This window comes from Psychrobacter sp. 1U1, assembly GCF_051847535.1.
GTDB lineage: Bacteria > Pseudomonadota > Gammaproteobacteria > Pseudomonadales > Moraxellaceae > Psychrobacter > Psychrobacter saeujeotis.
In genome coordinates, this window is record NZ_JBPYDD010000001.1 from 1 (window position 1) to 57671 (window position 57671).

Below are 57671 nucleotides of genomic sequence, written 5' to 3' on the forward strand. Positions count from 1 at the left end.
AGCCTAGCGCGTATTGACAACGTTGTAGTGAACCAAGGTTACTGGGATAACCTAGGTCAAACCCAAAATGAAAGTGAGGTTGTTGAAGCGTTAAACATGGCTGATAGTGGTCGTATTAATAGCTCAGTTATCTGGACTGCACCAAAGTATGAAGGTCTACCAGTACAACTGTCTGCTATGTACAGCTCTGACGATGTAAATGGCAATGATAACGAAGGTTTTGGTGTAGCAGCGCTATTTGATCAAGGTACTGGCTTTACCGCTGGTATTGCTTATGACAAAGATCAAAACATCGACGGTGATATTATCCGTGGTACCGCTACTGTAGATCTGGGCAAGTACATGGCTTATCCAGTCAATCTAGGTGCGCTATATCAAGTAGGTGATTACGATAATCGCGATAAAGACGAGAAAGGCTTTATAATCAGTGCTGAAATGGGTTTAACTAACTTTGCTCGTCCAGCGTCTGTTTATGCTCAGTACAATAATACCTCTAACCTAAACGGTTTTGATAATGCTGATTCAGACCAAATCGTTGTTGGTGGTAAGTACATGTATAAAGATAACATCATTGCACATGCCTATGCTGGTATGAACAAAGCTGATAACGTCAACCGTTATTTAGGTGATGATGATAATAACGATCCAATTTATGGCCAACCTGGCGATGCTGAAGTAATCGTAGTTGGTACTGGTCTAGAATACTTATTCTAGTATGAACTAGAATTTGCTTCTAAAAAACTCATCCTTCGGGGTGGGTTTTTTTGTTGTGTTGATTTTGCTTTAGAACAGACAGAAAAAACGTAAAAATGCAAGGCCATTCTAGGCTTTGTGCATTTAATACCCTGCTTAATGAATGACCAAGTATTAGAGTGAATATTTATGATGAAAAAACTCCTTTTAACATCAGCGATTGCTATTGTATCTGTACCAGTTGCGCAAGCAGCCCCAGAAATCTATGGCAAAGCATTCTTGACCACTGATTATATTAATGACGAGGCGGATTACACTAATCGTGTAGATGATGCCCCTGAGGACTCTGATGTGGACTCAGTACAAATTAACTCAAACTTTTCACGACTAGGTCTCAGAGGTTCTGAAGCGATTACTGCAAATACTGATGTAATATATCGATTAGAGTATGGCATTGATATCGATGGCGATGACAGTAATACTTTTACAAGTCGTGATACTTATCTAGGTCTAGTAAATAAAGACTACGGCGAGTTTCGCGTTGGCCGTAATACCTCTGTATTAGGGTATGTGTACGATCCGATGGTTGCAAGAGCTTACTGGGATAATCTAGGGAAAAGAACCCTGAATGACAATGGCGGAGTTGCTGCACTAAATATGCTTGACTACACGCGCTCTGATAGCTCGGTGTTGTGGATTGCCCCTGAATATAAAGACTTGCAGCTGGTAGTGCAGTATGTGGCTGATGAGGGTTCTGATGACAACAAAGACAAAGATGGCTATGGGGCTGCACTCAAGCTAGATAAAGATAGTTACACTGCCGCGATCGCTTATAGTAAGGATATCGAGGCAAGTGGTAGTATCAATACCTTAGACTTTGTCACTGATGATAATGCTGAAGGTCTTATAAATTATGGCGGTGATGCCTTTCGCGGTACAGTAACCGTCGATTTAGATGAATATATAGATATGTCAACTCCCTTAACCTTAGGGGCAGTATATCAGCAAGCTGACTATGACTTTGCAGGCTCTCATAAAGAAAAAGGCCTGATAGTTAGTGGCAAAATGGCATTAGAGAACTTTGCTCATCCAGCTTCTGTCTATCTTCAATATAACAAAACAGACAATCTAAACGGTATCGACAATAATAATTCGGATCAGATTGTATTGGGCGGTGAATACGAGTTGAAAGATAATGTGATCGCTCACGCTTATGTTGGTCAAAACTCAGCCGATTATACCAGTCCTTTAGATCCTACCAACTCTGTCGCAGATATTAAGGTCTTCGCCGTTGGTGGCGGTTTGGAATATCTGTTCTAGTGGCTTTTATCTAAGTAGTCTGTATTGTAAAATCGTCCAAGTGATAGCTAAACATCATAACTATATAATGTTAAAGGACTCATCCTTCGGGGTGGGTTTTTTCGTTGTGCCAACTTTAATAGGGTAACAGCCAGTAAAACCTAAGAGTTTAAGAGACTTTGAGTTTTTACCCTATATTTTATGGCGTATTTTTAGTAAAATCCTCTTTTACCAATTACCGATAGAGTACTATGACCAAGTTTATATTTGTGACCGGTGGGGTAGTGTCCTCACTAGGGAAAGGTATTACCGCAGCTTCCCTTGCCGCGATATTAGAAGCGCGCGGTGTGAGTGTAACCATGACCAAGATGGATCCGTATATAAACGTTGATCCAGGGACGATGAGCCCGTTCCAGCATGGTGAAGTTTTCGTCACTGAAGATGGGGCGGAGACAGATTTAGATTTAGGCTATTATGAGCGTTTTTTACGTCATTCTAAGATGAGTAAGAGCAACAACTTTACCAGTGGTCGCATCTATCAAAACGTGCTGAATAAAGAGCGCCGCGGTGAGTATCTTGGTGGTACGGTACAGGTGATTCCGCATATCACTGATGAGATTAAAAGTAAGATTCTAGCCAGTGGCGAAGGCTATGATATCGCTATTATCGAGATTGGCGGTACGGTCGGTGATATCGAATCACTGCCCTTTATGGAAGCGGTACGTCAGATGCAAGTAGAGCTTGGTCGTAATCGCGCCATGCTAATGCATTTAACGCTCGTGCCCTATATTGCCAGTGCAGGTGAAACCAAAACCAAACCCACTCAGCATTCAGTGAAAGAGCTGCGCTCTATTGGGTTGCAGCCTGATATTTTGATTTGCCGCTCTGACCATCATATCTCTCAAGACAACCGCCGTAAGATTGCACTATTTACCAACGTCGAAGAGCGTGCGGTCATTATGTGTGAAGATGCCCAAAGTATCTATCAGATACCGCGTACCCTTCATGAGCAAGACCTTGATGATTTGATTTGTGAGCGTTTTGGTCTTGATGTACCTGAAGCGGATCTGAGCGATTGGGACAAGGTGGTTGAGGCTCAGCTAAACCCTGAATCGACTGTTACAGTAGCAATGGTGGGTAAATATGTCGAATTGCCTGATGCTTATAAGTCTATCAACGAAGCATTGCTACACGCTGGTATTACTCATAAAGCAGATGTCAAAATCAACTACATTGATGCTGAGCATTTAGAAGATGATGAGAGCTTACTGACACAGTTAAATGATGCTGATGCCATCTTAGTGCCAGGTGGTTTTGGAGAGCGTGGTACGAATGGCAAAATACAAGCCATCACCTATGCTCGTGAAAACAACGTCCCATATCTAGGCATCTGCCTTGGTATGCAGCTGGCAGTGATTGAGTATGCTCGTAATGTAATCAAAATTGATGCTAACTCTTCTGAATTTGATCGCAAGACTGCAGAGCCTATCATTGGTCTGATTACTGAGTGGTTAGATGAGCGCGGCGAGTTACAGATTCGCAGCGATGATTCAGATCTTGGTGGGACGATGCGTCTGGGTGCACAGCAAGCTGAACTGGTTTCTGGTAGCAAATTAAGCCAAATCTATGGTGCTAGTAATATCACAGAGCGTCATCGTCATCGTTATGAGATGAATAACCGTTATATCGAGCCATTAGAGCAATCAGGCATGACTATATCAGGTTATTCAGCCAAGCAGCATCTGGTCGAGTCGGTTGAGATTAGCGATCATCCTTGGTTTATCGCGGTACAGTTCCACCCCGAATTTACCAGCTCGCCACGCGGTGGTCATCCACTGTTCAACAGCTTTGTGAAAGCTGCGAAGAACTATAGCGAAGCTAAATAGGGTTTTAGGCTTTTGTTACAGCTATTATATTAATTAAAAGACTGATCTTCGGATTGGTCTTTTTTTATGAGCTGATAGTTGGCTGAACTTTCACAATATTTGTATCTGTCCATCTACCATTTGTCTGTGGCCTCTAATTACGCTTAGATACTTTTTTTAATTGAGCCATCGGTTACAATAGCGGATAGAGATATCGATAACTATAAAGAGGATCACTGTTTCATGGATAATTTATCTACAGCTCAATCGCATATTCAGCTTACTACTCCTAACAATAATACGATTAATATTGGTAACGATCAGCCGTTTGTGTTGTTTGGCGGTATGAACGTCTTGGAGTCTAAAGAGTTGGCATTTGAGATTGCTGAGCAGTATGTCGAGATATGCCAGCGTTTAGGGATTGGCTATGTATTTAAGGCCAGCTTTGATAAAGCCAACCGTTCAAGCTTACACTCATATCGTGGGCCTGGATTGGAACAAGGTATCGATTGGCTCGGTCAAATTAAAGAAAAGTTTCAAGTACCGATCATCACTGATGTGCACGAGCCGTATCAAGCAGCACCCGTCGCTGAGGTTGCCGATATTATTCAGTTACCGGCGTTTTTATCGCGTCAGACTGACTTAGTGCATGCGATGGCAAAGACTGATGCGATTATTAATATCAAAAAAGCGCAGTTTTTAGCGCCGCATGAGATGCGTCATATCGTTAATAAATGTCTTGAAGGAGGTAACGATAAACTTATTCTATGTGAGCGTGGTAGTGCTTTTGGTTATAATAACCTGGTCGTCGATATGCTCGGGTTCGATACGATGAAGCAGATGAATATACCAGTGTTTTTTGATGTGACCCACAGTCTACAGCAGCCAGGGGCACGTAGTGACAGTGCAGGCGGACGCCGTGAGCAAATCACAACCCTTGCACGTGCTGGTATGGCAACCGGACTAGCAGGGCTATTTTTAGAGGCGCATCCAAACCCAGAAACGGCAAAGTGTGATGGGCCATGCGCCTTGAGAACCAGTCAATTAGAGCCATTTTTGCGTCAGTTAAAGCAAGTGGATGATTTAGTAAAAAGCTTTGAGGTGTTAGATACTCATTAATGGATAAGTAACAAAGAGGGCAGCACAATGGCGATTCAGACAGCACAAGTGAGTATTGAGAATATCGATGACGCTGAAGGATTAGACAGTGTCATGATAGCGTTAAAGAACATCACAGGGGTCACTGCGATAGATCTTGATGCAGCGAGTAGCATCGCAACCGTGCGCTACGATGATACCGATACCAGTATTCACGCCCTAACAGCTGCGATTAGTACGGTCGATTATGTGACCCAGCCATATCCTATTGATGCACCGCAAAATCCAAATTATGATAATTAAATAACCTTATCATGTTAGCAAAAAGCTATTATTCTTTAATAAAGTGATAACCAAAAGGTGTTGTTGTTAACGATGATTCGGCTTATGCTAGTCGAACGTTGTTTTGATAAGTCTTTAATAGTTAATTACTAGATTTTCATACAAGCAATTCATTAATTTATAATAATAAGGAGCTCAACATGGCAAGCCAAACACGTATTATCAAAATCGACGGTATGACTTGCGGCGGTTGTGTGGCAAGTGTGCATACTGCGACTGACAGTATTGATGGTATAGACACTATTTCTGTCGATCTTGCTGACAATCTAGCAACGGTGACTTTCGACGATAGTAAGACCAGCGCAGAGGCTATTGCGTCTGCTATCGATGAGGCAGGATTTGATGCCACAGTCGCCAACTCTTAAGTTTTTTTCTACAGAAAAACCAGCTATCATAGCTGGTTTTTTTAATGGTCGTTTATTATCTTTTTAGTAGTTTTTAACGATTATAATTTGTAGCTGGTCACTATGATTTATCTATCATCTATGTTCATGCTGTTTAATTGAATGCCCTTGAAATGTTAGTGACCACAACCATCTACTATGTATATCAATATGTATTTTAGTATAATAATATGTAGGTTATTCGGGGCTACAGATCAGATATCTATGCTGAGACCCAGTTAAACTACCAGACTGATTAAGCTACCTGATACGCTTAAAGTTTTGCATAACAGTTAGCCTTTTTTATAGCTCATAACAATCTATAAATGCTCTATAAACGCTCTCCATAAACATTGTAACGAGTTTTATTTATGAATGATTCTATCCGTACTGCCGATGACCAATCCTATGATGTCGATACTGACATTCAGTCCAATACGCTGCTTGAGCCTCAGCGTGCGCACTTGCAACTAGCCATTGATGGTATGACATGTCAGGCCTGCGCGTCTAGAATCGAGAAAGTCCTTAACAAGAAGTCCTCAGTTTATGAGGTGAATGTCAACTTCGCAGGTGAGACTGCCAATGTCGATTATGATCCAGCGCAGACGACGCCTGAACAAATCACAGAGTGGGTAAGTAAAACAGGTTTTGTCGCAAACGTGCAGGCAGGAGATAGATTGTTTGCCAAGACGGATACAGACACCGCGACAGAGTATCCATGGCGATTGATTGCGCTATGGGTCTGCTTGGTGCCTTTTTTGGTCGGTATGGCGGGGATGCTCTTTGGACAGAGTATGGCGTGGATGCCGCCTGTTTGGATTCAATTTATCCTTGCAACCATTGTACAATTTGGCTTGGCGTTGCCGTTTTATAAAAGTGCTTGGGCGTCCATCAAGGGCGGTCTTGCCAATATGGATGTGCTGGTGGTCATTGGTACGGTCACTATTTGGGCATATTCAACGTATCTATGGCTCACGCATGGCGATGGTACGTTAAACAGTCTATTGCAAAGCGGTCATGGTAGTGGACACGGACCAGCTGTATATTTTGAAGCAGGGGTGATGGTCATTGCTTTTGTCCGCACGGGTAAGTATTTAGAGGAACGTACCAAAAAGCATAGTCTTAATAGTATCGATCTATTGTTGTCATTGACGCCAGATGAAGTCGAACAACAACAGTCAAATGGCGACTTTCACAATGTCGCACTGCAAGACGTGCAGGTCGGAGATATCCTGCGTGCCAAACAAGGCAGTCGCGTTGCCACCGATGGCGTGGTCATTGATGGTAGTGGCTGGTGCGTTGAGAGTCATTTAACTGGCGAGTCTGTGCCCCTAAAAAAAGAAGAAGGAGGTGAGCTGCTTGCAGGCGCTTTGGTCGAGAATGGTAGCTTATTATACCGCGTCAGTGCAAAAGGTAGCGATACCAAACTTGGTGATATGGTGCAAGCGCTTAGCGATGCGCAAGGCTCCAAAGCCAATTTGGCGCGTCTGGCTGATAGAGTAACAGCAGTATTTGTCCCAGTTGTTGTGGCCATTGCTATCGTCACCTTTGCGCTGACATGGTGGCTGACCGGTGCGATCGATACGGCCTTAATGCATGCAGTTTCAGTATTGGTGATTGCGTGTCCCTGTGCCCTTGGTTTGGCGACGCCGGCGGCTATTATGGCAGGTATGGGTGTCGCTGCGCGTCATGGTGTCTGGTTTAAAGACGCGCAAAGCCTTGAGGCAGCAGGTAATATTGATACTGTCGTTTTGGATAAAACCGGTACCTTAACTGTTGGCAAACCGACGATCGTTGATCAAGTGATGGTCGATAAATCTTTACCAATAGATGATGTGTTGCAAATTGCTGCAAGTGTTGAAGCACATGCCAGTCATCCGCTGGCAACGGCGCTTATCAATGCAGCAAAAGCGCGCAAGCTGTCGTTGTTGACGGTCACTGATATTAGCGTCATTAGAGGTGCTGGTATACAAGCAAATATAGAAGGTCTTGGTTTGGTTAAAGTCGGTACGGCAGAGTTTGCCAGTCTAAATTTACCTAAGCTGATGCCAAAAGTGTGGCAAATCGCCAGTACGGTTGCTGTCAGTATTAATGATGAACCCTTAGGCGCCTTTGCCCTTGCTGATGATCTAAAGACGGATACTCCGCAGGCTATTACTGCACTACAAGATGCTGGTATCAATGTTATTTTGATGAGTGGTGATAAACAGTCTGTCGTCGATCATGTGGCAGGACAGCTGGGTATTGGGCAAGCTTATGGCAAGATGAGTCCTCGTGATAAAGCCAGCCAAATTGCTGTACTGCAAACGGCGGGTCATAAAGTGGCGATGGCAGGAGATGGGGTTAATGATGCACCAGCGATGGCAACCGCTGACGCCAGTTTTGCCATGTTTGAGGGAACAGATGTGGCTCAGCATAGTGCGTCTGCACGTTTGATGGGCGAGTCGCTCATGCATATTGACGCTGCGCAAAAGATCGCTCAAGCAACCTTACGCAATATCAAACAAAACTTGTTTTTTGCCTTTATTTATAATTGCTTAGGTATACCGCTTGCCGCTTTTGGTTTTTTAAACCCTATGATCGCTGCTGCTGCTATGGCGCTGAGCTCTATTTCAGTATTAATGAATGCGCTACGATTAACACAATTTAAGACAAAGGTTGAACTGAATAACACCGTATCTGCGTCTAATATGAACAGCCAGAACCCAACAAAAACGTAAATAATATATTTTTTTAATAATATATGCACTTAAACGAGACAATGATGCCAAGCGTTATATAAATGTTTGGTTTTATGGACGCCAGTTGGTGTAAGATAAGGGAAGTTTGACTAAATATATGCTATGATGCCAAGCATTATAGCCGAGTATTATTGTATCGAATAGACCTTCAATGACTTTCAAAAACAGCTGGTTGTATGATGGTTTATCATTGTTGTAAATGCATGAGCTATCAGATACTTTTCTTTATTTTTTGTATTCTAGTTGCCGTTTTTTATCCCACAAACTTGGCATGACCAAAGGAATTAACAGACATTATGTACGCTGAAGAAATTACCAACGTCACCGCAATTAAAGACATTCGCGCTCGTGAGATTTTAGACTCGCGCGGTAACCCAACGATTGAAGCCGATGTTATCTTGGCTGATGGCACTGTTGGCCGTGCTGCTGCTCCAAGTGGCGCATCAACTGGCTCACGTGAGGCGCTCGAGCTACGTGATGGCGACAAAGATCGCTACATGGGTAAAGGCGTCAAAAAAGCCGTTGCCAATGTCAACAGTCAAATTCGTAGTGCATTAATGGACAAAGATGTCACTGAGCAGCAAAGCATCGATAATGCGATGATTGCGCTAGATGGTACAGAAAACAAAGACAATCTAGGCGCTAATGCCATGTTGGCCGTCTCTCTAGCAACTGCTAAAGCTGCTGCCAAATCAAAAAATTTGCCACTGCATCAATACATCGCTGACTTGCGGAATCAGACTTCTTTAACGATGCCTGTACCGATGATGAACATCTTAAACGGTGGTGAGCACGCGGATAACACAGTTGATATCCAAGAGTTTATGATTGAGCCAGTTGGTTTTACAAGCTTCTCAGAAGCATTGCGCGCTGGCACTGAGATTTTCCATAGCTTAAAATCTGTCCTAAAATCACAAGGTCTAAATACAGCGGTCGGCGACGAAGGCGGCTTTGCACCGAATCTACGTAGCAACGAAGAAGCCATCACTGTCATCATGCAAGCGATCGAGCAAGTTGGTTATAAGGCTGGTGACGACATTCATTTAGCTTTGGATTGCGCCGCTACTGAGTTTTATAAAAATGGTCAATACGTCTTAGCAGGCGAGGGTAATAAAGCCTTTGATAGCCAAGGTTTTTCAGATTATTTAGTAGGGCTGGCGCGCCAGTATCCAATTATCTCTATCGAAGACGGTCTTGATGAGTCTGATTGGGATGGCTGGAAATACTTGACTGAGCAAATCGGTGATAAGGTCCAGTTGGTCGGAGATGACTTGTTTGTGACCAATCCTGCCATCTTGCAAGAAGGTATTGATAAAAACATCGCTAATGCAATTTTGATTAAATTTAATCAAATCGGTACGTTATCAGAAACTTTAGATGCAATTTATCTTGCGAAGAAAAACGGTTACGCAACGATTATCTCGCATCGTTCAGGTGAAACTGAAGACAGCACCATTGCAGATTTGGCAGTAGGTACAGCGGCAGGACAAATCAAAACAGGCTCATTGTGTCGTTCAGATCGCGTAGCGAAATACAACCAGCTATTACGTATCGAGCAGCAAGTACGCGCAAGCTATCGTGGCCGTGAAGAGTTCATCGGTCTACGTGGTTAATGTTTAAGCTATAAAGCTATATTAAGTGTTAGTGCTAGACGGTATATAGGAGTTTATATATTGTCTAGTCAGCTTAGTTAGTCTTTCTTTTATCCTCTTTAGATTATTTGGCGTTATTGTTTTATGAAATACTTCAGCCAATTTATATTACTCGCTTTAGCTGTGGCAGTGCTGTTAGGATTGCAATATCAGTATTGGTTGGGTGAAAATGGTCGATTTGAACATAATAAACTGCTTACTCAAATTGAAGATCAGCAGCGCCTAAACGACAATCAAGTGGCGGCAAATAACTTGTTACGCACTGATGTACATGACCTAAAAAATGGTCTTGAAGCAGTTGAAGAGCATGCTCGTTTAGACCTAGGCTTAATTAAGCCAAACGAGACCTTTGTACAAGTATCAACTGCACCCACCACCCATAGTCATCAGTAGCTTTTTGATATTTCATCAAATCCTTCTTATATAACGGTGATTCTGTTTATTTCTTTGATAACTTTCAAGCTTTGTCTTTTTTAAGCAACGTTGTGATGGGCTTAAATCATGAGTAGCACGTTATGAATACTAAACCTAGTGTACACGCGATGATTGTCGCTGCAGGTCGCGGTAGCCGTTTCGGTGCATCTGTCGCTAAACAATACACAAAATTGCAAGGGCAGACGCTACTACAAAACAGTGTCGCAAGGCTTGCTAGTAGTACCTATATTGATAAATGCTTATTGGTTATAGCAGCAGATGACAGCACGGCACAGATCTTAGATTTTGCGCTTCCTATAGATTACGCTATAGGTGGCAACGAGCGTTGGCAGTCAGTACAAGCAGGCGTAGAGGCTATTGCTAACGCGGGTGCTAAGGACTCAGATCTGGTTCTTATTCACGACGCTGCGCGTCCTGCTGTACCACGTTCTGATATTGATAAAGTGATTGAAGCGGCAATACTGGAGCCTTATGGCGCGATTCTAGCCACTCCTGTGGCTGATACCCTTAAAGTGTCTACTGACTCTAACGATCAATATGAACCCACAGATAGACCTGTAAGTACAAACAATCAGCACTCTTACATCAAACGTACGTTTGATCGTAGTCATATGTGGCAAGCGCAAACGCCGCAAGTATTTCGCTTAGGTCAATTGCAGCAAGTATTGGCTTATGTGTCTGAACATCAGCTGGTGATTACAGATGAAGCCAGTGCTTTTGAGCATCTAAACCTTCCTATTCGATTGGTTGATGGCAGTCGTCAAAACATCAAACTTACTTATCCTGACGATATTATATTGCTAGCCGCTATCCTAACTGCTCAAAACTAATACCCTCCTTCTTTTTACATCACTATGACTATCAGTAGCAATCTTAGTACGCTACTGACTTTTCTAATAATACTCATTTTCGTCGTTATAAATATTTATCGGCATAGAGCAGTAACAAAGAGAATGAAGTAGAACGTTTTTATTCTACCTCTTTTTTGATCTTAAATGACTTTAGCCCTCTATATATCTGCATTCGCGAATATAAAGCAAAATACAGAACATTGTCTGGTTACAATTCTTTGTTGCCATGTTACATATTAAGTTGCTTAGTTGACCAAACTGCCTTATTATGTAACCAAGTTCATACAATAAATAATAAAACTTATAATATCAATACTATGACAATGTATGAAGTCTTGTTTTTTATCATATTTTTTTATTTTAAAAATAATAGGCGTTCATTCGCTTGACTTTAAGGGGCAATTGATTGTCAGACGTTACTACTATGAATACATCAGAAGAATTAGAACTCTATCAGTTTGTATATGTTAGCCGAATTACTTCTACTGGATTATCAGGCGCGAGTACCCTAAATGATATCGCTGAATTTTCTATAAAGAATAATAAGAGCGATAACATTACTGGCGTACTCTGCTATGGCAACGGTTATTTTTTTCAGTGTGTGGAAGGGACGGAGCAAGTATTAACCAACTTGAAAAACCGTCTTTTGTTAGATGATAGACATAAAGATATACAGACTCTAGACTTTTCGGCGATTAGTGAGCGCGGATTTACTGGCTGGTCGTTACGCTCCATCATCCTTGAACGTTGGATGGTTAACGATCCTAAAGCGAAGGCACTTATGCCTTTTAAGCCCTACAATTGGGCCCCTAATGAATGGAAGCAATTCTTGAAAATTTTAAAAGGTTATTATAAAGAGCAAGAGGGAACAGGCGACATCGATGCTCAACCGATTAAGTACAATGCACTAGGTCTGACATTAGGGAAAGTAGTGGGGCAGCATCAAGCCTTTTTCCTAATCCAAACTGTATTGGGTGCACTTATTATATTGGCATTGTTATGGTTTATGCTCTCTGATAAATTCTAATAATAGATAAATCTTCAATGCTTTACAAAGAGCCAGCGTCCTGCTGGCTTTTTATGTTTTATGTTTTATGTTTTATGTTTTATGTCTAAAATAATAAAGCTATTAGGGTAAAAATAGACATAAAAAAAGCCCATAAAATCTATTAGATTTTATGGGCTTAAAAAACGCTAAATTAACTGCTATAGCGTTTTAATATGTGGCGTCCCCAGGGGGATTCGAACCCCCGTTACCGCCGTGAAAGGGCGGTGTCCTAGGCCTCTAGACGATGGGGACTAGGTACTACGCTTCAGCTGCTTTCACCGTTTATGCTGAAGTGGTGCACATTTTAATGGCGTCGACGCTTTGTGTCAAGCCTTTTTCTTCGTCTTTTTAAAATTAAATATCTTTTTTTGATAGCGCGGCGGGGATGCAAGTCTTTACTTTTTAAATGATGGCGAATCCACAGTGATGTGCAAGCACTAATAGTCACAGCCAATAACATATAACCAAGAATGGTAGCCCATAATTTGAATTGTGGATCCATTATAAAGTCCCTCCGTTGTTCCTATATAAGGTATCACATACGCGGTATAGAATATGAGCAACTTAGATCATCTATAGAAAATTTCTATATTGATATGGATAAGAATAAAAAAGAGAAGTGAACCTATCAATTGTGTTTATGCCGTGAAATATATGAACCTTAATAGACAGTTACCTTTGTTATGGATTATAAAATCAAGATGGTAAAGTCATCTAAATATTGAAATCAACTCACTGGCTCATAAAGGTAACAATATTCGTCCGTTACTGTTTATTCGTCATCGTTGTCATTCAACTCTACCTCTGTTTGCTCAGTATGTAAAGCATTTGGCAACATAGGGTAGTGGTTTAGAATATGGCAAAATAACTCAGCAGTCTTTTGGGTATCATAGAGCGCTGAGTGAGCATGATTGCCATCAAACTCAAGTCCTGCGGCTTTACAAGCCCGTGCAAGTACCGTCTGACCAAAAGCCAGCGCTGATAAAGTGACTGTGTCAAATACTGAAAACTGGTGAAATGGATTATGGTTTTTGTTATTAGTACGCATGACTGCGGCATTTAAGAATGCTAAGTCAAAATGAGCATTGTGACCAACTAGCACACATTGACGACAGTCTTCAGCACGGCGCACTTCTTTTAAACCTTTAAATATACGACGCAGGGCAGTTTTTTCATCTTCTGCAATCGCTTTACGCATAGGATTGTTAGGATCAATACCGGTAAAGGCCAATGAGCGTGGCTCCAAATTGGCTCCTTCAAAAGGTTCAATATGAGCATTAAGCGCTTCTCCTGGATAGAATACTTCCTGCTCGTTTAACAGAATTGGAATACAGGCAATCTCAAGCAGCGCATCGGTTTGTGCATTAAATCCAGCCGTCTCGACATCTACAATGACGGGTATAAACTTACGAAAGCGCTCTTTCATAGTCATGGGAGCCAAGTCTTGCTCGGTCTCCTCATGGGTTTGGTTGGCATTAGAGTCAGTAGGTAAGTCTATACCTTTATGATTACATGAAGGCTTATTAGTTTGAATGTGTAATGAATCATCATTAGACAAGGTAGCGTCGTTTTGAATGGTCATATTAAGTTAAGTCACTTTTATCGATGATATAAATACATTGACATGCTCAAAGTGTCCAATACTACTAACGTAATAGTAATGGAACACTCACAGCATCTCAGTCGCATTAAGAGTTTTAAGTACGGTTTAAGCTTTGATAGACCATGGTAGCGTCTCACCAGCCATGAGTGGGGTAAGCGTTTGTCCATCAAAATAAGGGTAACCTGCCGGCACTTGCATAGGGTTGTTGGTTAGAGTAACAGTGTTTTCGTTGACTGGCAGGCCATAAAATTGAGCACCAAAACGACTGGCAAAGCCTTCTAGTTTGTCAATTTTGCCAATACTATCAAATGCGGTTGCGTATAAAGGTAGGGCTATTGATGAGCTATAACAACCAGCACAGCCGCAAGCAGCCTCTTTTTTATCCTTAGCATGTGGCGCTGAGTCCGTTCCTAAAAAGAACTTTGGACTGCCACTAGTAGCCACATTGAGCAGTACTTCTTGATGCTGTTTACGTTTTAGAATAGGCAAACAATAAAAGTGCGGTTTAATACCGCCAAGTAGGAGATGGTTACGGTTGAACATCAAATGCTGCGGGGTAATCGTAGCTGCTACTTGATTGCCTTGAGCCAAGACAAAGTCAGCGGCGTCACTAGTGGTAATATGCTCCATCACAATCCTAAGGGTAGGAAATTTGGCAATAATTTGTCCAAGCACTTCCTCTAAAAATCTTTTTTCACGGTCAAAAATATCGACATGATCGTGCGTCACTTCGCCATGTAATAGCAGTGGTAAATTGTGCTTTTCCATGGCTTCAAACACATTAACGCAAGCATTGATGTCAGTTACCCCATCAGCAGAGTTGGTTGTGGCCCCTGCAGGATAAAGCTTGACTGCTTGTACGATACCAGACTGAGCAGCTAATTCGATATCTTTTGGAGTGGTTTGATTGGTTAGATATAAAGTCATTCGCGGATCAAAGGCAGCTTTGCGTCCCGCCTCTAAGTCACTGGCTTGCAGGTGTTGTAATATGCGCTCACGATAAGCGCGGGCATCATCTACGTTTTTGACTGGGGGTACCAAGTTTGGCATACAAATAACGCGATTAAAACTTGCAGCTGCGTGTTTTACAGTAGTCGCTAGCGCGTCATCATCACGCAAATGAATATGCCAATCGTCTGGCTGCAGAATGGTTAGCTCTTTAATGGAATCAGTAATTTGAGTCATAGTGTTCTATGTCTTGAGGTAGTGAAAAAAGGGGAGTGTAAAATATACTAAGGTATAAACATACTAAGGTATAAACGTTGTGACCTGGCCACTTTGATTTGAGCAAAAGCTTGTGTGCAATTATTTTAGCTATAAAAACGTGTGATCAAATGGCCTGCTTTACACAACGCTGTGTGTTCATCACCCTGTTTATTTATAATGCTGTATGAACCTTAACCATCATAGCAGATTTGACCGCTGGACTAAATATATGCCCGAATATAACCGCGTAATCTGCTATTAATAGTGATGCTTTTTAAACATGATAGCGTTACTAGCAGATATGACAGATATATCTGATAAATCATCGCTTACAAAGTCGTTGTCCTTTTGCCAATTGTGAATATGATGTACACTGATTAAGCAATTTAAACTTCGATTCATTGTCAGTGTTTTTTCTGATAACTACATTCTTATATTAGGAGTTGTTCATGGCTCAGCTTGACCCAAAAAATATTAATAAAATCGTATTAGCCTATTCAGGTGGCCTTGATACCTCAATTATCGCTAAATGGCTGCAAGAAACTTATGATGCTGAAGTGATTACTTTCACAGCTGACATCGGTCAAGGTGAGGAAGTTGAGCCAGCACGCGCTAAAGCTGAAGCGATGGGTATCAAAAACATCTATATCGAAGACTTACGTGAAGAGTTTGCTCGCGATTATGTGTTCCCAATGTTCCGTGCCAATGCTATTTATGAAGGCGAGTACCTACTCGGCACCTCTATTGCACGACCATTGATTGCCAAACGTTTGGTTGAAATTGCCAAAGAACACAATGCTGATGCAATTAGCCATGGCGCGACTGGTAAAGGTAATGACCAAGTACGTTTTGAGCTGGGTGCGGTTGCCTTGTCTCCAGATGTTGTGACGATTGCACCATGGCGTGAATGGGATTTATCTAGCCGTGAGAGCTTGATGCAGTACGCCGAAGAGCACGACATTGCCATTGATTATGCCAATCAAAAGACAAAGTCACCATACTCGATGGATGCCAACCTTTTGCACATCTCTTATGAAGGCGGTGTGTTAGAGGAGCCGTATACAGAAGCCGAAGATGATATGTGGCGCTGGTCAGTGAGCCCAGAAGAAGCGCCTGACGCGCCGCAGTATTTAGAACTTGAGTATGAAAAAGGGGATATCGTTGCTATCGATGGTGAAGCCCTTAAGCCTTACGAAGTCATGATTAAGCTCAATGAGATTGGCGGTAAACATGGTATCGGCCGTTTGGATATTGTAGAAAACCGTTACGTTGGTATGAAGTCACGCGGTTGTTACGAGACGCCAGCTGGCACGATCATGTTAAAAGCGCATCGCGGTATTGAATCACTAACGCTAGATCGTGAAGCTGCCCATCTAAAAGACGAGCTGATGCCGCGCTACGCAAAAATCATCTATAACGGTTATTGGTTCAGCCCTGAGCGTATGATGCTACAAGCGCTAATCGACAAATCACAAGAGTACGTCAATGGTACGGTACGTGTGAAGCTGTATAAAGGCAGTGTCAGCGTCGTTGGTCGTAAGTCTGATGATTCGTTATTTGACGAAAAAATTGCAACTTTTGAAGATGATGCTGGTGCTTACGATCAAAAAGATGCAGAAGGCTTTATCCGTCTAAATGGGTTGCGCTTGGCTATCGAAGCCAGTCGTGGCCGCGACTTATCAAAATAATCAAAAGAAACTATCTTTAATAGTTAAATAACCCTCTAAAGCGTAAAAAACAGAGACCTATATTCGTAGTGTCTCTGTTTTTTATTATAAATGTGTTCTAGCACAGCATTTAAAACTATGTAATCCTAGTTGCTATTTACTCAGCTGTAGCGGTTTCTTTAGCCTCATTTTCGTCATCGTTTACCATGACAATAGCGACATCCTGCTGCTGACGCTCTTTGACAGAATCTTGAGCCAATACCTCTTCTGTTGCAGAGACGACACCAGCAGACTTTTGCATCTGATATTTCAAAGTAGCAAGAGCACTAAGACTTCCGATGACAAGAATAACAATTAAAATGACAGGATTTTTCCAAATAGGAGCCGGGGCGTCATACTCAATCGGTTTTTCGCTAATGGTCGCTGGAGTATTATCGCTATTGCCGTTCATAACCCCTAAGCTAACCAACGGAGGTTTTGGTGGATTTTCGGGTTCAGAAGTAATACGCAGACGATTACGCTGCAAGTAAATCTCTGAAATTTTAGCCAACTGTAGTAACCAGCGCTGGTGTGGTAACGTAACAGCGGACATCTCTGCGAACATAAGTAAATCATTATGGCCGCCTTGCTGTATGTTTTCAGATGAACGACCAATTGCCTTTAAATAATTACCGGTTGCAAGCTGCATGTCTTGTGCAGATTCATTATTGTTCGGGGTAAATGCCATCAGCTCATACCAAAAGGGATCAAAGGCTGGTGGCATAGTTGATAACTGCTCGTTATTTAAACGTTTTAACTCTGTGTTTTCTAGCTCGGTCTCTGTATTTTCTATATTAGGTGCTTTACTAGTAGTGGGTTCTACATTCGTAGGGATAATGTCTGACACAGTAGTGGTAAATCGCTCCGCTGATAAAAACTGAGGCTGTAAGGCGAACCACTTGTCTATCTCATCATAATCAAGTTGACTATAGTCTGCTAGTATCGCAAGTTCGCGTAGAGCAATAATGCACAAGCACTTAAGTAATGTTTGTACCTGCACAGTAGTAGCATCAATTTGACTGGCAATGTGATCGCTAGCTTTAATAATATCAGTGCTGTCTTTAAATACAGTATCAGCAGTATCATGACGATAGTATAATGTCGCATCGATAGTCGCAAAATTCATAGAGTTATATCGACGCAGCTCTTTTATAGCACTGCGATTGAATAGTTTTTTGCTAACCGACTGTCCTTGATAACGCTGCTGATACGTAAGTAAAGCACATACTATTGCTTGTAAGCCAGAACCAACGGCAAGACGCGTCTGCGGTAATGATAGCTGAGACACATCAGCTAATAATGATATCATCGGCTGGATATCTTGATATAAAAAGTCATACATCGACACACGTGTCGGTGAAATAGTCGTCATAATCTGCTAGCATCAAAGAATGTGCCTCTATATTACGGTGCCAAATGTCTTGATACAATCCCCTAATAATAGAAATTTTGACCAATTTTAATCATAACGCTATTGGTCATGTCATGAATAACAATCGGATGCTTTTATGAACAATCACGCAAGTCTTGATAAACAGCTAATTATTAACATTGCTCAGCAGACTTTGACTCTATACAAGCAGCACGAAGTTGCAGTTCAATATACGGTATCAACGGCAAAAAACGGCATTGGCAGTCAGCAAGATAGTGGCTGTACACCACTTGGCGAGCACATCGTTGCAGAAAAGATAGGAGGTAGTGAGCCTATGAATGCTGTGTTTGTTGGACGTGTGCCAACAGGCGAGGTATACAACGCAGCTCTTGGTATATCAAATCCTAATCGCGACTGGATATTGAGCCGTATATTATGGTTAAGTGGTCTAGAAGAAGGGGTAAATAAAGGCCATAATAACCAGGGTGGCTGTGATACTTATCAGCGTTACATCTATATTCATGGTACACCAGATACTGAACCTATGAGTATCCCCCTCTCACACGGCTGCGTACGTATGCGTAACAAGGATATCGTTGAGCTATTTGATCAAGTTGAAGAGGGAGATGCCGTTACTATAGTTGCAAGCTAATGAATGATTTTGTAGACAATAGATAACGTTATATTTATTCATTTAAAGCTTAAAAAGACAGCACCTACCAATAGGGCTGTCTTTTTTACTCTATATCTTTGTTATACCGTTATTAGCACGTTTACCAAAAGGTGGGGCTATCTTGAACGTTAGCCAAGCGTTTTTTAGCGCGTTTAACGTCTTTTTTTAGCGTGGCAGCAAACCATCCTGCACCATATAGCGCATTAATATCTGTTGCAGATTTTAACTGATAACGCTGTTGATATAGTGCATGTTTACGATATTTCTCCATTGCTTTTTGTGCTTTTAATACATGTTTTAGCCAGCGTTTGGTTTTCTTTTTAGCTTTTTTCTTATTCAATAAGCGTGAGGCAAATTCACTGGCATAACGCAAGTTTACTAACTGACAATATAAGTCGTCTTGGACCTGATTATGATTTCTGCTTTTTAGATTGACGCTTTTTGAGTCTTCGCTATAAGGCCCATTGTCGTTGGCTGCATTTTTATCCTGTAATCTTCGCTCAGTTTCAATAAACTTTGTATACTGCTTCGATAGAGTCTTCACCAATTTGTCGACAGCAGGCTTATCTGCTTTTGGTTCGAGACTTGGATCACTCATGGTAAAAGCAATCAGCTCTAATAACGTAAGTTGAAAGTCATTGGCGCTTACGACATCAAGTGGCTGAATTTTGAGTGCATCGATATCTGCTGTCCAATCAACGCTAGGTGCGCCGCAACTTTGTAGCTTGGGCTCGATGTGAGCGGCTAGGTAAGTAAGCTCTTGGTAGTCACTAAGTAAGGCTGCGGTTTGTGTTAATATTGGTAGCCAATCAGGGTTGATCTCATCAGAATAATCGGCAAACACTGTCAAGGCAGCTTGCAAGCGAGTGAGTCCGATAGTCAATTGCAAGACATGTGTATTATCAATGCTACCCGCTACGATAGCACTGCTATTTGGTAATATATGCAATAGACAGTTATGCACGGCTGCGCGCACAAATGCAGGCATGCTACTGTCTTTATTGACGGTTAGCTGGCTTAGGTCAGCACTAACCGCTGCACTGTGGTTTTGTCCTCTTATCAGTAATCCACCGCGCTCAGCTTTGGTGACAGTAGACAAGCAAAGCTTATAACGTTTGCACCATGTCTTGGCTGTCGCAAACAAAAAATCTACATCTCCTGTTACCAGTTCAAACTCGATTTCTTGAATAGAGTCTCGCTGAGTATCATCAAGACCATGGATGACCTCGCCATGATCGTATGCCATCTCAATGCTACTACCATCTTCATCTTCATCGTTATTGTCTTTTATTAATAAGCGTGTGATGCGCTCTACATCGGTCACATATAGTCGTGTAAGTTTTTTAGCCAACTTTTTGAGTTTAAAAGCAGCAAGAGCAGGGGCTACCGAGGTATCTTTGTAAATTGTTAAATCAGGCGCTAGTGTGTCGCTATCTAGCATTGCCTGTACTTGCTCATTATCTAATACAGCATTATGCTCTAGGCGCGCAGCAATACCATCACCACCAGCTTTGATGGTCTGCACCCACGTATCGCCTTCTTTACGGATACGTAAACCAATGCCAGCCTGCGCAAGCTTTTGATCAGACGTATCGTAATAATGCGCCGCCAGTTGCATATGCTTTGAGGATTTAACTTGCGCTTGACGCATTAGACCTTTTAGTCGCGACTCTGGTACCAAAAACTTTAGCTCAATCTCTTGCATAATGGCTCCCGATTATTTTAATACTATATAAGTTATTATCTAGGTGACTACCATCGTATGAAAGCTATCGCTGAATAACAAGTAAAACTTTATTTTTGCTTGGCTTAACAGAGCGCACAAAAAAAGCCGCCCTACATAATGCAGAGCGGCTTTTTTTATAACTGGTATTTATAAAATACCATTATAGGTAGTGGGTTACTAGAACTGGTTCATGGTGTTTTTACCGCCACCAGCTTTAAGCGCGTTGTCACCAGAGAAGATCTCTTTGTGGTCATCACCAAGGTCAGAACCTGCCATTGCCTGGTGCTTAACACAAGAGATGCCTTCACGGATTTCTTTACGCTGGACGCCAGCAGCATAGGCAAGCATACCTTCTTCACCAAAGTAGCCTTTAGCAAGCTCATGTACACTTAATGCTGTAGTGTGATAAGTTGGTAGGGTGATTAAGTGATGGAATACACCTGCTTCACGTGAGGCATCTTTTTGGAAGTTTTTAGCCGCTTCATCAGCTGCTGTATCAAGCTCAGTACCGTCGTAATCAGCGCTCATCAAGTCATCTTTATTGTACTTAGAGATGTCTTTACCTTCATCTTCCCACTGAGCGATGATTTGCTTACGGAAGTTTAGCGTCCAGTTGAACGATGGGCTATTGTTATAAACAAGCTTCGCTTTTGGTTGCTGCTCTTTAATGCGATCAACCATCATTTTGATGTGTTCAACGTTTGGCGTTGGGGTTTCAATCCATAATAAATCAGCACCATTCTCTAGCGCCGTCACACAGTCAAGTACCACGCGATCGATATTGGTGTCTTCACGGAAGCTATATAGGCCGTTTGGCATACGTACTGGACGTACTAATTTGCCGTCATGCTTAAGTAAGCTGTCGTTTTCGTTGGCTTCTTCAATGCTCACTTCTTCCATTTCTAGGAAGTCGATATATTTAGAAGCAAGATCGCCTGGCTCGTTTGATACTGGGATTTTTTGCGTGAGAGACGCACCTTCAGAGTCAGTACGGGCAACGATAACACCATCTTCTACACCAAGCTCTAAGAATGCATAGCGAATAGCATTTAACTTTGCGATATAGTCTTCATGAGGGACAGTTACTTTACCAGCTTGGTGACCACACTGTTTTGCATCAGATACTTGGTTTTCGATTTGTAGCGCACAAGCACCCGCTTCGATTAGCTGTTTGGCCAATAAGTAAGTCGCTTCTTCGTTACCAAAACCTGCATCGATATCAGCAATAATTGGCACAACATGTGAATCAAAGTTTTCGATTTTTTCTAAGATAGCTTTAGTGTCTTGACCCGCTTCTTCAGCTGCATTTAACTCACGGAAGTAGTCGTTCAATACTTTAGCATCAGCTTGACGTAAGAAGGTATAGATTTCTTCGATTAGCTTACCAACTGAGGTTTTTTCATGCATAGATTGGTCAGGTAGAGGACCAAACTCAGAACGAAGAGCAGCAACCATCCAACCAGATAGGTAAATATAGGTTTTAGAAGTCGTGCCAAAGTATTTTTTCTTAGCGTACATGGTTTGTTGAGCAATAAAACCATGCCAAGCACCTAAAGACTGGGTGTACTGAGAGGTATCATTATCATATTCTTCCATGTCTTGACGCATGATTTTTGCAGTATATTTAGCGATATCTAAACCTGTTTTAAAACGGTTTTGTAACATCATACGCGCCGCATCGGTTTCACTGATATTTTGCCAGTTACCGTGTTTTTGTTTTAGTTCACGTACTACATCGATCGCTGATTTATAAGCAGTTGACATCTATAATCTCCTTGGTGGGGTGTAAAACAGTAAGTTAGAAGTATTGGAATAATTTTGGTATGTATAGAAAAATGCTGGCAGAAGTAAAAATTAAAATATAAACCTTTTGCGTTAGCAAGCTCTACTAAACTATAAGAAAATTATCATAAAAGCAAATAAAACCTGTCGATTTGGTCAGCTTTTATTGTTTATTTTTTATTTCAGGCTAAATGGGTTCTTTTATAAGGCTTATTCGATGGACAAAGTGCTTGTTATCTTGAAAGATACAGATACCTAATCCAAGCTTAAGAACAAACAATAGCAAAAAATAAGTAGGGGTAATAAATGTTATGTCCGTATTTCCGCATGAAAATGCGATAAAATACACGTTGTAACTAATCTATTAAGTTCACAGTGATAGCCTGATAAATAACAAAAACTAATTAAGCACTTGCTAAACACTATAGCTAGGTTATCTTGATTTATCTAGTTTATGATTATTATCTTGGGTATTTTTTATGATGATAGTATTTATAAAACAACGATTTATGATAGATGAATTAAGTTATAATGCGTATATAATAAGAAAGCCACTCCAAAATTATCCTTATTTCATTTTAATATAGATAGCTTGTACTCAATAACAGGACAAAAAGTGCCGCGTTTATAGTGGTATTTATTCTAAGGTAAAGAGACACATATATGAATTTGCAGCGGGTAGACTTGAATTTACTGGTACATTTAGACGTGTTGCTACGAGAAAAAAACGTTACTCGTGCAGCTGAGCAGCTTGGCATTACTCAACCTGCGATGAGTAATATACTGCGTCGTTTACGCAAACTGTTTAATGATCCATTGTTAGTACGTTCATCTGAAGGCATGACGCCGACTGAGAGAGCTTTAGAGTTACAACCGCGTATTCGCGAAATACTTGCTGATTTGACTCAAGTGCTAGAACCCCGTACAGAATTTCGTCCGTATAGCACATCACGTGTCTTTCGTATTATGACCTCAGATTATGCCGAAGCGACATTAGTACCAAAATTGGTCAAAGCCTTACGCTCTGAAGCACCCAATGTCATTTTGGACTTCTTAACGCCATCAGATGTGTCTTATCGTGATATGGAGCAGGGCCGAGTCGATTTGGCGATTAACCGCTTTAATGAGATACCACAAAGCTTTCATCAAGTATTGGTTTGGCGTGATACTTTTAGCTGTTTGCTAGCATCAGAAAGCCCTTATGCCAATCGTTTTAATCTCAAAAACTATCTAAAAGCGCAACATGTATGGGTGTCTAAAACTGGTATGGGCGTGGGGTTCGGTGTCAATCCAGAAAAATCTGGGGGACTTGGCTCTATTGACCAAGCATTGCAACGTTTGGGACAAAAAAGACAGATCAGCGTCTTTACTCGTCATTATCAGATGCCAGCGATGCTTGCAGCAAATAAAGATTTGATTGCCACATTGCCGACACGAGTTGCACGCATGCAGGCTAACAACGACAGCATCATGATGAAAGAGCCACCATTTTTTATTCCTGAGTTTGAGCTAACAATGGCGTGGTCACCGTTACTACAGCATCATCCAGCTCATCGCTGGTTACGGCAACTAATTATGCATGTCGCACGGCAAGTGGTTGCTGATGAAGAGAATCAGGAGCAAGAAATACCTACTATTAATCATCTGTTCTAAAAAAATGACGAATAAGCATCTCTTATTCATATATTTATTAGAAAAGAGACAGTATAGAACCAGCTACCGTGCTGGTTTTTTATTTGCTTAAACCTGGCATTGGTTAAGTATTTCTTAATAAGACAGTCACACTCTTAACATATTGAGCACATTTCTTTATATCTTGTAAAACTGTAAGCCAAATAGTTTTGTTATGATACTTCCAACTTAAAAAAGTTAAACGTTAAGCAAGAAGATATTTAAAATGAACGTCTAACGAATATTTTCAAAATAATAACTAATTAAGCCTAGATGATCAGGCTAAGAAATATATTTTTCATAATTAGTGTCATCTAAGCAATTTATCAATTAACTAAACAAATAGATAAGGTTAATAATCATGGCAGATATTACTACTGTAAACCCAGCAACAGGCGAAGACATTAAAGAATATAACTATATGAGTAATGAGGAGGTCAATAAGATTGTTGAAGCCTCACATCAGGCGTTTTTAGAATGGCGCAAAACTAGCCATGAAGAGCGTGCGAAGGTTATTAACTCTATTGGCGAGACCTTGATGAAGTACAAAGAGGAGCTGTCTCGACTTATGACTGAGGAGCGCGGTAAACTTTATAGTCAGAGTTTACAAGAAATTGATCTATGTAAAGCGATTTGTGATTACACCGCAGAGAAGGGTGTGGCCGCGCTTGCTGATGATGAACGTGACATTGAAGGTCTCAAAAAAGGTGTTGTCACTTATCAGCCCATTGGTGTTATCTATGGTATGCAGCCTTGGAATTTCCCAGCTTATCAAGTGTTCCGTTATACCATCGCCAATTTGATGGCAGGTAACAGCATTCTGCTTAAGCACGCAGCAAACGTGACTGGTTCTGGCTTATTAATTGAAAAAATATTCCATGAATCTGACTTACCGAACGACTTATTCCGTACTATTCTAATTGATCATGATCAGTCAGAAATTCTAATTGGCCATGATAAAGTACGCGGTGTGACGCTTACTGGTAGTGATGGTGCAGGTAGCATCGTCGGTCAGCAAGCAGCAAAAGCAATCAAGAAAGCAGTCCTAGAGTTGGGCTCAAACGATGCATTTATCGTTTTGGAAGATGCTGACTTAGAGCTTGCAGTACAAACTTGCACTCTCGCGCGTCTTATTAATAATGGTGAAACTTGTGTTGCTGCAAAACGCTTTATCGTTGTTGATAGTTTGTATGACGAGTTCCGTAAGCGCATCGTTGAAGAGTTTGAAAGCAAAAAAGCAGGCGATCCGATGGATGATAGCTCTGATCTTGGTCCGCTAGCGCGCAAAGATCTGCAAGAAAAACTGCATGAGCAAGTAGAAGAGAGTGTAAGCAAAGGTGCTACTGTATCTGTTGGTGGTAAATTACCAGAAGGTAAGGGCAGCTTCTATCCAGCGACTATTTTGGAAAATGTTGAAAAAGGCCAACCAGCTTATGACGACGAGCTATTTGGTCCAGTAGCATCGCTAATACGTGCTAAAGATCAAGATGATGCCTTACGTATTGCTAATGACAGCCGTTATGGTTTGGGCGGTGCAATTTTCTCTAAAGATGAAGACAAAGCTATTCGCTTAGCCAATGAAGAGTTTGATACAGGTATGGTATATATCAATGGCTATGGTCTTGCCAATCCAGCACTACCATTTGGCGGCGTAAAAAACTCAGGTCATGGCCGTGAACATGGTGGCTTTGGTATTAAAGAGTTTGTTAACATCAAAGGTGTACACGTCCATAAAGGTTAATAATGCATAAAAGTATTGAGAGCTAAAACCCTCTAAATACTCTTTAAAAGTGAACAGTAAAAAGCCCAGTTATTCAAAGTATGAATGACTGGGCTTTTTTATGATCGATAGTTTTAAATGGTTAATATCTTTTTTTGCTTCTTGCCATTGCTTTAACTGTTTAAATATAGCTTCAAAGGTAATGTCGGCATATAGGTAGGTTTCTGATTTGATAATTGCTCGTTGTTCAACGACAAGACACCTTTGGATATTAGCAAAATTGTCCAAGGTAACAATTGATGCTCAAGCGTTTGCACACGTGTTTGCAAACTATCAGCAGTATCTTTATGATTTATGTCTAGCACTGCTTGGGTCAAAACAGCACCAGCATCCAGCTCAGCTGTAACCACATGAATACTACAACCATGCTGACGCTCGCCTGCCTGTATGACGCGTTGATGCGTATCAAGCCCTTTATAGGCCGGCAATAAAGAAGGATGTAGATTAATCATTGGCGCTGACATATTGTCGATAAATTCGGCGCCTAGCACCCGCATAAAGCCCGCCAATACAATCAGATCAGGTTGCCATGTCGCTAACTGGGCGCTGGCATGAGTCTCAAAAGTCTTAATCCCCATGCGTTTACCGCTCGCAGCATGTGACAACACTGCTACTGGAATAGAAGCATCTTTTGCGCGTGTGATGGCATAAGCGTCATCGCGGTTGCTGATGACCCCGACTATCTCAACTGGTAGTGTACCTGCTTGTACCGCGTCTATTAACACTTGCAAATTGCTACCGCTACCGGATACTAAGACAGCCACTCGCAATGGCTTGTGATTCCCTTTTTTATGACTATCTTTTTTATGACTGTCTGGCATTAACGGTATACCACTGCGTCTGCTTCACGGCTAACCATTTCACCGATTTGCCAAGCGTTTTCACCTGCCTCGTTCAACGTTTTAATAGCGATATCTGCTTTGTCTTTTGGTACTACGATAACAAAACCAACCCCACAGTTAAAGGTGCGATACATCTCGCTTTGCTCGATATTACCTTGGGTTTGTAGCCACGTAAATAGCTCTGAGAACTGCCAGCTACTCGTATCAATACTAGCAGCCAAATTATCTGGTAATACGCGTGGTAGATTGTCTGTTAAGCCGCCACCAGTAATGTGCGACATTGCATGTAAAGCCGAGCTACCAAGCGTATCTTGCAAAGCTTTAATGGCTTTTACGTAGATACGAGTCGGTGCCATTAGGGCATCTTGAATAGGCTGGCCGTCTAGCTGCTCATCGCTGCTAGTGACATCAACGCCGCTTACCTCAATAACTTTGCGTACAAGAGAGTAGCCGTTTGAGTGCGCGCCACTTGAAGCAAGTGCGATCAATACATCGCCCTCGCTGACATTTTCACCAGTGATGACCTCGCTTTCTTCGACCACGCCAACACAAAAACCTGCTAAGTCATAATCATCATCTTGATACATGCCTGGCATCTCAGCTGTTTCACCACCGATAAGTGCGCAGTTGGCAAGCTTGCAACCATCACCGATGCCTGTAACCACAGTTGCCGCCACATCAACATCCAGCTTACCAGTCGCATAATAATCTAAAAAGAATAATGGCTCTGCACCGCATACTAATAAATCATTAACACACATGGCGACCAAATCAATGCCAATAGTGTCATGACGGTTTAGTTGTAACGCCAATTTAAGCTTGGTACCGACACCATCAGTACCAGAGACCAGTAACGGAGAAGTATAACCTGTCGGAATACGACATAACGCGCCGAAACCGCCCAGACCACCCACAACTTCAGGGCGAGTAGTGGCTTTTGCTACGGATTTGATTCGTTGAACCAACGCATCGCCTGCATCAATATCAACACCGGCATCTTTGTAGCTTAAAGAAGGCTTGTCACTCATAGTCATCTCACAATTGGGGATAGATAATTGGAATCAATAGTTGAAGTCGTTCATCAAAATGAATAATTGTAGTCAGTATTAGGGAATCTGAATGTAGTGCGCGCATTATACCCAAAAATGGGCCACACTCGCAAAGCAACTTACCAATATTTAGCCAAGATTCGCTATAAGTCACAAATAAAAAGCTAAGACACAAAAAATGACTGCTTTTTTACTGTACTTTGCGATAATAAGACGCCTAAGTCATTATAAAATTAACGTACTAATGATGGCTGCTATAGTAAATTATTCTATAAATGACATAACCAAACTTGGTAACGTTATTATTTTTAAATCAGATTAATTGTAGGATTGTCCTTAATGATAAACCAACCAATAGATCCATTTTTTCGGCGCTTATTTATTGTCGTTGCTATTGTTATAACCTTATTTCTGTTGTATTTAATGTTGCCAGTTATTATACCGTTTTTAATTGCTTTTATATTGGCATACTTACTAAATCCGTTGGTTAGACGTTTATCCAAATATGTCAGACGTTGGATAGCGATAATCGTTGTATATGCCATATTGACGTTGAGTATGATACTGCTACTTTGGTGGATTGTGCCAACGTTGTGGCACCAATTGCAGGCAGCTTGGGAGTATCTACCTAAGATTTTGAATTGGTATGATGAGGTTGTGCGCGAATGGTTTAGTGCTAATACTCGTTTTCGTCTACCAGAGTTAGAGGCGAAAGGGCTGTCTGAGACATTAATGGACTATATGCAAACACATTATAGATTTTCAGACGCCAGTACTTGGATGACTCAAATAATCGCCTCAAGTATGAGTTTTATTAATAGCGCTGGACTTATTGTGCTAGTGCCCATTTTGACTTTTTACTTTTTGTTTAATTGGGACAAACGTTTACTTAGCTGGAAAGTTGCCATCCCCACTGCTTATTGCAAAACAGTGATTGAGGTTGCTCAAGAGTGTGATCGTGCATTGATGGCTTTTATCAAAGGTCAGCTGTTGGTCATGGTATTATTGGGAATCATTTATGCTGTACAATTACAACTTATTGGGCTTGAGCTTGGTATAATCATCGGTATGGGAGCAGGTATCGCAAGCTTTGTTCCTTATCTAGGCTTTGGTCTTGGTTTTATTGCTGCCGTTATCGCTTGTCTCTTCCAATTTGGTTTAAATTGGACTTATCTGTCTTTAATAGTGGGTGCGTTTTTGGTAGGTCAGGCAGCAGAAGGTTATATTCTACAGCCGTTGTTGCTGGGTGATAAGATTGGCTTGTCACCACTTTGGGTGATATTTGCAGTATTGGCAGGCGCAAGTATATTAGGGTTCGTTGGTATGTTGATTGCCTTACCTGTATCCGCTGTACTAAACGTATTGTTTCATCATTTATATGATTATTACCGTTCTACGGATCTTTATAAAGGACGTAAACAGTTAAATTTATTCGAAAAAAAGTAAGTCATATAGTACCGGAGCTCATAGCCTACATTGATGGCAGTAGTCGGACAGCAGTCTGCATACAAATGGTTAATGTAGGTTAGGGAGTAAAAGAGTTGTCAGTCATTTTATAAATATGTTATATATAGGCGCAGTATTGACTAGAGTAATTGCTTATTCATTGTTCTTAAAAAAAGACATTCATTAACAAAATGTCGGTTAGAAAAGTCACAGTCAATAGCAGGAAATTCATGTTACACAGTATTCAAGTCAGTTAAAAGAAAGTCATTAATCAGGTGGTTTTTTCTTTTTTTTGTACGATGCAAAACGAGTTGATGATTCATGGCAGAAGCACAGCTAAGTCTTAATCTGGACATTAAACACGATGCAAGCCTCAGTGACTTTTCAGGTCCAGGTTGGATGTCGATTATTGATGCAGTGCGGCAACTACATGTCGGCCTGATAGGTCAGCTGTACTTATTTGGTAGCCCCGCTACTGGCAAATCTCATTTATTATCGGCTATTTGTGAGTCATTTATTGAGATGGACAAGACTGCAATTTGTCTATCGCTCAATGAATTGATCCATACAGATGTCCATGTACTGTCATCTCTAGAAAATTTTGATCTTATTGCTATTGATGATTTGGAAGTATTAGAACATAGTAGTCAATGGCAAGAAGCCTTATTTCATTTAATAAACCGTAGCCGAGAAGGGCAGCGGCAGTTGCTATTTGCTGCCAATCGACCAGCCAGTGAGCTGCCGTTTCAGCTGACTGACTTACTGACACGTTTAGCACAAGCGCCTACTTTTAAAGTACCTAATGGTCATGAGCTAGCTGATCGTCAAGCATTATTACAATCTATATTACGCAGGCGAGGTTGGCAGTTCGATGGGCGTATTATTGATCATCTGCTTACCGATGGTCCTCATCGTATCGGTGCAATGATGGAAGTACTCAATTATATTCAGCCGATGTTCTCTAATCTTGGACGTAGCAATATATCAAAAGCAGTCATAAGCGATGCTTTGCGTACTATTGATGAGCAAACGCTTGCCGCTGAGCTTGCAGACATTGCTCAAGAAGTCCATGACGATAGTGAAGCGGCAAATAATGATAATCATACAATACCCTTAGATTTTTAGATATCAAAGCTCACTAAGGTAAGCTCATTAAAGATAGATAGCTTGATGCTGTAACTGTTAATTTTCTCACTAAATTTTTTATCGTGGATAGGATGTCTTATGAAAATCTCTGCTTCTTTGCTCAAAAAAATGACCACCAGTATGCTATTCGTAAGCGTAGGTGCGGTATCTATGCTCTCACATGCAGAGGTTACTTTAAACGTTGATGATCATATCAAAGTAACGGCTATCAACGGACAGGAAGTCAAACAAAGTGCATTTCAGCCTTTAACGAAGACGTTTACTTTGCAGCCGGGTCAACATGCTATTACTGCTAAATACGACCGTTTATATAAATTATCTCATGATGAGCATGATTATTTGCGTTCAGGCAACATCAGCGTAACAGCAGGGTTGGCTGACAACCAAACATACCGTTTGGCTATGCCCAATCAACCAGAAGACTATAAAGCCGCCAAAGAATATGCTGAGCGTCCAACACTGGCGATACTAAGCAATGACACAGTGATTGCTAGTCAACAAAGTCTTGGTGGGAATAACGGTGGTTTACTCTCAGGCATCGGTAAGGCTCTAGGCGGCGTATTCGGTGGTGGCAATGATGCTGAACTACAAAATCAGCGTGCCATTGCTGCAATAGAACAGCCAAGCACATCACAAATTGTGACCACACAGCCTAGAGTAAACACTGGCGCGATAAGCTCTACAACTACAGCACAGACTACAAATACGCTTGATAGCTTTATGCAGATCTGGCTTAATGCAACCCCTGCTGAGCGCGAAAAAATGCGTCAATGGATCCAAAAATAAAGTCTTAGTATTAAAAAGCTTCACTATTATAAAAATAAGTAATAAAAAAGCACCTAATGATAGGTGCTTTTTTGTGTCTTGATTTCTATATGTTTTAATCAGACTATTAACCTAAGAATGCATTGTACATCCATATCAGTTTTTCTTGCTCTTGTACGTATGCATCTATCAAATCAGCAGTACCTTGATCCTCACCTTCTGCCGCTAGTGAAGACACTTTGCGTTGTTCTGCGATTAATGCTTGCAACCCTGAAACCACGCCTTTAACGCAGCTTGTGCCATCTTTAACGTTTTTATCTTCACTGATGCTAGTATGCTGCGTAAAATCGCTATAAGCATGGAGTGGCGTACCACCCAAGGTCAAGATACGCTCAGCAATCTCGTCAATCTGTAATTGTAGCGACGTATATAATTCTTCAAATTGAGGATGCAATGTAAAAAAGTGCTCGCCTTTTACGTTCCAATGATAACCGCGTACGTTTAAATAAAATACATGATACGTTGATAGTAGATTGTTTAACTGTGCAATGACTGCGCTCATGTCTGCTTTTTCTAGACCGATCTGATTAGTAGCGTTATTAGAATTACTCATAGTATCGTCCTTATAGTGTGAGTGTGGTTATACGATAATAAATAAAGAAGAGCAGGTGTTCTACTAAATTTGGTTATAGATAAAATACTTCGTCGTTCATCTATATCCATCAATATATACTCTATCTCTTCCTTTGATGCTTATAATAATAGCAAACTATGATGCATTAGTTAATTTTAATAAATATAACTATATGATTTATTCTATAAAACCTTACTGTGAAGGTGGTTGTAAGCTTTCAGGGTTTAAGCCGCGTATCGGCACGACTTCTTGTAAGTGCTGGCGGACAGTATCGATAGGGAATTTCTGTGCTTGTAAACGTTTGGGTACAATTTGACTGCCTTGTTGCCCTTTCATTTCAAACATCATAAAGATATAGTCATCAGTCTCATCCCAGCTTTTTATTGCAGTCCATGGGATGACAGCTTGTTGGGTAGCGCCAGCTCGCATCTGCATACCGCGCATCTTATTGCTATTCATCAAGTCTGGCTGATTGCTCGGCATTGCCATGACTAAGCCGTGTTTTTGCACACCAAGCTTCATTTGACGCATCTCATCTGGCATCTCTTGTTCAGCGACTTGTTTATCAAACTGTTTTTTGACATACCATTTAAAGCCTAAAGTACGAACCAATAGGTAAATGACGACCGAGACCAGCATGACCCAAAATATAATAGTGGAATAGCCTGTCACGAATATTAGCCCTGCAACCGCTAGTATTACGACCACTGCCATAATAATCCATTCTTTCATTTTGATGCTTTTTAGACCGAAAGAGGGGCTGGCACTGGCAAATAGCTCATACTGTGCTTGATGAAATTCAGCTTCAGTCAGGTTTAGGGGGACAGGTTGTAGCGTGTAGGGGTACAGGGCCATAAAGGTTTCTCAAATACTTATATTAAAAGTGTTGGGTTTAAATTGCCAAAACGAAGCAGCTACGCATATTTGGCTGAAAGTGGAATAAAGGTATGCGCTTATCTTACCGAAAAGTACTCTTAAATGGAACATATAAGGATATCTGTTCACTGATAGATGCCATATTAATGATATTAATGCACGTATTTATAGCTCAGTTAATTAAATAGTAAGCTCTACGTGTCAAAAGGGTAGTATAAAACCACTGCATTCCAGCGTGCTGCAATTGGAATAATGCAAATAATGTGTTGCAGGTAATGTACTGTAAATTATAATTAATCATCTCGCTAAAAAAATGGTCGAAACTCAGTTTAAACAGGGTCGAAACATGGTCAAAACTGCTAGGTCTTGGTATTATAGCGACTACTATTTATTCTCATAACTAAATCAGCTGTCATCAAATTTGATTCTCACTCTCAGCTGTTCGATTATTATATTAATAATATTATTTAAACCTTTTATTCACACTCAGCGTTATAGGCAACTATTATGATTGATCCGAAACTCTTACGCGGCGATTTGAGCGATTTACAACAGCAGCTGGCCACTCGTGGCTACGAGCTTGATATGGAGTTCTGGCAAACCATCGAAAATGAGCGTAAATCGCTACAAGTCAAAACCGAAGAGTTGCAATCGCGCCGTAACGCGGGTGCTAAGCAAGTAGGCGCGCTAAAGAAATCAGGCGAAGATGCCAGCGAGCTATTGGCTGAGATGCAAAGTGTCAGTGGTGAGATTAAGGCAGCAGAAGACGAGCTGCGCACTCTACAAGAACGTATCAATCAAGCTGCCCTGCAAATCCCAAATACCCCAGCAGCAGATGTGCCAGTGGGGACGTCAGAAGATGATAACGTCGAAGTACGCAAGTGGGGCACGCCACGCGAGTTTGATTTTGAGATTCAAGACCATACTCACATTGGTGAGACGCTCAGTATGCTTGATTTTGAAGCCGCAGCGAAGCTTACTGGTAGCCGCTTTAATGTATTAAAAGGTCAGTTGGCACAGCTTCACCGTGCCTTGATTCAATTTATGCTCAATACGCATACCATTAAGTACGGCTATACAGAAACGTATGTGCCTTATATTGTCAACTCTGAGAGCCTGACTGGCACCGGTCAGTTGCCAAAGTTTGAAGATGATTTGTTTAAATTGACCAATCATACCAATAATGATGAGATGGATTTTTATCTCATTCCAACGGCGGAAGTACCGATGACCAACTTGGTACGCGGCGAGCGTTTAGATATCAAAGAGCTACCGCTTAAGTTCACCGCGCATACGCCTTGTTTTCGTAGTGAAGCCGGCTCACACGGCCGCGATACTCGTGGTCTTATCCGTCAACATCAGTTTGAGAAAGTTGAGATGGTCAATATTGCCTCAGCTGAGCAATCTGATGAGCTATTAGAGGCGATGACGGGACAAGCTGAGTATGTTTTGCAGCAGCTTAACTTACCATATCGCACGGTCAAATTGTGTACTGGCGATATGGGCTTTGCCGCGCAAAAGACTTATGACATCGAAGTATGGTTACCAAGTCAAGAGACCTATCGTGAAATCTCAAGTTGCTCTAACTGCGGTGATTTCCAAGCACGCCGTATGGGCACGCGGGTCAAAGACGGCAAGCAGACCAGTCTTGCGCATACGTTAAATGGCTCAGGTTTGGCAGTCGGCCGTACCTTACTTGCGGTGATGGAAAATCATCAAAATGCGGATGGTAGTATCACTATTCCAGAAGTATTGCGTCCGTTTATGGGCGGTGCTGAGACTATATCAGCTTAATAAATGTTTTACTGTAGTAATGGCAAGTTAGCATGATAACTTGTCATTTATTACTTTTAGCCGATTGTTAAAGGTTGTTTGACAAAACCAATATAAGCCATAAGTTAAATACGAACGTTTTTATGATGCCGTCTTTGGCTTGGCTCATGGCAAATATGTTAATATTGCACCTTAATTAAATACCTTATTAGCAAGAGCGTTTATCGCGCTTTTATTTCATTGTTCAATCGATTTTCCTCTTATCCTCCATACTTCTCATTCGAATATTAGGACACTCTATGCCCACCCCAATTAACGAACGTAAATTAGCCAATGCCATCCGTGTACTCTCATTTGATGCGGTTCAAAAAGCCAACTCTGGACACCCAGGCGCGCCGATGGGTATGGCTGATATTGCTGAAGTTCTGTGGCGCAAATTTTTAAAGCACAATCCTGCTGACCCGCAATGGCACAACCGCGATCGCTTTGTGTTATCGAACGGCCATGGCTCGATGCTTATTTACTCGTTACTACATTTATCAGGTTATGATGTTAGCGTTGACGACTTAAAAGGCTTTCGTCAGCTACATTCAAAAACCCCCGGCCATCCTGAGCTTGGCTATACACCAGGTGTAGAAACCACGACTGGTCCACTCGGTCAAGGTATTGCCAATGCGGTTGGTTTTGCTATCGCTGAAAAGACCTTAGCGGCACAGTTTAATCGTGACGGTCATAACATCGTCGACCACCATACCTATGCGTTCTTAGGTGATGGCTGCTTGATGGAAGGTATCAGTCATGAAGTTTGCTCATTAGCGGGTACGTTAGGGCTTGGCAAATTGGTATTTTTCTATGATGACAACGGTATCTCTATCGATGGTGATGTCGAAGGCTGGTTCACTGATGATACTGAGGCCCGTTTTGAGTCGTACGGCTGGCAAGTCATCAAAGTTGATGGCCATGATACTGATGCGATCACGCAAGCAACTGAACGAGCGATTGCAGAGAAAACTCGTCCAAGTTTAATCATTTGTAAAACGACTATCGGTGCTGGTAGCCCGAACAAACAAGGTCTAGCCGCTAGCCATGGTGCGCCACTTGGTGATGATGAAATTGCCTTGACTCGTGATGCGTTATCTTGGAAGCATGCACCGTTTGAATTAGATGATGAAATCTATGAAGCATGGGATGCCAAAGCCAAAGGCGATGTCCAACAAAAGAACTGGGATGCGGACTTTGAAGCGTATAAAAAGGCCTATCCAGAACTGGCAAGTGAGCTATTGCGCCGTTTAAATGGTGAATTGCCAGCGGATTTTGATAAGCAAGCGCAGGATTATATCCAACAAACTCAAGAGCAGGGCGGTGATGTTGCCAGCCGTAAAGCCAGTCAAAACGCGATTAATACCTTGCAGCCATTATTACCAGAATTGTTGGGCGGTTCAGCGGATCTAGCAGGCTCAAACCTCACACTATTTAAAGGCGCGAAAGGCATCGAAACCGATGCTGATGGCAACTATATCTACTATGGCGTGCGCGAGTTCGGTATGACCGCGATTGCCAATGGTATCGCGCTACATGGCGGCTTTATCCCTTACGTTGCAACCTTCCTCATGTTCATGGAATACGCACGTAATGCCGTCCGTATGGGCGCATTGATGAAGCAACGTATCATCCACGTCTACACGCATGACTCTATCGGTCTGGGTGAAGATGGCCCAACGCATCAGCCAGTTGAGCAATTGACTAGCCTACGTACTACGCCAAACCTACGTACATGGCGTCCGTGTGATGCGACTGAATCTGCTACGGCTTGGGTAGAAGCGATTAAGTCAGAAAATAATCCGTCAGCGCTCATCTTTAGCCGTCAGAGCCTGCCGCATCAAGCACGTGATGCTGAGCAAGTTGCCGATATCACTAAAGGTGGTTACGTACTAGCGAAAGAACAGGGCGAGTTAAAAGCAATCATTATCGCGACCGGTTCAGAAGTTGGCTTAGCTATGGAAGCGTATGCAACGTTGAGCGCAAATGGCGTTGGCGTCCGTGTGGTCTCTATGCCGTGTGCAGAAATCTTTATGGAGCAAGATGCTAGCTACCGTGACGCTGTATTACCTGCCAATATCCGTGCTCGCGTCGCTGTCGAAGCGGCCCATGTCGACTACTGGTATAAGTTCGTCGGCCTAGATGGCAAAGTCATTGGCATGACCACTTATGGTGAGTCAGCACCAGCTAGCGATCTATATAAAGAGTTTGGTATTACAACTGACGCTGTGGTTGATGCGGTAAATAGTTTGGTTTAGATTAAACTTAGTTCGTAGGCTGTGGCTTTAGCCCAGCTACTACATAGAGAAGAGCCGCTGGATAATTCTGGTGGCTCTTTTTTTGGTTGGTTTTTGGCTTTTAATTGATATTTGTTTGTTATTCTGCTTAACTAAACGGAAATCTGCTTAGTAAGCAGTATGCTTCTTTGCAAACTAAGTTTTTAGAATAATACTTTAGGATAATATTATGGCAGCCTATATCACCGTTGGCGCTACAACTACTCACGGCGGTACAGTTATTACGGGTTCACCGCATACCACGCACAATGGCGTGCAAGTCTCACGTAAAGGCGATAAAGTCATCTGCAAAAAATGTAAAAAGCTTACTACTATTCTTACTGGCGATCCTACTTTTATCGTCGATGGTGCGCCTATTGCACGCGGTGGTGATGTGACGAGCTGCGGTGCGAAATTGATTGCTATTCAGCAGTCGTTCTGTGAGTCGGACTTTAAGGTGCAGGGGGTTGAGCAGCCTGAGCCTTTACAGTTTCCAAAGTCTGATCCGAGCAGTATGTTTAACGATATAGATGAAGATATGTATGATGATAGATTTCAATTGCTGGATCAACATAGCCAACTTCCGTTAGCCTATATCAATTACCGTTTAGATTATAACGGTAAATCCGTTGAGGGCAAAACTGATGCTGAGGGATTTACTGAAATAATTGAGGCAAATTACTCAGCGGAAGTAAATATTTATTTATTGCTAGATGAGGATGAATAATATGACAAGACGAGAGATTAGCTGCGGCAGTTATCATTTAACTAGGGCTGATAATAACGGTAACAAATGTATTGAAGTTAATGTTGGGAGAAAGTTAACCTCTGGCGAGATAACGCTTCTTAGAAGTATGTTTGGTAACGCGATAAATTATAATACTGTTCGTATTTATGACAAAAAGTTTATCACTGATCAAGGTGACACTATGGCTATTGCCCCTAATGGCAATATATATTTTGCGCCAAAAGTACACAAAAAAGACTTTTCTCTAGCTTCAGACGCCAGCAAGCATTTCTTTATACATGAAATGACCCATGTATGGCAGTATCAGAATGGTCAAACTGTTGCCTTACGTGCTATTGGCGAGCAACTGTTTTTTGAATTCCCAAGTCGAGCAATACATCATATCGGGAACAAATTTTCTATAGAAATAGATGGGTTTAAAGGTGCTTATGGCTATGAGCTTGATGTAAGAAAAGATTTACTTGATTATGGGATAGAACAACAAGCTTCCATTGTTGCGGATTATTGGGCACTTAAAAATGGGCTTATTGATAAAGTTAATCAAAGAGCTATTAATCGTAGTGAAGCATATTTAACTCACTATTCAATAGTAGTAGATACAGTAATTAAAAAATAGGTGGTGTTACAAAAAGTATGCTAGCAATGAAAGTCAATAAAGAATCCATGCTTCATTCTCTGATTTTACAAGACTTTCAAAGCATTGAAAATTGTTTAAATTTTAATCAGCATACTTTTTGATACACCACCAAAAAATAATTATAATTTATTTCAGCTAGAAAATTTTTGCAATATATTTTTCAAGAAGGTAATAAAAAACATGACTAAAGTTGCAAACAATCTTTTATCTTACTTTTTAAGCTTAAGCATTTTGTTGATATCGCTTAGTATTTCTGGCTGCATTTTAAATAACCCTGCGCATAGTCCTTCCATTACTGGGGATATTGAAATATCAAAAGACAGCAAAGGTGACTTATGTTTTATACCCATATTTAGCTCTGCCACTTTTATGGAAGAGTTTGTAGACATAGAAAATATAAATATGGAGTATCTTACTATCTCCGATCCTAATTCAAAAGGAGGAGACCGAATCAAAATAAACATTGAGCCTACAAGTAACAAGTATTTTATTTTGAAAAATGGACAAAAAATATGTCTAAATTCTAATAATCCTCAGTTAGAAAAGACTGTTTATACACCGCTAGACAAGCAAGCATTGTCAGTCTCAATTGCTGGTCTAGATGACAAAAAGGAACACTCAATAATTTTCTATAAAGAGTTTGATTATCCCTATACACCTGAGTGATAAAAGTTTTAAATGCGACTACTTAAATCAAAAAGCGAAAACGTGTATCTAATTCAAACTACTATACCTTTCGTATTCCAGTTTTTAAGTTTCAGTTTCTTACTATTGACAATTATTATGTCTGGTTGTAATCATCCTACACATAGACCTCCTATTGAAGGAAGTATTGATATAGCCAAACCCATTTAAAAGTGTTATAAACTAATTATTAAACCCAATTGTTATCATAAAGACCATGACTTACTCACTAGATTTTCGCAAACAAGTACTAAAAAGCTTAGACGAGGGTATGACCATTGCCGGGGCGGCTGAGTTCTATAATCTCAGCCCAACCACCATACAAAACTGGAAGAGACGTGTTCATAGCAAAACAATCAGGCAAACCAAACCCTATAAAATACCAGATGACGTGCTACTTAATGATGTCAAAGAACGTCCTGATGATTACCAGTATGAGCGAGCACATCGTTTAAATTGTAGTAAAACAGGCATTTATCATGCCCTAAAGCGCCTAGGCATCAGTCAAAAAAAAGACCTTAGAGCATCCAAAAGCTTGCCCAATAAAAAGAGCGGCGTATCAGGGAAAGCTTGATAGCTTTACGCAGCAAGGCTATCCCATTGTCTATATGGATGAAAGCGGCTTTGAGCACGAGACCATCCGCTCTCATGGCTATGCGCCGATCGGTAAGCCTTGTATCGATAGCTACAACTGGCAAGGTAAAAAGCGAACCAACGTTATTGGTGCTCTGTATGAAAAGATGCTGTTTGCGCTTGATTACTTTGAGACAAACATCAACAGCATCGTCTTCTATCACTGGTGCAAACACAAGCTAATCCCAAGTCTTAAAACTAAATGCGTGATTGTGATGGATAACGCCAGATTTCATAAGAGCAAACGCATTCAAAAGCTACTAAACAGGCACGGGCATCGTATTCTTTGGTTGCCGCCGTACAGCCCATACCTAAACCCTATCGAAAAGAAATGGGCTCAAGTGAAGTTTCTACGCCAAGGTTGGATGCAAAATGACTTATCCAAATTGTTTTATGATATTTGTCCAAGGCATAACATTTTTATTTTGAACTGACTATATATCGAAAAATAGCCAAGGTGACTTATGTTTTATGCCAGTGTTTAGCTCTGCCACTGTTATGGAAAATCCTATAAGTTTTAATTATATTAAAATGGAAGAGCTTGTTATATTAGATCCTAATACAGAAGTAAGCAGTCATGTCAAAATACAAATTAAACCTGTAAATAAAGATTATTTTTCTTTGAAAAATGGTCAAAAGGTATGTTTGAACTCTAATGACATTGATTTAGAACAAACCATTTACTCTAAGTTAAATAGGCAGTTATTAGTAGTTTCAATCGGAGGTCTGGATGATAAGGAAGAACACTTTATAAGTTTTCAAAAAGAGTTTGATTACCCTTATGCACCTGAGTGACAAGAGCTTTTTAATGTGACTACTTAAACCAAAAGGCGAAAACGAGTATCTAAGTCAAACTACTAAACCTTTTATTCTGGTTTTTAATTTTTAGTCTCTTATTATTAACAGTTAATATGTTAAGCGGTAGGATGGACAATCCAGTAAACAGGCCTTTTCTCGAAGGAAATATTAAAAGTAGCAATGGTGACCTATGTTTTAGGGCTGTAAACAATGAATAAAAGTATTGGAATAAAAACAGCTATTATAATCTTATTATCAAGCATGACTATAGGTTGTGCAGCTTCTGATACTATTATCATTACAGAGACTATAGACGCTACTGAGCCTACATCTATCGTTCATTTTGATACCGCAAATCCAGAGAAAGAAGCTATTAATTTTATAAGGTTTTTAGAAGAAGCTGATGACCCCAAACACTTTCAGCTCGAATGTGATAAGAAAAATATAGCCAAATCCTGTTATTACTACGCCTCGTACCATGAAATATTAACAGAGGATATCAAACAAGCTTATAACTATTATAAAAAGGCATTCGATTTAGGTCTTAAACAAACAGGTTTTTTTATTGCAAAGTTTCAGATATTTAATCCAGAATTATTCGATAATGACAATCGCCTAACTATAGACGAAAATATCAACTTTTTAAAACAAGCCTCTGACGCAGGCTCACCTGATGCCGCTAGATTACTCATGCTCATCTATCGTAAGCCAGAATATAACCGTATTGACTATGACCAAGCTGAATACTATAACAAAATCGCTATTCAACGCGACGTTAAGTACTCTAGATATACTTTAGCGTTCTTATGTACTCATCATCTAAGAGACAAGTCTAAGATAGACGAAAGTATTGAGCTTTATAAAGAGGACTTGCTGGTAGAGAAAAACTGGGAGTCATCAACTGCTCTTTCTGGTATTTATCTCAATCCAGAAGAATTTGGTTCAGAGTTAAATTACATCAAAGCGTTGGCTTATGCCTATATCACTAGAGATATACGCAAAGACCTTGTCAATGATCCAGCAAATGAGATGTTCGAAAATGTAGAAGATGATCTCATTGAACTACTCCCTAGATCACTAACTCCCGAGCAATTAAAACAAGCTAAAGATCTATATTTAGAATTTATGGCAAAGATAAGTAGTGAACATAAAATTAATTAGGCAGGAAACTAATTAATGAAAGTAGGAGGTAAAAAGTTTTCGTAGGGTGCACTCCGCGCACCAACATATAAATTGGAAACAATAAAATGTAGGTACTTATTTAAGCAAATGAATCTACCCTAAGCTACTTATAAATATACTTTCGATTTAGAAGTTTAATTTTTCAATAGTGCGCTGGGCGCACCCTACGACTAATATCCGCGCTCGCGTTGCGGTAGAAGCTGCCCATGTCGATTACTGGTATAAGTTCGTCGGCCTAGATGGCAAAGTCATCGGCATGACCACTTATGGCGAGTCGGCACCTGCTAGCGACTTGTATAAAGAGTTTGGAATTACGGCTGACGCTGTGGTTGATGCGGTGAATAGTTTGGTTTAGAAGGATCGTAGGCTGCGGCTTTAGCCCAGCACTTAGCTATGATTTATAGTTGAGTTGATGACATTATTGAGCAGAGCTACTGGATTATTCTGGTGGCTCTTTTTTTATGGTTGGTTTTTGGTTTTAAATCATTAAAAATGAATTGATGGGTAGGTTAGTGTCGAGATACGAGACCCAAAGACTTATTAATCGAAACGTTGGGTGTCGCAAGCTTCATCCAACCTACGCGCTAACCGTTACTTCATAATAAAAGCCACATCAAAATCATGTGTTGGAATAAAGTTGGTCTCTTTAATCTCAAACGTCGTCGCGCTTACCTTTTTGACTTTACCTTTTCCTTTCCAGCAAAACGGCACTAATTCATCAGGGTCGCGTTCTACGGTAAGTTTAAAGTTGCTAATCGGTTTTGCCCAGTTAGCCCCTGTCTTCAGGATATAGCTTAGAGCGTGATAGGGCCGTCCGTTATTATTAAATCCTCGCTGAGTTGATTTATCTACACAAAAATCTGTAAATTGCTCCTCGTCCAAAGATACTGATCCACCGACCAATGGTGTATATGAATGCTTGATTTTGGTCGTAGCATTGGCTTTGAATTTTTGCTTCCAACTATAGATTACCTGCGAATCCCAAGGTATATAAAGACTTTCTCTATCATAGATGAACTTATCTAGTCCTTTATTATTACAATCTAAAAGCTGTTGATTGACATATTCAGTGTCAACTTGATACGTCCAAGGTCCCATCATATCGGCCTCATTAAGACCACAGGATTTGAATATTTCAGTCGTATCAATAGAGGTGTCCGCATAGGTTCTATCGCCATCTTTGACGACAATTGGACGCATAAAAGTACGGACATGCAGTGCAGTATCGATGGGTTGGTCATTGACCCACAGTTTAAACTTATTATAAGTTTCACTGGTATCAGCAAAATCTGAGTCTGTAAAACTAGGCACAGCTGGCATAGGAAATAAAACGGTTTCGGTAATGTCCTTATTGCTTAAGTTTTTAAACTCATAATTGACGCGGATTTTATCTTTGGAGATATATAGGTCTTCACTATGCATGCTGATATTTTTGTTTTTAAGGTATTCAACGCCGCCTGTACTTATGTAGCCAGTGGAATCATTCGCTTGAACAACTGTGGTGGCTAACAACATAGCGCAAGCTAGCTTACCGCCATTTATAAAAGTGGCCTTACCTATATTATAGTTATAATTTCTCACGTCAGATTTACTCGCTTTTATAAGTTGTGAAGGTTACGGCTCTATATTCTTTTAATCATCGTTAATCGTACTGCTACTAAAGCCAGTCCGCTTTATCGGATGTAGAGTGGGTTAGCGATAGTTTGACCCACCAAAATCAGAAAAGTCATCACTCAAATCGGTTGGTTACGCCTCGTCATCATTCTCTACGAGAATCTGACAAGTCTAACGCCACCCTACGGCAAATATCATATGCTATTCGAATTCGATTAGAACGATATGGTGAAAGAGTATGCGCGAGGGTGAGCGAGGATTAAGCAGAGTACTGCTCTGCCCGAGTGCAAGACGAAAGCTATGCTTGAGTGAAGCGCCGAGCAAAACCATTAAAGAAAACCGACCCATGCCTCGCATATTTCTCCACTTTTAAAGCATTCAGATATTGAGGCCAATTTTTTCTTTTTCTGACCTGTAATACAACCAAACCAAAAACCCAAAAAAGAGCCACCAGCATAACTGGTCGCTTTTTTTCGCATCTCTAAAAGTTAGGTTTAAAACCTTCAGCCGTCGTAGTTTTAAAAGCTCCTAGCCTTCAAACGTACTATATTCTTCATTTTGTCCGACGATCTCAATATAGTCAGGATTCAAATCAGACAATTTCGCTGCTCCTGATAATAGCATCGTGGTTTTTAAATCCACGTTTAGGAAGTTAATAACTGACTCTACACCTTGCGCGCCGCCTAGACCTAAGCCATACAGCATCGGACGACCGACTGCTACCGCATCTGCACCCATTGCTATGGCACGGACGATATCAATACCACGGCGGATACCACCATCTAAGATAACCGGCACGCGGTTATTAACAACTTTTACGATAGGTGGCAACGCGGTCATGCTGGCAGGGACACCATCGATTTGACGACCGCCGTGATTGGAGACCTGAATAGCATCAGCGCCCGCACGGATAAATCTGTCAGCGTCGTCTGGACGTAATACTCCTTTCACAATGACCGGCAGTCCTGTGAGTCGTTTGATGAACTGAATGTCTTTAGTCGTGAGTGCTGTTTTTTGATCAAAGAAGTTACCAGAGCCGCCTTTTTTAGGATCATGGTTGCCAAAGTTACGGTCGGGGCGGAACGGGCTACCCATTGCTTTGAAGTCATCAGGCTGTCCTGGTCCTAGGGCATCAGCCGTTAGAATAATCGCCGAATAGCCTGCTTTTTTGGCACGTGTTAATAGTGAGCGTGTGACTTGTATATCGTTGTTCCAATAGAGCTGAAACCATTTTGGACCGCTAGTGGCTTGAGCGATTTCTTCTAACGTCGCGTTTGAAGCACCTGATGAGCAATATAAAGCTTTAGCAAGACTGGCGCCGCGAGCCGTATCCTTCTCTCCTTGGTCATGCACCATGGCATGCGCGCCCATGGGGGCAACCATGATAGGAGATGGCATCTCTAAACCTAACAAGCGCGTTTTGATATCGATATCATCACTAGATAAGCCAACTAGGCGTTTGGCTGCAATACGATAATCATTAAAGGCACGGCGGTTTTCGCGTAGTGTCCACTCATCACCTGCGCCGCCTGAGACAAATTCATAACCTGCTTTTGGAATCGCACCGCGCGCTTCGACTTCTAAGCGATCAAGACTAATGATGTTGATTTTCTTTTCTGCGGTACTGGCAAGATAGGGCGTTGGTGGTCTAGTAGCGTCATTCGCTGCTGCAAAAACTTGCGTGCTCATCAAAGGTAACGCGCTAAGACCGATACCAGCTGCGCCTAATAGCTTACGTCTTGAGATAGATTTTTTGGTTAATTCGCTAGTGTCATTCACTGATGGTTTCATTACTTATCCTTTAGTAATTAATTATTTAGTAGTTAATTATTGGTATGAGTATTTATGTACGCATTATAATAAATAATGACTATCTATTGTTAAATAATTGTTAATTATCAACGTATAAGGTTAATTTAAACTTCAAATTACACTATATTTATTATATATTATTACAGGCTAGTAACGTCTTGTGACTTACCTTTTCTATTCTCTAACTTTTTTTAAGGTTAAGTCAATACCAATATTATTTCAATAACATTAGAGGCTTACAATGAATTTACTCAAGAAATCCATCCTGACTCTTGCCAGTCTTGCCTTATCTGTGGCGGCAACTGCTGCTTCTGATACGGGTATCAGTGTCGATAAATCAAAAGTTGCCAAACGTGCTGTATTACCAGACTTTACAGTAGGTATGTGCGATGATGCAGCGCCAACGTTAACGAAGCTTAAAGACAACTTATATCGCCATACTAATGGCTCGGGCTTGGCTGTACATAGTGGTATCGTGATGATCACCGATGAAGGCGCACTAGTTGTTGATGGCGGCGCAACTTGTGCTACAGAATGGCTCAGTAAAGAGATCAAAAGTCGTTTTGGTGTCTCTGTCAAATACAATGTCTTAACCCATGCTCATGCGGATCACATGGCAGGTAGCCAAGTATTTCAAAAGCAAGGCGCGACCATCGTTGCACACAGAAATGTGATTGAGCCTGTGATTGGGGAAAGAATGCCTTATGCCATCCCTGATAGAGTGTTCGACGAAGACATGACCATTACTCTCGGCGGTGAGACGGTTGAGCTACACCGCGTCGATCCTAGTCATTCAAACAGTATGACCATGGTGCTATTCCCGCGTCAAAAAGCGCTACAGTGCACCGACGTCTGCCAAAACAAAACCATGCCTTACAATGATTTCTTAGACTTCTATTATGATGGCTGGATCAACACTTTAGATTGGGTGATTGAGCAAGACGTTGATATTATCGATATCGGTCATTACACCCCAGCGACTAAAGCTGAGCAAGTCGCACTGCGCGATTACATGGTTGATTTGCATAAGCAAGTATTGACTCTTGAACGTGCTGGACAAAGCTGGGATCAGTTATATCGCAATGTTGAGTTTAGCCCAGAAGTACAAAGCTGGACCAACTTTAGTAACATGAAAACACTGAACACGCTTGGTATGCACCGCTGGGTGAAAAACCATCGCCGCGGCATGTGGTAATTAGCGATTGAATCAAACTGTCATTTTAGAAAGCTTTTTGATTAGTCGTCTTCATAAAAGAGTTGTTAGAGTATTCTGGCAACTCTTTTTTATGAGATAAAATGTGGAATATCGTTTTTTTAGTAATTCAAACCAAACGAGGACTCATGATGAAAACCATCCATCATCCAGCAAATACACGCGGCGGCTCGTATCATGGTTGGCTCAGGAGTAAGCACACTTTTAGCTTTGCCGACTACTATGACCGTGAGCGGGTAGGGTTCGGCGTTCTCAAGGTGATTAATGATGATCATATCGAGGGTGGTCATGGCTTAAGCTCACACTCACACCGTAATATGGAGATTGTCAGTATCTCGTTGTCAGGTACGCTCTTGCACAAAGACGATATAGGTAATGAAAGTGTCATCAATAGTGGTGAGATTCAGATAATGTCCGCAGGTACAGGGGTAGTGCACTCTGAGAGCAATGCCAGCTCAGAGATACCTGTTAAGTTTCTACAAATTTGGCTTGAGCCAAACAAAAAAGATGTGACACCGCGCTATCAGCAAGTCAGCTTGGTTGAGCTATTAAACCGTAATCAGTTTAATCAAGTGCTCTCACCAAGTATGCATGATGCTGGCGTATGGCTTTATCAAAACGCATGGTTTAGTGTCGGTGAGTTTGATGCAGGCGTGACTAAAACCTATACGTTAAATGATGCTAGCAACGGCGTTTACGTATTTGTCATTTCAGGCAGTGTGGTCATTGATGGCAATGTCTTACAGCAGCGCGATGGATTAGGTATTAGTGAGACTGATAAGTTTACGATGGACGTGATTAGCAAGGCGCAGGTATTGGTGATGGAAGTGCCGGTTGGATAGCTGTTTTCGGCTATAAAAGCCAGTAGGTTAAACTCAATGTACCGATAATGAGTGCTCTATATTTTCAAAATTATTAAATGGTGCTTTTATCTCAAGTTTTAAAAACAGGTATGTTTTTTGCTAACTTTCTATTAACTATGATAATTCAATAAATAATAGGTAGTTAAAAGTGTCCCTTATCTCTAGCTTTAAAGGTATCCTAGGTGAAACCATTATCAACGTCGCTATGTGGCTAAAGCTTGATAAAGAGATCTATCACCGTTTAAACAATATTACCTTGCCAAGAGACAATGGCGGCAGCACCCAGATTGACCATGTCATCGTCTCGATCTATGGCATCTTCGTCATCGAAACCAAAAATTATAAAGGCTGGATATATGGTAGCGAGAAGCAAAGACAGTGGACGCAAGCCTTCCCAAATGGAAGGAAATTCAAATTCCAAAACCCATTGCGCCAAAATTATCTGCACATCAAGACGCTTGCAGATTTATTAGGATTGGAATTGAACTACTTTCATTCGATGATTGCTTTCATCGGTGAGTGTGAGCTAAAAACCCGTGATGAGTTACCTGAGCACGTATTGACGAGCGGCATGGTGTCTTATGTGAAGAAAAAGCAAGATAAGATATTAAACGATGAAGAAGTCAAAGCTATCGTCGAGGAGATTGAAAATAATAGATTTAGCAAATCTTGGAAAACTAACAGTCAGCATAAAGCCTATTTAAAAGATAAACATAGCAACCCAAGTAAGTCGCCTAACAATAAATTTGTAGAGTCTAAGCCAAAAACGCCTGAAACGGCAGCCGTTGAGATAATAGAAATCTTAGATCAAACACCAGTTTGCCCAAAATGAAACAGTAAGATGACTCAGTGCACCGCTAAAAAAGGCGTGCGCGAAGGTAAAGTTTTTTATGGTTGTAGCCAGTTTCCTAAATGTCGCGGTGTGATAAACACCGATTAATCATTTGATGCTAATAGGGCTTAATACGGTTATTCTATAGTTAATCTGCTATAAAACGATACAACGAGACTGGTATAAATTTTTTGTAGCCTCTGCCAGCGTAGACAAAGTAAGTAAGAAAAATTTATACCAGTTGCGCATCACGTTACAACGTATTGGTTTTATTTAGTAACGACTATATTTAGTAACGACTACATGATGAATAACGATCAATATTATGTTTGGTCTACCAATTCAAGGGCGCTTTGCGATGTGTATTTGTTTTGTACTAACACGTTGATTAGACAATGATATTAACTTAACATCAAGTATTTAAACGATTTATACAATACAATTGAGGAGTTGCCTTATGTCAGACAAATCTGCTAAGAATAATACAAAAGATGATATCACACTCAGTAAAAAGGTTAAGAAGCAGCTGAGTAAGCTTGATAAGCTGCGTCAAAAAGAACAAGATAAAATAGACAAGGCGCGTCAAAAGGAGCTTGGTAAAGTAGATAAGAAACGTCAAAAAGAGCAAGGCAAAGTAGATAAGATGATTCAAGGCTTAATTGACGATATCAATCAAAAAGCTAGTAAAAAACAGGAAAAAATAGATACCAAAATTAAGAAAAAAAGAAATAAATTAGACACGGCTGGTATAGAACAAGACCAACCATGGCAGTACTAAGTAATATATAAAAGTACCAAAATAAATATAAATTTGGTAGCACTCATTCAGACTTAGATGTGTATGACTTTATAGTTGCAATATTACCTTAGTCGGTAAATAAAAACTTTAATGTCAGCGCGTCTAAGTCTTTTTTTATCTCGTATTTAACATTGTATTGCAAACTAAAGACTAGGCGATTATTTATATCAACCATAAATTTCTTCCAACCGTAAACAAGAGACCAATCGACCTTCCCACTCTCGCAGCTCCGGCTCTATTTCACTACATTTAGGTTTGGCATAAGGACAGCGTTTATGCAGCGCGCAGCCACTTGGTGGATTAAGTGGACTTGGAAGTTCGCCATGTAAGGTTAAGTCATTTTTATGGCCAGTTACAGTCGGTGCCGCTGCTAATAAAGCAATGGTGTAAGGATGTTTTGGGGCATTATAAATGGCTTCTTTAGGTCCATGTTCGACCGCCTGACCTAAGTACATCACCATTACATCATCAGCGACATGGCGTACCACTGATAGATTGTGTGAGATAAAGACGTAAGCGGTATGGTATTCGTCTTGCAAGTCCATGAATAAATTCAATACTTGCGCTTGAATCGAGACATCGAGCGCGGAGGTAGGCTCATCAGCGACCACAATCTTTGGATTAAGCATCATAGCGCGAGCGAGGGCAATTCGTTGACGCTGTCCACCTGAAAACATATGCGGATAACGGCCAGCATGTTCGGGACGCAGGCCAACATGTCTCATCATCTCATTAATTTTGTTGCGCTTCTCTTCCTTTGATAGCTTGGTATGAATATCTAACGGTTCAGTTAATTGATAACCGATAGTATGACGCGGGTTTAAACTGCCATAAGGGTTTTGGAATACCATCTGAATTTCGGTACGCAAATCTTTTAATGCTTTTCGGCTATAGCCAGTCGTCGCTTCATCGTTGATAAATAACTCACCGTCAGTAGGCTGTTCGATGAGCGTCAGCTGGCGGGCAAGCGTTGATTTACCACATCCTGACTCACCAACGACCGCAAGCGTCTTGCCAGCTTCAAGCTCAAATGAGATACCGTTTAAGGCTTTAACATAAGCTTTAGGTTTGCCCAAACCTTGCGACACTGGGTAATGCTTGTGTAGATTCACTGCTTTTAAGACCACTTTATTACTCATAACTGAGACTCCACAGTAGCAGTGTTAGCGATAGAAGTGCGAGAAGGTAAGTTTGGCAGGTCTGAGTGAATACAGCGCACGTTGCCATTAGGCGTCTCCAGAATGGGCGGTGGTACTTCACAAGCTGGCTCTTTATACGGACAACGCGGAGACAATAAGCAGCCGCTTGGTCGATCATATTGACTGGGTACGACACCCGGCAAGCTGTTCAATCTATCTTGACCGATAGCCAGCTCGGGGATGGCTTGTAGCAATGCCTCGGTATAAGGGTGAGCAGGGTTTTGGAAAATCTCTGGTACAGTGCTGGTTTCAACCACTTGTCCGGCATACATGACGACGACATCGCGTGAGTTTTGCGCGACTAAACCTAAATCATGGGTGATAAGCACCATTGCCATTTGTTTTTCGCGTTGTAGTCGGCTGAGCAAGTCCATGATTTGCGCTTGCACCGTGACATCAAGAGCGGTGGTTGGTTCATCGGCGATAAGCAGTTTTGGCTCACAAGCAATCGCCATCGCAATCATAACCCGCTGACTCATACCGCCTGATAGCTGATGCGGATAGACCTTAAGTCGGTTTTTGGCATCAGGCATCTCAACCAATTCTAGCAGCTCTAAGATACGCGTTTGGACTGCTGAACCGCGCAGACCAAGATGCTTGCGCAGTACTTCACCTAATTGCATCTCAACCGTGAAGCTTGGATTTAGACAAGACATCGCATTTTGAAAAATCATCGAGATATCTTTGCCAATAATGCCGCGTTTTTCTTTGGCTGACATACTAAGCATGTCTTTATTATCAAACATCACCCGCTTAGCACGAACCGTCGCAGAGGGCGGCAACAGTCCCATTAAGGCCATCATAGTGACGGACTTTCCTGAGCCAGATTCACCGACTACCGCCACCACTTCACTTTGTCTAATCGTTAACGATACATCGTCTACCGCGCGAAAAGCACGCGCCCCTTCACCAAAGGTTACCGAGAGATTTTTGATATCTAATAATAACGGTGTGTTATCTGTCGAAGAACCTGCTGAACTTACTACAGAAGCATTATTTAATATGTCAGTCATTAGGTTACCTGCTTCAATTTAGGATCTAGAGCATCGCGTAGGCCATCACCAGTTAAGTTAATTGATAAGGCAGCTAAGAAGATAGCGACACCCGGCCAAATAGCTAGCCAAACATTACTTTGAATATATTGACGCGCTGTACCTAGCATCGCACCCCATTCAGCATCTGGTGGTTGTACACCGAAGCCTAGGAAACCAATCGCACCTGCTTCTAAAATGGCAGAGGAGAAAATCATCGTCGCTTGTACGATGAGCGGGGCCATACAGTTGGGTAGAATGGTCACGAACAATAAGCGGAATACGCCAGCACCCATCACTTGTGAGGCAACAAAATACTCACGTTGTAGCTCTACCATCGCGGTAGCACGTGTCAGGCGAATAAAAGGTGGTGTGCAGACCAAGGCAATGGTAATAATAGTGTTGGTCATAGAAGGGCCTAAGATAGCCGCAATAATGATAGCCAACAGCAAGCTGGGATAGGACATCAAAATATCATTGACTAGCATCACCGCTTTACCCCAAACCTTTGGCCAAAACGCGGCGCTAAGTCCTAATGAAACACCGACCAACATAGCGAGGGTAGTGGCACTTAGACCAATAAACAATGAATAACGCGCGCCATACATCACCCGAGATAAAGTATCTCGACCTGCATCGTCAGTGCCGAGCCAAAACATAGTATCACCACCACTCAGAAACGCTGGTGGCAATTGCTCTTGGCCGGTGAATAATTCATAAGGGTCATGAGGCGCAATAGCGGGCGCAAGTATGGCAATAATGACCATTAACGTCAGTACAATAAAGCCAAGTACGGCGCCTTTATTCCGGCAGAAAGTCGATAAAAATAGCTGCCAAGACGAGGGCGGTGTGGCTGCCAGATTGATATCAGAGGGGAGAACAGAAGGCTTCATGAGCAATTCCTGTAGTGGTCAGCACTTTAAAAGCGTTTAGAGTCTTATTCCTAAAAAATACTTAAAATTTTAAAATTGCTCTAAAGCATGTAAGCGCCAATCATCACTATTTGTAATATAATTATTTATCAATGTTAAATTAAGAAGTATGTCGAATACGTGGATTGATAAGACCATACAAAATATCAATAAATAAACTAACCAAGATCAAGGCGGTGGCGACCAGTAAAATACCGTTTTGCACAATTGGATAATCACGAGTAAAGAACCCATCAAGTAGCCAATTACCAACACCTGGCCAACTAAAGATAGTCTCAGTGATAATGGCTCCAGCAAGTAATGTGGCCATCTGTAAGCCAACGACAGTAATTACCGTAATTAAAGCATTGCGCATAACGTGCACTAATATCACTCGGCGCGGCGATAAGCCTTTGGCTCGTGCTGTACGTACATAGTCCTCATCTAACACCTCTAGCATTGCAGAGCGCGTCATCCGCGCAATCATCGCTAGAGGAATGGTTGATAAGGCAATAGACGGCAGAATAAAGTGTTTTACCACATCCCAAAATGCACCAGGCTCTCCTGACGTCAAAGAACCCAATAGCCATGAGCCATACAAGGGCTGAACATCCAAAAACTGAGCGACAGATATCACTCCAGCGACTGGTAAAAGACCTAAATAATGGGCGAATATACCTGTTAGGATAGGTCCCAATAGATAGATAGGCATAGAGTATCCTGCTAGCGCCCCTGACATCAAAGTGTAATCAATCCACGTACCACGCCGGAGTGCGGCGAAGATACCTAAGCTAACACCAATGACACTGGCAATGATAATGGCGCACAAAGCCAGCTCTAAGGTTGGGACAAAATGGGCAAAGAAGTCTTGTAATACTGGAGTACGTGTACGAAAGGACTGACCAAAATCACCGGTCAAGATGCCGGTTAAGTAATCCCAATATTGGACGATGAGTGGTTTATCTAAACCAAGTCTTTCTAAGGCACGGGCATGTAATTCTGGATCGACCATACGCTCACCCATCATAATCTCAACGGCATCGCCAGGGACGAGACGAATCAGGGTAAAGGTTGATAGCGTTAAGCCAAGGTAGACAGGAATTAAAATGGCAATACGGCGCAAAATATAAAGTAGCATGGGCTGCTCAATAGTTGTGGTTCAATGATTAGAGTGTTGACAGTGAAAAGAGTGCCCGTGACAAAACAGTTAGTTTATATAAAATCGGCTAGAGCAGAGGGTCTGACCTAGCCGAATACGAATTAAACAATCATGTATGTCGTACCGGACTTTATCAGTTCAGGTTATTCAACCTTGACACCATCGAAGCGTATTGAACCCAGTGGACTAATCTTATAATCGACAACGTTTGGTGCTGTGAATACGGTCACCACCGAATGTGCCATCGTCGTCCAAGGCAGCTGCTCTTTGAATATCTGCTGAGCTTGTACATAATCACTAACGCGATCATCTTGATTGGTAATCTGGCGGGCATTGGTCACTAAAGTGTCAAAGTCCTTATTACACCAGCGTGAGTAGTTGTTACCACCGACAGCATCACAAGATAATAACGTACCAAGCCAGTTATCTGGGTCCCCATTATCACCGGTCCAACCAGCTAGAATAACATCGTGCTCACCTTTAGCAGCGCGATTCAGGTACTCGCCCCATTCATAAGTGACAAGCTTGGTATCGACGCCAATCTTCGCCCAATCTGCTTGTAGCATCTCAGCCATTAGCTTGGCGTTAGGGTTGTATGGGCGTTGAACTGGCATATACCATAGGTCAATTTCAAGATTATTAGCGCCGGCTTCTTTGATGAGCGCTTTGGCTTTTTCAACATCATAAGAAGCGTCCTTAAGCGACTCATCATAACCCCACTGTGTTGGCGGCATAGGATTGGTCGCTTTGAGTCCTTCACTTTGATAAACCGCATTGATAATAGCGTCTTTGTTGATGGCCATATCCAATGCTTGACGAACTTTTAGGTCACTAAGCTTCGGTTTCTCAACATTGTAGCCCACATAGCCGACGTTGAAGCCAGGCTGATCAAGCACCGTGGCCTTACCAGATTTTTTGACAGAGTCGATTTCAGCAGGCTTAGGATAGGCGGACACATGGCATTCACCAGCTTGAACTTTTTGGGCGCGAACCGCTGAATCTTTAGTAATGACAAACACTAGATTATCGATGTGAATATCGTCTTTGTTCCAATAGTCTGGGTTTTTGGTGTAGCGAATTTGCGCGTCTTTTTGATAGGAAGTAAAGACGAAAGGTCCGGTACCAACAGGTTTAGTATTGATATCAGCGGCATTATCTGCAGCCATTAGCTGATCTGCGTATTCAGCAGAGTTGATGTAAGCAAAGGCCATTGCTAGGTTCTGTAAAAACGGTGCGTTGGTCTCACTAAGGGTAACTTTTACCGTATAGTCATCAACCTTTTCGATATCAGAGATGATATCAGGCAGCCCCATACCAACCGAATATGGGAATTCAGCAGGATAGGCTTTGTTGAATTCAAAGTCTGGATTGGTGATACGTTCTAGCGTAAAGACAACGTCATCAGCGTTAAAGTCGCGGGTTGGGGTAAAGTAGTCTGTTTTGCCAAATTTGACCCCTTTACGTAGATTAAAGGTATAGGTTTTGCCATCTTCGCTAATATCCCAGCTTTCAGCCAGCCCTGGTTGAATCTCGGTGTCAGCTCTTTTGAATTCTACCAAGCCGTTATAGATAGGGTAGGCGCTGGCATCAAAGTCAGTACCAGAAGTATACTGTGCTGGATCGAAGCCAGCAGGGCTGCCTTCTGAGCAATAAAGCAATGTTTTAGCTGCTTTGGCATCTGAGCTGGCAGCGGATTCATCAGTGGTTTTGTTGTCGCCGCTACAAGCGCTAATACCTAAAATAACCGTAGCCAACAAAGTAAGTTTGAAGAGTGATTTTTGCATTATTACATCCTATGTAAATGATAAGAAGTTTACCAATATATGCACAGGTTCATACCTAAACCATAAACACAATTGGCAAACTCTTAATTCCCTTTAAAGTTTTTATCAATATAATATTTTTAATATGCAATGCAGAACAAGAGTAATGTTTTGACCACTTTAGGTCAAGCATGCAAGAAAACAAATATAAATAAATTGTTTGAATATACTCTTTCAAACAGCAGTAATGCAAGTTATCTGTGAACTAAATTCAACAAACACTGCCTTATATTAAGAACGTTTGTTTTTTAATTGAGTATAAACAACTAAACAGTAACCAATATTTAATCAAAATAAATAAATAAAAATGACTAAGGCGTATTAATTAATTAGTACATCTTTGACAGCACAGGCATAATGAGCCAAGTTATTGAATCACTTATATTTCACATATCTCCGAGCGCACGATAAAGCGTTTGCCCTCTGGTATCTCAAGTGAAAAACTCGCACCGCGACCGTCTACCACATCGATAGTTAGATCGGTATGCTGCCATAGTTTATATTGTGCTTTACCCATATAAAATGGACAGCCTGCAAGCTCACCGACTAACACATCTTGCCCGCCAACTTTAAACTCGCCCAACGGATAACACATCGGTGAGCTACCATCGCAGCAACCACCAGATTGATGGAACATCAGGTCACCGTGCTTAGATTTTAGTAGTTCAATTAATTCTTTACAGGATTTTGTAGCTTCAAGTTTCATGTCGGACTCCTTGTCATGACAATAATTTATGCAATTTATTTTATAGCAGTTTTATCGCTGGTTGACTTTGATCTAGGGTTGGCAGCTCTTGCTCATCTTTTAAATCAACACCGGATAGTTTAAGTTCACAAGATTTTTTCATTAGTGCTAATAGTCGATTCGCTGCCATTTTAATGGGCAGTCCAGCTGCTCGCACATTAGAGATACAGTTGCGCATGGCGTCATGGCTATCAGTATGCGCGTCCCAAGTATAATAAATACCTAAGCTGTCAGGGGAGCTAAGACCGGGTCGCTCACCAATAAGCATTACCAGCATTTTGGCCTTGAGACGTTCTGCAATTTTATCGCCTAAAGCCACACGGCTGCCCGTTGCAATGACTAAGGGCGCGATGCTCCAGCCTTCTTCTTTAAATAATGGCAATAGCTCCGCGACCAGCTTTGGTCCATTTTCTTCTAGCGCCCGTGCTGACAGACCATCTCCCATCACTATGATGACATCATAAGATTTATCCGTGCCTGATTGCTCTAAAAAGTACTCTAATTTTTCAGAAGATTCAGTGTTTAATAGCCTTCCCCAATCTGGACGTTTAAGATAGTCAGATTTGTTTTCTGCCTGACTCATTACTTTGAATAGTTCCCAAACCTCATCTGATTGATCTAGAGATTGTTCGTCACTTTTCTTTGAATCTTCTGCCTCAACTTCTGTGTCCATATCTTTAAAAGTTAGATGACATTGTGTAGATAAATCATTAACTAAGCGTTCGATATCCAAATCTTGTAGTACTGCATCTTTGGCTTCGGCATGATCAAGCTGAAACTTTAATAAAGGCTTGGTAGGAATACTACAGCCAACTCGTCCTAGCGCGATTCTAGAGTCTGTATATTCTTTTAGTTTCTGCCAAGGATCCAGATGAACCAATTCATTTTGCTTATCAGTAGCAGATTTGCTGGCTTCAAATTCGCCAGTTTTAGAACCATCAGTTTCAAAGTCATCAGTTTTAGAACTTTTATTTTCAAAGTCTCTAGTTTCAGAGCGACTGCCATTAACTGGCAGCTTGTCAGTGTTAACGTTTGACTGCTGAATTTGCGAATCATTCATTTGTGAATCATTAGTAGGCATGTGCTCCTCCTTTATAGTTTAGAACCATAGTTCACAACTGCTATATCTCATAAATCTAGTTTTATCAGTCTCACATAATTCCAGAAAGTAGAGAGGATGGTTTATCTGACCATTTGATACTGTTTTGCGTTTGAGTATAAATGCCGTTTTCACTGAGCCAATGCGCAAACTCAGGGGCAGGGGTCAGTCCAAGCAGCTGCCTAGCGTAAAGTGCATCATGGAATGAGGTTGTTTGATAATTGAGCATGACATCATCGGAGCCTGGAATACCCATAATAAAGTTGATTCCAGCGGTCGCAAGCAAGGTCAATAAGGTATCCATATCATCTTGATCGGCATCGGCATGATTGGTATAGCAAATATCACAGCCCATGGGGACACCAAGCAGCTTGCCACAGAAGTGATCCTCAAGGCCTGCGCGAATGATTTGTTTGCCGTCAAACAGATATTCAGGACCAATAAATCCAACGACCGTATTTACTAACAGTGGATTAAATTCTCTAGCCACTGCATAAGCTCTTGCTTCAAGCGTTTGCTGATCGACATCGAAGTGTGCATTGCTTGACAGCGCACTGCCTTGTCCTGTTTCAAAGTACATAACATTTTGACCAACTGTGCCACGATTTAGGCTGAGCCCCGCTTCATAGCCTTCTCTCAATAGCGCTAAATCTATACCAAAGCTAGTATTGGCTTTTTCGCTGCCGGTAATTGACTGAAAGACTATGTCAACGGGCACTTTTTTCTCAATCAATTGGATAGCGGAGGTGATGTGAGTCAATACGCAAGATTGAGTAGGAATTTGGTATTCAGATATCACATGGTCTAGCAGCTTTAGTAATTCTGATAAATTTTGTAGATTGTCAGTGGCGGGATTGATGCCAATCACAGCATCACCATTGCCATACATTAAGCCGTCGATAATACTGGCAGAAATGCCCAACATGTCATCAGTAGGGTGGTTGGGCTGTAAGCGCGTAGATAAGCAACCATCAAGACCGATAGTGTTGCGAAACTTAGTAACGACTTGGCATTTCTTTGCTATTAAAATCAGGTCTTGCACGCGCATTATTTTACTAACGGCAGCTACCATCTCTGGGGTAAAGGCATATTTTAATTGGGCTATTTCATTCCTTGT

Annotated in this window: 50 protein-coding genes, 1 tRNA gene and 1 pseudogene (1 of these 52 running past the window's edge); 32 read left to right on the plus strand and 20 right to left on the minus strand. The window is 41.4% G+C overall.

Annotated elements, in window-relative coordinates:
* The 11 genes from ACS8FB_RS00005 to ACS8FB_RS00055 form a co-directional block, all read left to right on the plus strand.
* Nucleotides 1–714 (plus strand): porin (locus ACS8FB_RS00005; protein ID WP_439260412.1); only part of this gene is annotated, 714 nt, incomplete at its 5' end.
* Between the two features lie 168 nt (nucleotides 715–882).
* Nucleotides 883–2013, plus strand: coding sequence for a porin (locus tag ACS8FB_RS00010; protein ID WP_439260414.1), 1131 nt, complete (start codon nucleotides 883–885; stop codon nucleotides 2011–2013).
* A 230-nt stretch (nucleotides 2014–2243) separates the two neighbouring features.
* Nucleotides 2244–3878 carry a CTP synthase gene (locus ACS8FB_RS00015; protein ID WP_058369208.1) on the plus strand — a complete coding sequence of 545 codons (1635 nt, stop codon included), beginning with the start codon at nucleotides 2244–2246 and terminating at the stop codon, nucleotides 3876–3878.
* Between the two features lie 222 nt (nucleotides 3879–4100).
* Entirely contained in the window at nucleotides 4101–4976 is an 876-nt protein-coding gene (gene kdsA / locus ACS8FB_RS00020) for a 3-deoxy-8-phosphooctulonate synthase (RefSeq protein ID WP_439260416.1), read from the plus strand.
* 27 nt (nucleotides 4977–5003) lie between these two features.
* Complete coding sequence (locus ACS8FB_RS00025; protein WP_439260417.1) at nucleotides 5004–5258, plus strand: heavy-metal-associated domain-containing protein; 255 nt, start codon at nucleotides 5004–5006, stop codon at nucleotides 5256–5258.
* Between the two features lie 179 nt (nucleotides 5259–5437).
* The gene (locus ACS8FB_RS00030) at nucleotides 5438–5662 is read left to right on the plus strand and encodes a heavy-metal-associated domain-containing protein (protein ID WP_058369205.1); all 225 of its coding nucleotides are present in this window, start codon (nucleotides 5438–5440) and stop codon (nucleotides 5660–5662) included.
* A gap of 389 nt (nucleotides 5663–6051) precedes the next feature.
* Nucleotides 6052–8400 carry a heavy metal translocating P-type ATPase gene (locus ACS8FB_RS00035; RefSeq protein ID WP_439260418.1) on the plus strand — a complete coding sequence of 783 codons (2349 nt, stop codon included), beginning with the start codon at nucleotides 6052–6054 and terminating at the stop codon, nucleotides 8398–8400.
* A 317-nt stretch (nucleotides 8401–8717) separates the two neighbouring features.
* Nucleotides 8718–10034: a phosphopyruvate hydratase gene (gene eno, locus ACS8FB_RS00040; protein WP_439260419.1), complete on the plus strand. Its 1317-nt coding sequence runs from the start codon at nucleotides 8718–8720 to the stop codon at nucleotides 10032–10034.
* Nucleotides 10035–10157: 123 nt separating this feature from the next.
* Nucleotides 10158–10466, plus strand: coding sequence for an FtsB family cell division protein (locus ACS8FB_RS00045; protein WP_439260421.1), 309 nt, complete (start codon nucleotides 10158–10160; stop codon nucleotides 10464–10466).
* 122 nt (nucleotides 10467–10588) lie between these two features.
* Entirely contained in the window at nucleotides 10589–11338 is a 750-nt protein-coding gene (gene ispD / locus ACS8FB_RS00050) for a 2-C-methyl-D-erythritol 4-phosphate cytidylyltransferase (protein WP_439260422.1), read from the plus strand.
* A gap of 427 nt (nucleotides 11339–11765) precedes the next feature.
* On the plus strand, nucleotides 11766–12386 hold the full coding sequence (locus tag ACS8FB_RS00055; protein ID WP_439260424.1) for a BLUF domain-containing protein: 621 nt from the start codon (nucleotides 11766–11768) through the stop codon (nucleotides 12384–12386).
* Nucleotides 12387–12583: 197 nt separating this feature from the next.
* Here the strand turns inward: ACS8FB_RS00055 and ACS8FB_RS00060 are convergent.
* From ACS8FB_RS00060 to pyrC, 3 genes are all read right to left on the minus strand, one after another.
* Nucleotides 12584–12659: transfer RNA gene (locus ACS8FB_RS00060), tRNA-Glu, on the minus strand.
* A 520-nt stretch (nucleotides 12660–13179) separates the two neighbouring features.
* Nucleotides 13180–13839, minus strand: coding sequence for a ribonuclease T (gene rnt / locus ACS8FB_RS00065; protein ID WP_439260819.1), 660 nt, complete (start codon nucleotides 13837–13839; stop codon nucleotides 13180–13182).
* Nucleotides 13840–14115: 276 nt separating this feature from the next.
* Nucleotides 14116–15195, minus strand: a complete 1080-nt coding sequence (pyrC, locus tag ACS8FB_RS00070) for a dihydroorotase (protein WP_439260425.1) — start codon at nucleotides 15193–15195, stop codon at nucleotides 14116–14118.
* 470 nt (nucleotides 15196–15665) lie between these two features.
* Here pyrC and ACS8FB_RS00075 point away from each other — a divergent pair, with 470 nt between their 5' ends.
* Nucleotides 15666–16904 (plus strand): argininosuccinate synthase, encoded by a 1239-nt coding sequence (locus ACS8FB_RS00075; RefSeq protein WP_299217041.1) that lies wholly within the window; start codon nucleotides 15666–15668, stop codon nucleotides 16902–16904.
* A gap of 136 nt (nucleotides 16905–17040) precedes the next feature.
* Here the strand turns inward: ACS8FB_RS00075 and ACS8FB_RS00080 are convergent, their stop codons facing one another.
* Nucleotides 17041–18294 carry an alpha/beta hydrolase family protein gene (locus ACS8FB_RS00080; protein ID WP_439260427.1) on the minus strand — a complete coding sequence of 418 codons (1254 nt, stop codon included), beginning with the start codon at nucleotides 18292–18294 and terminating at the stop codon, nucleotides 17041–17043.
* 136 nt (nucleotides 18295–18430) lie between these two features.
* Here ACS8FB_RS00080 and ACS8FB_RS00085 point away from each other — a divergent pair, with 136 nt between their 5' ends.
* The gene (locus ACS8FB_RS00085; RefSeq protein ID WP_439260428.1) at nucleotides 18431–18946 is read left to right on the plus strand and encodes a L,D-transpeptidase family protein; all 516 of its coding nucleotides are present in this window, start codon (nucleotides 18431–18433) and stop codon (nucleotides 18944–18946) included.
* 121 nt (nucleotides 18947–19067) lie between these two features.
* Here the strand turns inward: ACS8FB_RS00085 and ACS8FB_RS00090 are convergent, their stop codons facing one another.
* Nucleotides 19068–20672: a CYTH and CHAD domain-containing protein gene (locus tag ACS8FB_RS00090; RefSeq protein ID WP_439260429.1), complete on the minus strand. Its 1605-nt coding sequence runs from the start codon at nucleotides 20670–20672 to the stop codon at nucleotides 19068–19070.
* Nucleotides 20673–20870: 198 nt separating this feature from the next.
* Complete coding sequence (locus tag ACS8FB_RS00095) at nucleotides 20871–22457, minus strand: isocitrate lyase (RefSeq protein WP_299217030.1); 1587 nt, start codon at nucleotides 22455–22457, stop codon at nucleotides 20871–20873.
* 681 nt (nucleotides 22458–23138) lie between these two features.
* Here ACS8FB_RS00095 and ACS8FB_RS00100 point away from each other — a divergent pair.
* Both ACS8FB_RS00100 and ACS8FB_RS00105 read left to right on the plus strand, forming a co-directional pair.
* Nucleotides 23139–24128, plus strand: coding sequence for a LysR family transcriptional regulator (locus ACS8FB_RS00100; protein WP_439260430.1), 990 nt, complete (start codon nucleotides 23139–23141; stop codon nucleotides 24126–24128).
* 379 nt (nucleotides 24129–24507) lie between these two features.
* On the plus strand, nucleotides 24508–25887 hold the full coding sequence (locus tag ACS8FB_RS00105) for an NAD-dependent succinate-semialdehyde dehydrogenase (RefSeq protein ID WP_439260431.1): 1380 nt from the start codon (nucleotides 24508–24510) through the stop codon (nucleotides 25885–25887).
* A 152-nt stretch (nucleotides 25888–26039) separates the two neighbouring features.
* Here ACS8FB_RS00105 and purN read toward each other — a convergent pair whose 3' ends face one another.
* Together purN and purM are read right to left on the minus strand one after the other, a co-directional pair.
* Nucleotides 26040–26747: a phosphoribosylglycinamide formyltransferase gene (purN, locus tag ACS8FB_RS00110; RefSeq protein WP_439260432.1), complete on the minus strand. Its 708-nt coding sequence runs from the start codon at nucleotides 26745–26747 to the stop codon at nucleotides 26040–26042.
* A complete protein-coding gene (gene purM / locus ACS8FB_RS00115) occupies nucleotides 26747–27796 on the minus strand; it encodes a phosphoribosylformylglycinamidine cyclo-ligase (RefSeq protein WP_439260433.1) in 1050 nt (349 codons plus the stop codon). The genes purN and purM overlap by 1 nt, the downstream gene beginning before the upstream one ends.
* A 360-nt stretch (nucleotides 27797–28156) precedes the next feature.
* Here purM and ACS8FB_RS00120 point away from each other — a divergent pair, with 360 nt between their 5' ends.
* The 3 genes from ACS8FB_RS00120 (at nucleotide 28157) to ACS8FB_RS00130 (ending at nucleotide 31195) form a co-directional block, all read left to right on the plus strand.
* Nucleotides 28157–29263 carry an AI-2E family transporter gene (locus ACS8FB_RS00120; RefSeq protein ID WP_439260434.1) on the plus strand — a complete coding sequence of 369 codons (1107 nt, stop codon included), beginning with the start codon at nucleotides 28157–28159 and terminating at the stop codon, nucleotides 29261–29263.
* Between the two features lie 321 nt (nucleotides 29264–29584).
* Nucleotides 29585–30388 carry a DnaA regulatory inactivator Hda gene (hda, locus tag ACS8FB_RS00125; protein ID WP_299217015.1) on the plus strand — a complete coding sequence of 268 codons (804 nt, stop codon included), beginning with the start codon at nucleotides 29585–29587 and terminating at the stop codon, nucleotides 30386–30388.
* Between the two features lie 99 nt (nucleotides 30389–30487).
* Nucleotides 30488–31195, plus strand: a complete 708-nt coding sequence (locus ACS8FB_RS00130; protein ID WP_439260435.1) for a DUF2057 family protein — start codon at nucleotides 30488–30490, stop codon at nucleotides 31193–31195.
* Between the two features lie 106 nt (nucleotides 31196–31301).
* On the opposite strand, the gene ACS8FB_RS00135 is transcribed toward ACS8FB_RS00130, so the two are convergent.
* Both ACS8FB_RS00135 and ACS8FB_RS00140 read right to left on the minus strand, forming a co-directional pair.
* Complete coding sequence (locus ACS8FB_RS00135) at nucleotides 31302–31787, minus strand: Dps family protein (RefSeq protein ID WP_439260436.1); 486 nt, start codon at nucleotides 31785–31787, stop codon at nucleotides 31302–31304.
* A 213-nt stretch (nucleotides 31788–32000) separates the two neighbouring features.
* On the minus strand, nucleotides 32001–32663 hold the full coding sequence (locus tag ACS8FB_RS00140) for a YcxB family protein (RefSeq protein ID WP_439260437.1): 663 nt from the start codon (nucleotides 32661–32663) through the stop codon (nucleotides 32001–32003).
* Nucleotides 32664–33191: 528 nt separating this feature from the next.
* Here ACS8FB_RS00140 and serS point away from each other — a divergent pair.
* From serS to ACS8FB_RS00190, 10 genes and pseudogenes are all read left to right on the plus strand, one after another.
* Nucleotides 33192–34478, plus strand: a complete 1287-nt coding sequence (gene serS / locus ACS8FB_RS00145) for a serine--tRNA ligase (protein WP_439260438.1) — start codon at nucleotides 33192–33194, stop codon at nucleotides 34476–34478.
* Between the two features lie 278 nt (nucleotides 34479–34756).
* The gene (gene tkt, locus ACS8FB_RS00150; protein WP_439260439.1) at nucleotides 34757–36754 is read left to right on the plus strand and encodes a transketolase; all 1998 of its coding nucleotides are present in this window, start codon (nucleotides 34757–34759) and stop codon (nucleotides 36752–36754) included.
* A 208-nt stretch (nucleotides 36755–36962) separates the two neighbouring features.
* Nucleotides 36963–37499, plus strand: a complete 537-nt coding sequence (locus ACS8FB_RS00155) for a PAAR domain-containing protein (protein ID WP_439260440.1) — start codon at nucleotides 36963–36965, stop codon at nucleotides 37497–37499.
* A gap of 1 nt (nucleotide 37500) precedes the next feature.
* On the plus strand, nucleotides 37501–38136 hold the full coding sequence (locus tag ACS8FB_RS00160; protein WP_439260441.1) for a hypothetical protein: 636 nt from the start codon (nucleotides 37501–37503) through the stop codon (nucleotides 38134–38136).
* Nucleotides 38137–38337: 201 nt separating this feature from the next.
* Nucleotides 38338–38823 carry a hypothetical protein gene (locus ACS8FB_RS00165; RefSeq protein ID WP_439260442.1) on the plus strand — a complete coding sequence of 162 codons (486 nt, stop codon included), beginning with the start codon at nucleotides 38338–38340 and terminating at the stop codon, nucleotides 38821–38823.
* Between the two features lie 235 nt (nucleotides 38824–39058).
* Nucleotides 39059–39415 (plus strand): IS630 transposase-related protein, encoded by a 357-nt coding sequence (locus ACS8FB_RS00170; RefSeq protein WP_439260443.1) that lies wholly within the window; start codon nucleotides 39059–39061, stop codon nucleotides 39413–39415.
* Entirely contained in the window at nucleotides 39384–39908 is a 525-nt protein-coding gene (locus ACS8FB_RS00175; protein WP_439260820.1) for an IS630 family transposase, read from the plus strand. Before ACS8FB_RS00170 ends, ACS8FB_RS00175 begins: the two co-directional genes overlap by 32 nt.
* 37 nt (nucleotides 39909–39945) lie before the next feature.
* The gene (locus tag ACS8FB_RS00180) at nucleotides 39946–40269 is read left to right on the plus strand and encodes a hypothetical protein (RefSeq protein ID WP_439260444.1); all 324 of its coding nucleotides are present in this window, start codon (nucleotides 39946–39948) and stop codon (nucleotides 40267–40269) included.
* A gap of 213 nt (nucleotides 40270–40482) precedes the next feature.
* Complete coding sequence (locus tag ACS8FB_RS00185) at nucleotides 40483–41433, plus strand: SEL1-like repeat protein (protein ID WP_439260446.1); 951 nt, start codon at nucleotides 40483–40485, stop codon at nucleotides 41431–41433.
* 193 nt (nucleotides 41434–41626) lie between these two features.
* Nucleotides 41627–41809 (plus strand): annotated as a pseudogene (locus ACS8FB_RS00190) (transketolase-like TK C-terminal-containing protein); the annotation flags it as partial.
* Nucleotides 41810–42045: 236 nt separating this feature from the next.
* Here ACS8FB_RS00190 and ACS8FB_RS00195 read toward each other — a convergent pair.
* Entirely contained in the window at nucleotides 42046–42969 is a 924-nt protein-coding gene (locus ACS8FB_RS00195) for a DUF4424 family protein (RefSeq protein ID WP_439260447.1), read from the minus strand.
* 627 nt (nucleotides 42970–43596) lie between these two features.
* Nucleotides 43597–44859: an alpha-hydroxy-acid oxidizing protein gene (locus tag ACS8FB_RS00200; protein ID WP_439260448.1), complete on the minus strand. Its 1263-nt coding sequence runs from the start codon at nucleotides 44857–44859 to the stop codon at nucleotides 43597–43599.
* A 262-nt stretch (nucleotides 44860–45121) separates the two neighbouring features.
* On the opposite strand from ACS8FB_RS00200, the gene ACS8FB_RS00205 reads away from it, so the two are divergent.
* From ACS8FB_RS00205 to ACS8FB_RS00220, 4 genes are all read left to right on the plus strand, one after another.
* Entirely contained in the window at nucleotides 45122–46075 is a 954-nt protein-coding gene (locus tag ACS8FB_RS00205; protein ID WP_439260450.1) for an MBL fold metallo-hydrolase, read from the plus strand.
* A gap of 149 nt (nucleotides 46076–46224) precedes the next feature.
* The gene (locus ACS8FB_RS00210; protein WP_439260821.1) at nucleotides 46225–46935 is read left to right on the plus strand and encodes a pirin family protein; all 711 of its coding nucleotides are present in this window, start codon (nucleotides 46225–46227) and stop codon (nucleotides 46933–46935) included.
* 169 nt (nucleotides 46936–47104) lie between these two features.
* Nucleotides 47105–47788, plus strand: a complete 684-nt coding sequence (locus ACS8FB_RS00215) for a nuclease-related domain-containing protein (protein ID WP_439260451.1) — start codon at nucleotides 47105–47107, stop codon at nucleotides 47786–47788.
* A 457-nt stretch (nucleotides 47789–48245) separates the two neighbouring features.
* Nucleotides 48246–48566, plus strand: a complete 321-nt coding sequence (locus ACS8FB_RS00220; protein WP_439260453.1) for a hypothetical protein — start codon at nucleotides 48246–48248, stop codon at nucleotides 48564–48566.
* A 188-nt stretch (nucleotides 48567–48754) separates the two neighbouring features.
* On the opposite strand, the gene ACS8FB_RS00225 is transcribed toward ACS8FB_RS00220, so the two are convergent.
* The 8 genes from ACS8FB_RS00225 to ACS8FB_RS00260 all read right to left on the minus strand — a co-directional run.
* Entirely contained in the window at nucleotides 48755–49726 is a 972-nt protein-coding gene (locus ACS8FB_RS00225; RefSeq protein WP_439260455.1) for a peptide ABC transporter ATP-binding protein, read from the minus strand.
* Nucleotides 49723–50799 carry an ABC transporter ATP-binding protein gene (locus tag ACS8FB_RS00230; protein ID WP_439260457.1) on the minus strand — a complete coding sequence of 359 codons (1077 nt, stop codon included), beginning with the start codon at nucleotides 50797–50799 and terminating at the stop codon, nucleotides 49723–49725. Before ACS8FB_RS00230 ends, ACS8FB_RS00225 begins: the two co-directional genes overlap by 4 nt.
* Nucleotides 50799–51710 (minus strand): ABC transporter permease, encoded by a 912-nt coding sequence (locus tag ACS8FB_RS00235; RefSeq protein WP_439260458.1) that lies wholly within the window; start codon nucleotides 51708–51710, stop codon nucleotides 50799–50801. Before ACS8FB_RS00235 ends, ACS8FB_RS00230 begins: the two co-directional genes overlap by 1 nt.
* Nucleotides 51711–51849: 139 nt before the next feature.
* Nucleotides 51850–52866 carry an ABC transporter permease gene (locus tag ACS8FB_RS00240; RefSeq protein WP_439260459.1) on the minus strand — a complete coding sequence of 339 codons (1017 nt, stop codon included), beginning with the start codon at nucleotides 52864–52866 and terminating at the stop codon, nucleotides 51850–51852.
* A 164-nt stretch (nucleotides 52867–53030) separates the two neighbouring features.
* A complete protein-coding gene (locus tag ACS8FB_RS00245) occupies nucleotides 53031–54671 on the minus strand; it encodes an ABC transporter substrate-binding protein (protein ID WP_439260460.1) in 1641 nt (546 codons plus the stop codon).
* Nucleotides 54672–55089: 418 nt separating this feature from the next.
* Nucleotides 55090–55416, minus strand: a complete 327-nt coding sequence (locus ACS8FB_RS00250; RefSeq protein WP_439260461.1) for a DUF779 domain-containing protein — start codon at nucleotides 55414–55416, stop codon at nucleotides 55090–55092.
* Between the two features lie 40 nt (nucleotides 55417–55456).
* Complete coding sequence (gene eutC / locus ACS8FB_RS00255) at nucleotides 55457–56536, minus strand: ethanolamine ammonia-lyase subunit EutC (protein WP_439260463.1); 1080 nt, start codon at nucleotides 56534–56536, stop codon at nucleotides 55457–55459.
* 70 nt (nucleotides 56537–56606) lie between these two features.
* Nucleotides 56607–57671: the 3' portion of an ethanolamine ammonia-lyase subunit EutB gene (locus ACS8FB_RS00260; protein WP_439260465.1), read on the minus strand. The gene runs 315 nt beyond the window's last position; the window shows 1065 of its 1380 coding nt (coding positions 316–1380); its start codon lies beyond the right edge, outside the window; the stop codon is at nucleotides 56607–56609.

Coding starts and splice junctions, on each gene's coding strand:
- ACS8FB_RS00085 (WP_439260428.1), top strand. CDS start 18,431: ATGAACAATCACGCAAGTCTTGATAAACAGCTAATTATTAACATTGCT.
- ACS8FB_RS00140 (WP_439260437.1), bottom strand. CDS start 32,663: ATGGCCCTGTACCCCTACACGCTACAACCTGTCCCCCTAAACCTGACT.
- ACS8FB_RS00095 (WP_299217030.1), bottom strand. CDS start 22,457: ATGTCAACTGCTTATAAATCAGCGATCGATGTAGTACGTGAACTAAAA.
- ACS8FB_RS00090 (WP_439260429.1), bottom strand. CDS start 20,672: ATGCAAGAGATTGAGCTAAAGTTTTTGGTACCAGAGTCGCGACTAAAA.
- ispD (WP_439260422.1), top strand. CDS start 10,589: ATGAATACTAAACCTAGTGTACACGCGATGATTGTCGCTGCAGGTCGC.
- ACS8FB_RS00100 (WP_439260430.1), top strand. CDS start 23,139: ATGAATTTGCAGCGGGTAGACTTGAATTTACTGGTACATTTAGACGTG.
- ACS8FB_RS00245 (WP_439260460.1), bottom strand. CDS start 54,671: ATGCAAAAATCACTCTTCAAACTTACTTTGTTGGCTACGGTTATTTTA.
- ACS8FB_RS00200 (WP_439260448.1), bottom strand. CDS start 44,859: ATGAAACCATCAGTGAATGACACTAGCGAATTAACCAAAAAATCTATC.
- ACS8FB_RS00240 (WP_439260459.1), bottom strand. CDS start 52,866: ATGCTACTTTATATTTTGCGCCGTATTGCCATTTTAATTCCTGTCTAC.
- kdsA (WP_439260416.1), top strand. CDS start 4,101: ATGGATAATTTATCTACAGCTCAATCGCATATTCAGCTTACTACTCCT.
- ACS8FB_RS00195 (WP_439260447.1), bottom strand. CDS start 42,969: ATGTTGTTAGCCACCACAGTTGTTCAAGCGAATGATTCCACTGGCTAC.
- ACS8FB_RS00080 (WP_439260427.1), bottom strand. CDS start 18,294: ATGACGACTATTTCACCGACACGTGTGTCGATGTATGACTTTTTATAT.
- ACS8FB_RS00135 (WP_439260436.1), bottom strand. CDS start 31,787: ATGAGTAATTCTAATAACGCTACTAATCAGATCGGTCTAGAAAAAGCA.
- ACS8FB_RS00250 (WP_439260461.1), bottom strand. CDS start 55,416: ATGAAACTTGAAGCTACAAAATCCTGTAAAGAATTAATTGAACTACTA.
- ACS8FB_RS00170 (WP_439260443.1), top strand. CDS start 39,059: ATGACTTACTCACTAGATTTTCGCAAACAAGTACTAAAAAGCTTAGAC.
- ACS8FB_RS00155 (WP_439260440.1), top strand. CDS start 36,963: ATGGCAGCCTATATCACCGTTGGCGCTACAACTACTCACGGCGGTACA.
- tkt (WP_439260439.1), top strand. CDS start 34,757: ATGCCCACCCCAATTAACGAACGTAAATTAGCCAATGCCATCCGTGTA.
- ACS8FB_RS00180 (WP_439260444.1), top strand. CDS start 39,946: ATGCCAGTGTTTAGCTCTGCCACTGTTATGGAAAATCCTATAAGTTTT.
- ACS8FB_RS00130 (WP_439260435.1), top strand. CDS start 30,488: ATGAAAATCTCTGCTTCTTTGCTCAAAAAAATGACCACCAGTATGCTA.
- ACS8FB_RS00235 (WP_439260458.1), bottom strand. CDS start 51,710: ATGAAGCCTTCTGTTCTCCCCTCTGATATCAATCTGGCAGCCACACCG.
- ACS8FB_RS00230 (WP_439260457.1), bottom strand. CDS start 50,799: ATGACTGACATATTAAATAATGCTTCTGTAGTAAGTTCAGCAGGTTCT.
- ACS8FB_RS00225 (WP_439260455.1), bottom strand. CDS start 49,726: ATGAGTAATAAAGTGGTCTTAAAAGCAGTGAATCTACACAAGCATTAC.
- ACS8FB_RS00105 (WP_439260431.1), top strand. CDS start 24,508: ATGGCAGATATTACTACTGTAAACCCAGCAACAGGCGAAGACATTAAA.
- rnt (WP_439260819.1), bottom strand. CDS start 13,839: ATGACTATGAAAGAGCGCTTTCGTAAGTTTATACCCGTCATTGTAGAT.
- ACS8FB_RS00210 (WP_439260821.1), top strand. CDS start 46,225: ATGAAAACCATCCATCATCCAGCAAATACACGCGGCGGCTCGTATCAT.
- serS (WP_439260438.1), top strand. CDS start 33,192: ATGATTGATCCGAAACTCTTACGCGGCGATTTGAGCGATTTACAACAG.
- purN (WP_439260432.1), bottom strand. CDS start 26,747: ATGCCAGACAGTCATAAAAAAGATAGTCATAAAAAAGGGAATCACAAG.
- pyrC (WP_439260425.1), bottom strand. CDS start 15,195: ATGACTCAAATTACTGATTCCATTAAAGAGCTAACCATTCTGCAGCCA.
- ACS8FB_RS00220 (WP_439260453.1), top strand. CDS start 48,246: ATGTCAGACAAATCTGCTAAGAATAATACAAAAGATGATATCACACTC.
- ACS8FB_RS00185 (WP_439260446.1), top strand. CDS start 40,483: ATGAATAAAAGTATTGGAATAAAAACAGCTATTATAATCTTATTATCA.
- purM (WP_439260433.1), bottom strand. CDS start 27,796: ATGAGTGACAAGCCTTCTTTAAGCTACAAAGATGCCGGTGTTGATATT.
- ACS8FB_RS00010 (WP_439260414.1), top strand. CDS start 883: ATGATGAAAAAACTCCTTTTAACATCAGCGATTGCTATTGTATCTGTA.
- ACS8FB_RS00075 (WP_299217041.1), top strand. CDS start 15,666: ATGGCTCAGCTTGACCCAAAAAATATTAATAAAATCGTATTAGCCTAT.
- ACS8FB_RS00025 (WP_439260417.1), top strand. CDS start 5,004: ATGGCGATTCAGACAGCACAAGTGAGTATTGAGAATATCGATGACGCT.
- ACS8FB_RS00045 (WP_439260421.1), top strand. CDS start 10,158: ATGAAATACTTCAGCCAATTTATATTACTCGCTTTAGCTGTGGCAGTG.
- eutC (WP_439260463.1), bottom strand. CDS start 56,536: ATGCCTACTAATGATTCACAAATGAATGATTCGCAAATTCAGCAGTCA.
- ACS8FB_RS00120 (WP_439260434.1), top strand. CDS start 28,157: ATGATAAACCAACCAATAGATCCATTTTTTCGGCGCTTATTTATTGTC.
- ACS8FB_RS00015 (WP_058369208.1), top strand. CDS start 2,244: ATGACCAAGTTTATATTTGTGACCGGTGGGGTAGTGTCCTCACTAGGG.
- ACS8FB_RS00160 (WP_439260441.1), top strand. CDS start 37,501: ATGACAAGACGAGAGATTAGCTGCGGCAGTTATCATTTAACTAGGGCT.
- ACS8FB_RS00035 (WP_439260418.1), top strand. CDS start 6,052: ATGAATGATTCTATCCGTACTGCCGATGACCAATCCTATGATGTCGAT.
- ACS8FB_RS00165 (WP_439260442.1), top strand. CDS start 38,338: ATGACTAAAGTTGCAAACAATCTTTTATCTTACTTTTTAAGCTTAAGC.
- ACS8FB_RS00205 (WP_439260450.1), top strand. CDS start 45,122: ATGAATTTACTCAAGAAATCCATCCTGACTCTTGCCAGTCTTGCCTTA.
- hda (WP_299217015.1), top strand. CDS start 29,585: ATGGCAGAAGCACAGCTAAGTCTTAATCTGGACATTAAACACGATGCA.
- ACS8FB_RS00030 (WP_058369205.1), top strand. CDS start 5,438: ATGGCAAGCCAAACACGTATTATCAAAATCGACGGTATGACTTGCGGC.
- eno (WP_439260419.1), top strand. CDS start 8,718: ATGTACGCTGAAGAAATTACCAACGTCACCGCAATTAAAGACATTCGC.